Below are 55,455 nucleotides of genomic sequence, written 5' to 3'. Positions count from 1 at the left end.
CCGGTCTTTTCCGCCACCCGGGTCATCGAGCCATGCTCCTGGACCAGATGAAACTCGAAATAGGCGCGCTCGAAGGCATCGCGCGCCTCGCGCAGCGGCAGGTCGAAATCGAACTGGCTGACGGGCGCGCGCTCGGGCAACAAGACGCTCTCGGGCGCGGGCAGCAGTTCGGCATCGGGCGCCACTGCAACGACGCTGGCAGGCGCTGGAGCCGGGCGAGCGACGAGCTTGTCCAGGCCCTGCGCGACCGACTGCAGCAGCTTTTGCAAGGTGATCGGTTTTTCCAGGAAGGCCATCGCGCCGATGCGGGTGGCTTCGACTGCGGTGTCGATGGTGGCGTGACCGCTCATCATGATGACCGGCATGGTCAGCTGGCCGGCGGCCGACCATTCCTTGAGCAGCGTCACGCCATCGGTGTCGGGCATCCAGATGTCGAGCAACACCAGATCGGGACGCTGGCGCTCGCGCAAGGCTCGCGCCTGCGCGGCGTTCTCGGCCAGCTCGACGGCGTGGCCTTCATCGTTAAGGATCTCGAACAAGAGCTCGCGGATGCCCAGCTCGTCGTCCACCACCAGTATGTTTGCCATGGCCTTGCCAATAATCCCTAGCTTGTCGCTTCGTCTTGTTGCGTTTGCGCAACCTTGAATGATAACGAGACTCTGGCCCCCAGGATACGCTCACCGTCCAGACGGTGGCCGATGTCGATCCGGCCGCCATGTTCGTCCATGATCTTCTTGACCACTGCCAGGCCCAGCCCGGTGCCCTTGGACTTGGTCGTCACATAGGGCTCGAAGGCGCGCTTGAGTATGGCCTCGGGGAAACCGGGTCCATTGTCCTGCACCACCAGCCGGACCCGGCGCCCGCTTTCGGTCAAACGGGTCTGCAGCAGCACCGGGCCGGCACCCGGCGGCGTGGCGTCCTGGGCGTTCTGCACCAGGTTGTGGATGACCTGGCGCACCTGCTGGGCATCGGCCAGCACCAGGGGCACGGGCTCGAGGTCGAGCTGCACCGGCACGCTGGTGGGGTCGTACAGCACCAGGATGTCGCTGATCAGCGCGTTGAGGTCGATCGGCATCAGCTGCGCCGCCGGCAGGCGCGCATAGTCGCGGAAGTCGTTGACCAGCCGCTTCATTGCGTCGACCTGATCGACGATGATGCGCACCGAGCGGCCCAGCAGCGCGGCATCCTGGCCCTCGAGCTTGCCCTCGAGCTTCATGGCCAGGCGCTCGGCCGACAGCTGGATCGGGGTCAGCGGATTCTTGATCTCGTGCGCGAGTCGGCGCGCGACCTCGCCCCAGGCCTGGGCGCGCTGGGCCGAGATGATCTCGGACACGTCGTCGAACACCAGCAGGCGCTCGTCATGCGGCAGCAGGGCACCGCGCGCGATCAGCGTGACATGGTCGCCGCCGCCAGCGGGGTGGGCCAGATCGGCGACGTTGGCATGGGCGGGACGCAGCTCGAAGGACTGCTGCCAATGGCCCTGCTCGTGCGCGGATTCGCCGAGGAAGCGGTCGAACTGCTGCTGCACCCAGTGGGCAAAGCCCTCGAGCCCGGGCACGGTCTGCAGGCCCTGCCATTGATGGGCGGTCAGTGGCGCACGCAGGATGCGGGTGGCGCCGGGGTTGGCGCTCAGGATGCGGCCCCGGGCGTCGAGCACCACCACGCCCGCGGTCAGGTTGTCGAGAATGGTCTGCAGGTTGGCGCGGGCGGTGTCGACCTGCTGCATGCTGCTTTGCACCGCCTGGCGCGCATCGGAGAGCTCCTGCGTCATGTGCGCGAAGTCGCGCGTCAGGCCGGCGAGCTCATCGCGCGAGGACAGCGCGAGCTTGGGGCCGAGGTCGCCGCGCGCGACATCGCGCATGCCGGCGGCCAGCATCAGCAGCGGGCGCACCAGCTGGTTGCCCAGCAGCACGGCCAGCAACACGGCGCCGAACAGCGCCAGGAACAGCGTGAGCGTGAGCGTGCCGATATAGAGCCGGCGCAGGCCGTCGCGCGCCAGCGAGCGCTCCTGGTATTCGCGATGCGCGACCTGGACCGCGAGCGCATCGGCCACCAGCAGCGCCGGCAACGGGGCGCTGACCTGCAGATAGCGCGGCTCGTCCTGCAGGCCGAAACCGGCGGCGGCCACCAGCGCCAGCACCTTGATGCGCGGCTGGCTGGCCGGCCCGGACGGGTTCGAGGCGCCGTCCTGCTCCTCCAGGCCCTCGATGCTGGCGATCACGCGATCGCGCCGGGTCGCGCGCAGATCGGACGGACTCGGGCGCTCCGGGTTCAGCTTGAAGCGCGACTCGCCGGCGCTGGCAACGGCCTGACCGTTCGAGCTCCAGAGCACCAGGTCGGCGGCCGAGAGCTGCTCGCGCAGCCGCTCGAGCGCCAGGCCGGCACCGGCATTGCTGCTGCCAGCCAGACCGGCGGCGGCGACCCGGGTCTTGTTGGCCAGATCAACCGCCAGCGTGTCGAGGGTGGTGCGGCCCAGGCTGAGGCCGGCGCTCAGCGCGGACTCGACCCGCACGTCGAACCAGTTCTCGATCGAGCGCGAGACGAACTGATACGACACCAGATAGACCAGCAGGCCGGGCAGGAAGCCCACCAGCGAGAAGATCGCCGCGAGCTTGAGCATGAGCTGGCTGCCGAAGCGCCGCCGGCGCAGGCGCAGCACCAGCTGGACGGCCAGGCCGACGATCACCAGCAGGAACACGACGGCGACGGCGACGTTGATGCCGACCAGGCGCGCGAAGTTGGCCTCGTAGAAGGCCCGGTTGTCGGTCGCCAGCGTCAACAGGAACAGCAGCACAAGCGCGACGCCCACCATGAACAGCAACCCCAGCACGATGGCCCAGCGGCCGGGGCCGGACGGCAACACCGAGCCCGAGGTGGCCGGGGCACCGGCTTTCACGCGTCGTCCTCGGACCTGGAATCCGGCAGCGCCGGCTCAGCCTCGTTGCTGATCTGATCAGGCACGTCGAGCGTCTTTTGCAGCGAGATGTTCCAGCTGCTCTGGTTGAACAGGCCGAGCTGGAACGGCCGCGGCAGCTGGGTCAGGTCGAGCGCGAAGCTGAACTCGACACGCTGCTCGCCGGCTCCGCTCCAGCGCGCCGCGTCGATCAGCTTCCAGTTCGAGACATGGCCGGCGCTGAGCAGCGCATCGGCCAGGCTGTCGAAGTTCTGGTGCAGGCCGTACTGCAGTCCGGCGGCGCCGGGCGTGCCGGAGGCATAGCTCAGGCGCCAGCGCCTGGTGAGCGGCTGGTAGGCGAGCCGGACCGTGCGCGCCACGCTGGCCACGGTCTTGTCGAGCCAGTACCAGCGCGACTGGATCAGGTCGGCCTTCCAGAGGAAATGCAGCGGCACGCCCTTGCGCAGCACCTCTTCGACCGTGGGGCTGATCTCGAGCGGCAGCCGGGCCGACAGGAACAGGCCCTCGCTGCGGCGCACCAGAGCGAGCTGGGCCGGATCGGCGGCGGGCGACTCCAGCGCCGCGCTGACAGGGCCGGTAGCCAGCAGCAGCACGGCTGCCAGCGCCAGCATGGCGCGGCGACGCCCGACAGGTGCATCAACCGGCCGGGCGCTTGAGCAGCAGGGCATAAAAGAATCCGTCCATCCCGACCAGATTATCAGCGCCGTCGCTGCCACCCGACAAGGCCTCGCCCGGCATCAGGTGCCCCGGCGAAGGCAGCAGCTGGGCGTCGGGATGGCGCTGCAGGAAGTCGCGCACCTGCTGCTCGCCCTCGGCCTTGAACACCGAGCAGGTGCAGTAGAGCAGCCGCCCGCCCGCGCCCAGCGTCGGCCAGAGCGCCTCGAGCAGGCGCAGCTGCTGCGCGGCCAGCTGGGCGATGTCGCCCGGGCGACGCAGCCAGCGCACGTCGGGGTGGCGGCGCACGATGCCCGACGCCGTGCAGGGCGCATCGAGCAAGATGGCATCGAAGGCCCGACCATCCCACCAGCGGTCGGTTTCGGCGGCGTCGGCCGGCTTCACCTCGGCCTGGAGGCCCAGGCGCCGCAGGTTGTCACGGATGCGCTCGCAGCGCTGCGGATCGACGTCGAGCGCCAGCAGGTCGAGCTCGGCGCACTCGAGCAGATGCGCCGTCTTGCCGCCGGGGGCGGCGCAGGCGTCGAGCACCCGCGCGCCGGCCGGCAGCTGGGCGCCGTCGAGCAGCAGCGGTGCCGCCAGCTGGGCCGCCAGGTCCTGTACCGAGCAGTGGCCCTGCTCCCAGCCCGGCAGCCGATCCACCGCGACCGCCTGCGCCAGTGCGATGCCGTCCCGGCCTACCGGCTCGGCCAGCAGGCCCTGGGCGCGCAGGGTCTGCAGGTAGTCGTCGCGCCCGACACGGCGACGGTTGACGCGCAGCACCATCGGCGCCGGCCGGTTGTTGGTGGCCAGGATGGCCTGCCAATGCTGCGGGTGGTCGCGCCGCACGCGCTGCACCCACCAGAATGGGTGGTTCCAGCGCGCCTGCAGGTCCTCGCCAGCCTTGAGCAGCAGCTCGTCCTGCTCGCGCAGGTAGCGGCGCAGGCAGGCGTTGACGAAGCCGGCCAGCCCGGCTGGCAGCTTGAGCTGCTGCAAGGCCTGCACCGACTGGTCGACCACGGTGTGGGCGGCATAGCTGACGTTGCCGCCGACGGCCTGCGGCAGCAGCAGCGTCAGGGCCAGCCCGAGCAACGCGCGCGCAGCGCCCTCGGGCGGACGCTCGGCCAGCAGGCCAATCAACACGCCGGCCTCGCCCCAGTGGCGCAGCGCGTGGAAGGCCAGGGCCTGCACGCCAGGGCGCAGCCGCGCCGGGGTCTTGGCCAGCACATCGGTCAGGGAACGGCCCTGCTCGACGGCCAGGAGGGTGCGGGCGGCAGCGGCCAGCTGATCGGACAAGGGGATCGGTGAATTCATTCGGTGCGATGACGGGCCGCGCGGACAGCGCGCAAGGCCGGATTCGGGACGGGATGCTGCCATTATCGCGAAGCCACCCGGCCCGGCGCATCATCACAGCTTCATCTGCTGCCAATAAGATGACAGATTGCCCTTTCGGGCAGAGCCTAGACCGCAAAGGAAAGACTTATGAAATTCACCGATCTGGCCGAGGACAGCGAAGACAGCGGCCACACGCCGGCCGAACGCATCGCCGCCGCCACCCGCAGCACCTGGGTCAGCGTAGGCGTCAACCTGGTGCTGACCCTGCTGCAGATCCTGGCTGGCATCTTCTCGAAGTCGCAAGGCCTGATCGCCGACGGCATTCACTCGCTGTCGGACCTGGTGGCCGACTTCGTGGTGCTGCTGGCCGGCCATCACAGCCGCAAGGACGCGGACGCCGACCACCCTTACGGCCATCACCGCTTCGAGACGGCTGCCTCGCTGGTGCTGGGCCTGCTGCTGCTGGCGGTCGGCCTGGGCATGCTCTGGTCGGCCGTGCACAAGCTCGAGTCGCCCGAAACCGTGCCCGAGGTGCATGTGCTGGCGCTCTGGGTCGCGGGTGGCGCGCTGATCAGCAAGGAGCTGCTGTTTCGCTACATGCTGACGGTCGCCAAGCGCGTCAAGTCGAGCATGCTGGTGGCCAATGCCTGGCATGCCCGCTCCGATGCGGCCTCGTCGCTGGTGGTCGGCATCGGCATCATCGGCAACCTGGCCGGCTATCCGATCCTCGATCCGATCGCTGCCTTGATCGTCGGCGCCATGGTGACCAAGATGGGCTGGGGCTTCAGCTGGGAAGCCTTGCACGACCTGATGGACCGCGCGGTCGACGAAGAGGAAGTGGCCGCGATCCGGCAGACCCTGCTCGACACGCCGGGGGTCGAAGGCGTGCATGACGTGCGCACGCGCAAGATGGGCGACATGATCGTGGTCGACGCCCACCTGGAGGTCGACGCCAGCCTGAACGTCGAGGCCGGCCACGACATCACCGTCGAGGCGCGCAACCGGGTGCTGCAGCGGCATCGGGTGCTGAACCTGATGACCCACCTGGACCCGTGGCACAAGCCCGACCTGGATCACAACCAGGCCAGGACCGCCTGAACGGCAAGCCCGGAAACCACTCGGCGCCCGGGGCGGGAGGCTTCACTCGCCCAGGTAGGCAGCCCTGACCTTGGGGTCGTCGAGCATCTCGGAGCCCTTGCCGCTCATCGTGATCAGGCCCGAGTCCATCACGTAGCCGCGGTCGGCCAGCGCCAGCGCGCGGCTGGCGTTCTGCTCGACCAGCAGCACAGTCATGCCCTGGTCGTAGACCTCCTTGACGACCTCGAAGATCTTGTCGACCATGATCGGCGACAGGCCCATCGAGGGCTCGTCGAGCAGCAGCAGCTTGGGGCGGCTCATCAGCGCGCGGCCCATCGCCAGCATCTGCTGCTCGCCGCCCGACATGGTGCCGGCGAGCTGGTCCTTGCGCTCGCGCAGGCGCGGGAAGATGGTGAACATGCGCTCGATGTCGGCCGCGATGGCTGCCTTGTCCTTGCGCAGGTAGGCGCCCATCTGCAGGTTCTCGGTGATGGTCATGCGCGTGAAGACGCCGCGGCCCTCGGGCACCATGACCAGCCCCTGTCCGACCAGATCCCAGGGCCCCTGCCCCTTGAGGCTGCGGCCCAGGTATTCGATCTCGCCACCCTGGATCGGCTGGGTGCCGGTGATGGCCTTCATGGTGGTGGTCTTGCCGGCGCCGTTGGAGCCGATCAGCGACACCAACTCGCCCTCGCGGACCTCGAAATCCACGCCCTTGACTGCCTGGATGCCGCCGTAGGCGACCTGCAGACCCTTGACTTTCAGCAATGCGTCGGCCATATCAATGTGCTCCGGTGCCCAGATAGGCTTCGATGACTTTTTCGTTGTGCTGGACCTCGTGCGGCGTGCCCTCGGCCAGCAGCTTGCCGTACTCGAGCACGGTGACGCGGTCGCACAGGCCCATGACCAGCTTGACGTCGTGCTCGATCAGCAGCACGGTGCGGTTGTCTTGGCGGATACGCTCGATCAACTCGCGCAGCATGACCTTCTCGGTCGCGTTCATGCCGGCGGCCGGCTCGTCGAGCGCGATCAGCTGCGGATCGGTCGCCAGTGCGCGCGCGATCTCGAGCCGGCGCTGGTCGCCGTAGCTCAGCGTGCGCGCCTTGAAGTCGGCGTACTTGCCGATGCCGACATAGTCGAGCAGTTCGCGCGCGCGCTCGGCGATGGCGCGCTCCTCGGCCTTGAAGCCGGGCGTGCGCAGGATCGCGCCGAGCAGGCCCGACTTCGTGCGCAGGTGGCGACCCACCATCACGTTCTCGAGCGCGGTCATCTCGGCAAAGAGCCGGATGTTCTGGAAGGTGCGCGCGATGCCGGCCTTGGCCACCTCGTGCACGGCGCTCGGCCGGTAGGGCTTGCCGCCGAGCTCGAAGGTCCCGCTGTCGGGCGTGTAGAGGCCAGTGATGACGTTGAAGAAGGTGGTCTTGCCGGCACCGTTGGGCCCGATCAGGCCATAGACCTGGCCGCGGGTGATCGTGAGCCCGACCTCGGACAGGGCTTGCAGGCCGCCGAAGCGTTTCGAGATGCCGGCGACTTTCAGTACGGTTTCTGCCATGGTTTTTCCTTGCGGCTCACTTGACATGCTGCAGGCTCTTGCCATGCTCGGAGGTCGGCCACAGGCCGCGCGGACGCATCAGCATCACGACGATCATGGCCAGTGCGGTTAGCAGCTGGCGCAGGATCGAGGCGTCGAGGCGTCCGTCGGTCATGGCCTGCAAGGGACCTGCGACATAGCGCAGCACCTCGGGCAGCGCGGACAGCAGCACCGCGCCCAGGATCACGCCGGGCAGGTGGCCGATGCCGCCGAGCACGACCATCGCGACGATCATGACCGACTCGAGCAGGCTGAAGGATTCGGGCGAGATGAAGCCCTGGAAGCCGGCGAACATCGAGCCCGAGATGCCGCCGAAGCTGGCCCCCATGCCGAAGGCCAGCAGCTTCATGTTGCGGGTGTTGATGCCCATCGCCTTGGCGGCGATCTCGTCCTCGCGGATCGCCATCCAGGCGCGGCCGATGCGCGAGTTCTCGATCCGGTGCGAGATCACGACGACCCCGATCACCAGCGCCAGGAACAGGTAGAAGTAGAGCGTGACCGAGGCGATCTCGAAGCCGAACAGTTCCAGCTTCTTGCCGAAGTTGAGGCCGAACAGGTGAATCGAGTCGATCTGGTCGATGCCCTTGGGCCCGTTGGTGATGTTGACCGGATGATCCAGGTTGTTCATGAAGACGCGGATGATCTCGCCAAAACCCAGCGTCACGATCGCCAGGTAGTCGCCGCGCAGCTTGAGCGTGGGCGCACCCAGCAGCACGCCGGCCACGCCAGCGAGCAGCGCCGCCAGCGGCACGATCAGCAGCAACGACATGTGCATGCCGTCCGGGAACATCGCGGCGATGGCCGGGAAGGTGTCGATCAGGTGGGGCGAGGACAGCAGGCCGTAGAGGTAGGCCCCGACCGCGAAGAAGGCGACATAGCCCAGGTCGAGCAGGCCGGCATAGCCGACCACGATGTTCAGGCCCAGCGCCAGCATCACGTAGAGCAGCGCCATGTCGGCTATCCGGACCCAGGCGTTGCCGAAGCTCTGCAGCAGCAGTGGCAACAGCAGCAGCGCCAGCGCGAACAGCAGCGTTTGAAGTTTGTTCAGTTTCATGGGGTTCTCCTGGCCTCAGGCACGGTCGGCCACGCGCTCGCCCAGCAGGCCCGAGGGGCGCAGGGTCAGCATGATGATCAGCACGACGAAAGCGAAGATGTCGGTGTAGTGGCTGCCCAGCACGCCGCCGGTCAGCTCGCCGATGTAACCCGAGCCGATCGCCTCGATCAGGCCCAGCAGCAGGCCGCCGACGACGGCGCCAGCCAGGTTGCCGATGCCACCGAACACCGCCGCCGTGAAGGCCTTCAGGCCCGGCAGCATGCCCATGGTGTGCTGCACCGTGCCGTAGTTGGACGCCCACATCACGCCCGCGATGGTCGCCAGCACGGCGCCGATCACGAAGGTCGAGCCGATCACGAAGTCGGGCCGCACGCCCATCAGGCTGGCCACGCGCGGGTTCTCGGAGGTCGCGCGCATCGCGCGGCCCAGGCTGGTCGAGTTGACCAGCCACATCAGCACCGCCAGCGACACCGCGGTCAGGCCCAGGATCATGATCTGGGTCGGCGTGATCACCGCGCCACCGAACTCGTAGGGCGTGCTCGGCAGCAGGGTCGGGAACGACTTGTAGTTGGGCTTCCAGATGATCATGGCCAGCGTCTGCAGCAGGATGCTCATGCCCATCGCGGTCAGCATCGGCGCGAGCTTGGGGCTGTTGCGCAGGCGCCGGTAGGCCACGCGTTCGATGGTCCAGTTGAGCGCGGCAGCGACCACGCTGGCCAGCGCCATCGCGACCAGCAGCACGACCCAGCCCGGCAGGCCGGGAAAGGCCTCCTGCAGCAAGCCGACCAGGGTCCAGCAGGTCAAGGCGCCGACCATCAACACTTCGCCATGGGCGAAGTTGATCAGGTTCACGATGCCATAGACCATGGTGTAGCCGAGGGCGACCAGGGCATACATGCTGCCCAGCACCAGACCGTTGATGATCTGCTGAAGCAAGACTTCCATAAAAACTCCATTGACTTGTGGCTCGGCCCGGCGGGGTGGGCAGAGCGGGTGCGACGATTGTATGCAGCAGCTTTTGATGGCCTCTCCTGCACAGCCTGGGGGTTTACCCTCGACCGCGCACCACGGCAGCCATCGAAACCGGTGCGGATCAGGAATCGGACGGCCACCAGACAAGCAAGAGTTGCGCCCGCACCGGACCTGCGACTCTTTTGCTCGCCTGGCCTGATACAGTCGATGCCACAAAAACAAAAACCCCGCAGCTTGTGGCTGCGGGGCTATGTATGGTGGGTCGTGCGGGACTCGAACCTGCGACCAATTGATTAAAAGTCAACTGCTCTACCAACTGAGCTAACGACCCGATCAAGATCGATGCTGATGCATCGCTTCTCGGAAAGATGCCTTGCAGATTGTCTCTGCATGGCGTATCTGGTGGGTCCTGAGTGACTCGAACACTCGACCTACGGATTAAGAGTCCGCTGCTCTACCAACTGAGCTAAGAACCCGAGAAGCCGCTATTATGGCATAAAATCAGCCAGCCGAAAAATCGGCGCCAATTTTTTCATGAACGATACACAAGCCAAGCCGCCCCGCTCCACTCCCTCTTCCAGCCAGCCGCGTCGGCGCCAAGGCCAAGCCGCTGGCCGCCAAGGGCAGCCGCGCGCGCAAGCGCCGGCCAATCCGGTGCTCCAGCAGCTGGCCGACTGGTATCCCCAGCTGTTCGGCGAACAGCCGCGTCCGCTCAAGCGCGGCATCTATGCCGACCTGCTGGCTGCCCAGCCCGAAGGCCTGGACGCCGAAGGCCTGAAGGCGGCGCTGGCGCTGCACACCCGTTCGACCCGCTATCTCAGCAGCGTTGCCGCCGGTCAGGCGCGCCACGACCTGGCCGGCCAGGCGGTCGAAGACATGGCGCCCGAGCATGTGCTGCATGCCCTGCTCGAAGTGCACCGCCGCCGTCAGGCGCGCAGCCAGGAGGACCTCAAGCCGAAACTGCGCCAGCGCATCGCGCAGGCCTTCGAGGCCTCGGGACTGAGCCGCGAGGACTACGCCGTCCTGCTGCCGAGCCGCGACCCGGCCGTGCAGGCGCTGTTCGACCAGGCGCTCGACGAGGCCGCCGCGCGCGCCGCCAAGGACGCGGCGCTGCACCGCGCCTACAGCGCCAGCGGCCTGGAGCCAACCGCCTTTGCCGACAGCTACGGCCTGCCGCTCGGCGAAGTCCAGCGCATGCTCGAGCGCGTCAAGCGCCGCAGCCAGCAGGCCTGAAACAGCCGCAACCATGCAAAAAGCCCCTGAAAAGGGGCTTTTTGCTGTGCGATCCGCCCATGTCAGGGCGGATGCCGTCGTCAGACGCGGTTGGCGAGCTCGACGGCCTGGCCGATGTAGCTGCCCGGCGTCATGGCCAGCAGACGGTCCTTGTCGGCCTGCGGGATCTCGAGCGAGACGATCAGCGCGTGCAGCGCTTCGGCCGTGACCGACTTGCCGCGCGTGACTTCCTTCAGCTTCTCGTAGGCGCCCGGCACGCCGTAGCGGCGCATCACGGTCTGGATCGGCTCGGCCAGCACTTCCCAGGCCGCGTCGAGGTCGGCGGCCAGCGCTTCCTCGTTGAGTTCGAGCTTGTTCAGGCCGGTCATCAGCGACTGGTGCGCCAGCACGGTGTAGCCGAGTGCGACGCCGATGTTGCGCAGCACGGTCGAGTCGGTCAGGTCGCGCTGCCAGCGGCTGATCGGCAGCTTCTCGGACAGGTGCTTCAGAACAGCGTTGGCCAGGCCCAGGTTGCCTTCGGCGTTCTCGAAGTCGATCGGGTTGACCTTGTGCGGCATGGTGCTCGAACCGATCTCGCCGGCTTTCAGCTTTTGCTTGAAGTAGCCCAGCGAGACATAGCCCCAGATGTCGCGTGCCAGGTCGATCAGGATCGTGTTGCTGCGCGCGATGGCGTCGAACAGCTCGGCCATGTAGTCGTGCGGCTCGATCTGGATCGAGTAGGGCTGGAAGGTCAGGCCCAGGCCGATCTTGGCATCGGCCGGGGTGGCAGCGTCGGGCTCCGGGGTCTCGACCACGGCGCGGGCAAAGGCTTCCCAGTCGAACTCGGGCCAGGCGCTCAGGTGGGCGTTGTAGTTGCCGACGGCGCCGTTCATCTTGCCCATCAGCGCGACGCCGGCGATCTTGCCGCGCACGCCGTTCAGGCGCATCACGACGTTGGCGAATTCCTTGCCGACGGTGGTCGGGCTGGCGGTCTGGCCGTGGGTGCGGCTCAGCATCGGCACGGCGGCGAACTGGTGCGCCAGGGCGCGCAGCTTGGCGATGATGCCGTCGAGCGCCGGCAACAGCACCTGGTCACGGCCGGCCTTGATCTGCAGCGCATGGCTGGTGTTGTTGATGTCTTCGCTGGTGCAGGCGAAATGCACGAACTCGCCGGCCTGCTGCAGTTCGGCCCAGCCGTCGAAGGCGCCCTTGACGCCCATGGCGGCATTGCCACGAATCCAGTATTCGACCGCCTTGACGTCGTGGTTGGTGGTCTTCTCGATCGCCTTGATCGCCTCGGCATCGGCCGGGCTGAAGTTGGCGACGACAGCGCGCAGGTGGGCGCGGGCAGCGCTGGACAGCGGCGGGAATTCGGCGAAGCCGGCATCGCTCAGATGCTCGAACCAGGCCAGCTCGACCTGCACCCGGCGGTGCATGTAGCCGTACTCGCTCAGGTAGGGGCGCAGCGCGGCGAGCTTGGCCGAGTAGCGGCCGTCCAGCGGCGACAGCGCCGTGACGGGGGAAAATTCGACAGAGGTAGATGCTTGCATGATGGCCCGGATTGTAGAAGAGCGCGCGCCACAGGTGACTAGAATGAGCCGTTCAGGGAAGACCCAGTAAAGCAAAATCTATGAAATTGATCGGCACCGCCACCAGCCCTTTCGTGCGCAAGGTTCGCATCGTCCTGGCCGAGAAAAAGCTCGACTGTCCCTATGTCGAGGATGACGTGATGGCGCCCGACAGCCTGGCCGCCCAGCACAACCCGCTCGGCAAGGTGCCCTGCCTGCTGCTCGACGGCGGCGAGGCGGTGTTCGACTCGCGCGTGATCGTCGAGTACCTCGATGCGCTGTCGCCGGTCGGCCGGCTGATCCCGGCGGCAGGTCGGGAACGCATGGAAGTCAAGCAGTGGGAAGCGCTGGCCGACGGCCTGCTTGACGCGGCAGTGCTGGCGCGCCAGGAGTCGCACTGGCCGGGCCGCGCCGACAGTGAACGCTCGCCGGCCTGGATCGCGCGCCAGCTCGGCAAGGTCGAGGCCGCGCTGGTGCTGATGGAGCGCCAGCTGGGCGAACGCCCCTGGTGCCACGGCATCCACCTGAGCCTGGCCGATGTGGCGCTGGGCTGTGCGCTCGGCTATCTGGACTTCCGCTTCCCGCAACTGGCCTGGCGCGAACGTCATCCGCGGCTGCTCAGGCTGCACGACAAGCTCATGACCCGGCCGAGCTTCGCCGACACGCGCCCGCCGCAGTAAGCGGCAGATACGGACGGCAGTGAACGGCCGGGCGCGGGCCGCGGATCAGCCCAGCACCTGATTCCAGAGCGCCAGCACCGCGTCGATGTGCGGCTGCAGCGGCGCCGGGTCGAACTGGGTGCTGGACTCGTCGAGACGGGCGCGGTGCTGCAGGTGGCGCAACTCGCGGTAGGCTGCAGCCGCCGCCTCGCCCATGCCGGGCGGCAGCATTCCAGCGGCCTCGGCGCGCTGCAACAGCGCGATGTTGCCGACGTTGCCGCGCAGCTCGGGATGTTCGGCACAGGCCGACAGCACCAGGAACTGGACGATGAACTCGACATCGATCATGCCGCCCGGGCTGTGCTTGATGTCGAAGCGCCCCTCGCGCAGATGCTGGGCCTCGCGCATGCGTTCGCGCATGCTGCGGATCTCCTCCTTCAGCGCTGAGCGGTCGCGCGGCGCGCTCATGACGGCCTCGCGCACGGCGTCGAAGCGCGCGGCCAGCTCGGGCGCACCGAGCACGCAGCGCGCGCGCGTGATGGCCTGGTGTTCCCAGGTCCAGGCGGTATTGCTGCCGCGCTGCTGCTGGTAGTCGGCGAAGGCGTCAAAGGTCGTGATCAGCAGGCCCGAGTTGCCGTTCGGACGCAGCGCGGTGTCGATCTCGTACAGGTCGCCCTCGCCGGTCTTGACGGTCAGCCAGTTGATCAGCTTGCGCACGAAGGCCGAATAGGCCTCGGGCGCGCGCTCGTCGTCGTCCTCGTAGACGAACACGATGTCGAGGTCGCTGCCGTAGCCGAGCTCCTTGCCGCCGAGCTTGCCGTAGCCGATGATGGCGTGACGCGGCTCGTCGCGGTGGCGCTGCTTGAGGCGCTGCCAGCACCAGCGACCGGTCACGCGCAGCACGCTGTCGGCCAACGCGCTGAGGTCGTCGGCGACCTGCTCGACGCTCAGCACACCCTCGACATCGCGCGCCAGGGTACGGAAGGTTTCGGCGTGGGTGGCACGGCGCAGCAGGTCGAGCAGCGCCTCGTCGTCGTCCTCGCCGGTGGCGGCCAGCGAAACGCGGCGCGCCTCGAGTTCGGACTCGAACTGGGCCGGATCGAAGCGGTCCTCGAACAGCTGTTGGCTGGCGAGCTCGTCGATCACGCCCGGATGCTTGAGCAGGTAGCGCGCCGGCCATTTGGCGGAGCCGAAGATGCGCAGCAGGCGCTCGTGCACCGAGGGCCGCTCCTGCAGCAGCGCCAGGTAGCTCTCGCGCCGCAGCAGCGGTTCGATCCAGTCGGCCATGCGCAGCGCGCCCTGCTCGCTGACCTTGCCTTCCTCGATCCAGGCTCCGGTGCGCTGCACCAGGCGCGCCAGCCGGACCCGGGCGTCCTCGCGCAGCGCCAGCACGCGCGGGTGCTCGGTCCATTCGGCCACCTTGGCCGCAAAGGCCACTGGCAGCTGCGGCAGCACCGATTGCAGGCTCTCGACGCCATTGCGCGGCTGGCCGTTGCAGCCGTTGCCGTTGCAGCTGGCCTGGCCCGACTGGCCGAGCAGGGTGTCGAACTCCTGCGCCACCAGCTCGCGGTGGGCATCGAAGGCGCACAGGAAGGCGCAGGTATCGGCATAGCCCATGGTCAGCGCGATCCAGGCCAGGTCGTCGTCGCGCGTCGGCAGGATATGGGTCTGCTGGTCGTCGAGGTACTGGATGCGGTGTTCGACCCGGCGCAGGAAGTCATAGGCTTCGGCCAGCTGCTGCGCGGTCGCGGCCGACATCAGGTTGGCGCGGGTCACGCGCTGCAGCGCGTCGAGCGTCGGGCGCTTGCGCAGCTCGGGGAAGGCGCCGCCGCGCACCACCTGCAGCAGCTGGACGGTGAACTCGATCTCGCGGATGCCGCCGCGCGAGAGCTTGACATCATGCGCGCGTTCGGGGTGGCCGGCAGCGCGCTTGGCCGCATGCTCGCGGATCTGGCGGTGCAGGCTGCGCAAGGAATCGAACACGTTGTAGTCGAGGTAGCGGCGGAACACGAAGGGCAGCACGACGCCGCGCAACTGGGCCGCGTTGCCGTCGCGAATGGCGGCCAGCGGCGCGACGATCCGGCTCTTGAGCCAGGCAAAGCGCTCCCACTCGCGGCCCTGGACCAGGAAATACTCCTCCAGCGCACCGAGCGAGACCGCCGGCGGACCCGAGCTGCCGTTGGGACGCAGCATCAGGTCGACCCGGAACACCTGACCATGCTCGGTGATGTCGCCGACGGTGGCGTAGATGCGCTTGACCGCCTTGGCGAAATACTCGCGGTTGCTGATGCGGTTGCGCCCGAGCGCGTTGCCGGCGGTGTCGCCGTCGTTGTCGTAGACGTAGATCAGGTCGATGTCGCTCGAGACATTGAGCTCGCGGGCGCCGAACTTGCCCATGCCGACGACCCAGAGCGTGGCGCGCCTGAACTGCGGACCCTGGGCGGCCGGCAGCGACATGTCCTGGAACAGCGGGGCGCCGTGCAGCTCGTCGAGCTCCTGCTGCGCCTGCAGCAGCGCCTGGTCGAGCGCGATCTCGGCCAGCTCGGTGACGGCCAGCGTGACCACGGCCAGCGGGGCCTCGTATTCGGTATCGAGCACCGTCAGGCGTTCGAGCACCAGATGGCGCAGCACGCGCAAGGCGGAGCCGAGGTCGAGGCCGCGCGCGCGCAGCTGCTCCAGGGTCTGCAACATGATCTCGCGCCGCGGCGCGCCGGGCGGCAGCAGCGCGAGCTCCTGCTCATAGCGGCGACGAATGCGCTGCACGAAGCGCGACTGGCCGGCCGCGCCGGCATGTCTGAGCGTGAATTGCTCCGAAGCGGCACTGTCCGCTACCTGGTTGACCATCATAATTCCGAGCCTATGAATCCTGTTTCCAGCCGTCCCACCGCCATGCTGCGCCTGGCAGCGGGATCGGCACGCGCCCTGCTCTGGCTGCTGCTGACCAGTTGGTGCCTGGTCGCGCTCAGCTGGGGCCTGCTGCACTGGGTCATTGTGCCCCGAATCGAAAACTGGAAGCCCGAGCTGGAGCAAGCCGCCACGCGGGCACTGGGGCTACGGGTCGAGATCGGCGCGCTGCAAGCCGAATCAGCTAGCCTGTTGCCCCAGCTGACGTTGCGCGAGCTGCGCCTGTTCGACTCGCAGGGGCGCGAGGCGCTGCGCCTGCCCAGCGTGCTCGGCACGCTGTCGCTGCGCTCGCTGCTGAGCCTGGGCTTCGAGCAGCTGGTGATCGATGGGCCGGAGCTCGAGCTGCGCCGCCAGGCCGACGGCGTGGTCACGCTGGCCGGCATCGCGCTGGCGAGCCGCGGCGGCCCGAGCGAGGCGGCCGACTGGTTCTTTTCCCAGCGTGAATTCCTGCTGCGCGACGGCTTGCTGCGCTGGAGCGACGAACTGCGCCCGCAGGCACCGCCGCTGGAGCTGCGCGAGGTCAGCCTGCTGCTGCGCAACCCGGGCCGCCAGCACCAGCTGCGGCTGGACGCCACGCCACCGGCGGACTGGGGCGCGCGCTTCAGCCTGCGCGGGCGCTTTCGCCAGCCGCTGCTGTCGCTGGCCGGCGCGGGCGAGCTGAAGAACTGGAGCGGCCAGCTCTATGGCGAATTCAGCGAACTCCGGCTGCAGCCGCTGCGCCAGTACCTCGACCCCGGCTTGCTGCAACAGCTGGAACTGCAGGACGGCGAAGGCTCGCTGGCCTTCTGGAGCGAGCTGAGCCGTGGCCAGTGGACCGGCTTCACGGGCGACCTGGCGCTGCGCCGGCTCGCGCTGCGGCTGGCGCCCGATCTCCAGCCGCTCAAGCTGCAGCAGCTCGGCGGGCGCCTTGAGCTGAAGCAGGAGGCAGGCGCACTCGAGATCGCGACCCGCGACCTGGCTTTCCGCACCGATCAGGGCACCACCTGGCCCGGCGGCAACCTGCGCTACCGCGAGACCCGCCAAGCCAGTGAAAAAGGGGGTGGCCTGCAGACGCTGCGGCTGGAAGGCGACCGGCTCGACCTGGTGGCGCTACGCCAGCTGGCAGCACAGCTGCCTTTGCCGGCCCCGGGGCGCCGTTGGCTGGACCAGCTGCAGCCGGCCGGACTGATCGAGCAGCTCGAGCTGCAATGGCAGGCCGGCACGCAGCCCCAGGGCCGATGGCAGGCCAAGGGAGAGGTCAGCGGGCTGAGCCTGCAGGCCGGCAACGCCAGCAACGGCCGGCCGGGACTGAGCGGCGCCAGCCTGGACTTCGATGCCAGCGACAGCGGCGGCCAGGCCAGCGTGGAGCTCGAACGTGGCGCGCTCGAGTTTCCGGGCCTGTTCGAACAACCCAGGCTGGAGTTCGACCGGCTGCAGACCGAACTGCAATGGACGATCGACGGCGACCGCATCCAGGTCGAAGTCCCGCAGCTGAGCTTTGCCAATGCCGATGCCGCCGGCCAGGCCAAGGGCCGCTGGCAGACCAGCGATCCGGCCAGCAGCCCGGTCAGCAGCACGCCGCGCAGCCGCTTTCCCGGCCGGCTCGAGCTCGATGCCACGCTGTCGCGCGCCGACGGCACCCGCGTGCACCGCTACCTGCCGCTGGGCGTGAATGCCGAGGCGCGCCACTATGTGCGCGATGCGATCCGGCGCGGCCAGTCGCGCTCGGCGCAATTCAAGGTCCGCGGTGACCTGGCGGATTTCCCCTTCAGCCGGCCCGGCAGCGGCGAGTTCAGCGTGCGCGCCAGCGTGAGCGGGGTCGAGCTCGACTATGTGCCGGCCATGCGCAACACCGACGGCCGACCGGCCTGGCCGGCGCTGAGCCAGGTCGACGGCGAGCTGCAGATCGACGGCAATTCGCTCGCGATCGTGCAGGGCCGGGCCCAGGTCGCCGAGCTGCCGCAGCTGCGCGCCAGCCAGGTCGAGGCACGCATCCCGGACCTGGCGCATGCACCGCAGCTGCAGATCAAGGGCCAGATCGCCGGTCCGGCCGCCGACGCGCTGGCTTTCGTCAACCGCTCGCCCCTGCTGGGCATGACCGGGCACGCGCTCGAGCAGGCGCGCATCGACGGCCAGACCCAGGTCCAGCTGCGGCTCGAGCTGCCACTCGAACGGATCGAGAGCAGCCGGGTCGAGGGCCTGGTGCAGTTCCCCGGCAACGACATGCAGTTCACGCCCGACACGCCGACGCTGACGGGTACCAGCGGCTCGCTGCGCTTCAGCGAACAGGGCTTCAACGTGCCGCAGGCACGCACCCAGCTGCTCGGTGGCGAGCTGGTGTTCCAGGGCGGCATGACGCCGGGCAAGGGCGCGCTGGTCAGCTTCAGCGGCCAGGGCAGTGCCAGCGCCCTGGGCCTGCGCCAGGCCAGCCAGTGGCAGGCGCTGGCGGCCCTGGGCCAGATCGCCAGCGGCAGCACCGGCTATCAGGTGCAGCTGGAATTCCAGGGTGCGGCGACCGCGCTGACGGTGAGTTCGAACCTGCAGGGCCTGGCGCTGGCCCTGCCCGCCCCGCTGGGCAAGACCGCGACCGAGAGCCTGCCGATGCGCTACGAGGTCGCGCCGCAGACACCCGACAATGGCCGCTGGCGCGACCTGCTGAGCCTGGACCTGGGGCCGGCCGCCAAGCCGGTCGTGAGCGCGCGCTACGAGCGCGAACATGAGGGCGAGCAGACCCGGGTGCTGCGCGGCGCACTGGCGCTGGGAACCGAGCGCCCGGCCCTGCCGGCCCGCGGCGTGCAGGCCCAGCTGGCCTTCGACCGGCTCTCGCTCGAGGACTGGCAGGACGCCTTCGATGCGGCGCAAGCGGCGCCTGGCCCCGGCGACCCTGCCAGCAGTGCAGTCGGTGCTGCCAGCGCGACCGGTCTGGCCAGCGACAGCCGGGCCTACTGGCCCGGCAACGTGGCGCTGCGCGCGCGTCAGATCGATCATGAAGGTCGCAGCTTCCATGAGCTCGAGCTCAAGGGCCAGCTCGAGCGCAACAGCTGGCGCGGCACGATCGCGGCACGCCAGCTCAAGGGCCGGGTCGAGTACCAGCCGGCCGATGCCGACTCGCCAGGGCGGGTCTATGCCCGGCTCGAGCACCTGATGCTGCCGCACAGCGCCGCCAGCGAGATCGAGCAGCTGACCCAGCAGGCACCGGTGCGGCTGCCGGCGCTCGACATCGTGGTACAGGACTTCGAGCTCGGCTCGCGCAAGCTGGGCCGGCTCGAGATCGAGGCCGTCAACCAGCAGCCCAGTCCGAGCCAGCGTGAAGCCGGCAGCGTCTGGCGGCTCGAAAAGCTCAACCTGAGCTCGCCCGAGGCGCGGCTGCAGGCCACCGGCCACTGGGCCATCGCGGCGGCGCCCAGGGGCGTCACAGGTGCGGCCAGCACGGTCGGCGCTGCGGTCCAGCGCCGCACCGCGCTGCAGCTCAAGCTGGAGATCGAGGACGCCGGCGCGCTGCTGGCGCGCCTGGGCATGCCGGGCGTGGTGCGCGGCGGCCAGGGCTCGCTGACCGGCCAGGTCGCCTGGCTGGGCTCGCCGCTGGCGCTGCACCCGCCGAGCCTGAACGGAGCGCTGCAGCTCGCGCTCGAGCGCGGCCAGTTCCTGCAGGCCGACCCCGGCCTGGCCAAGCTGCTCGGCGTGCTGAGCCTGCAGGCACTGCCACGCCGCCTGACGCTGGATTTCCGCGACATCTTCAGCGAGGGCTTCGCCTTCGATTCGGTGCGCGGCAGCGCCCGCATCGCCCAGGGCGTGATCAGCAGCGACAACCTGCAGATGCGGGGCGTCAACGCGGTCGTCTTCCTCGACGGATCGGCCGACCTCGGCCAGGAAACGCAGGACCTCTCGGCGCTCGTGATCCCCGAGCTCAATACCGGCGGCGCCTCGCTGATAACCAGCCTGGTGAATCCGGCCGTCGGGCTCGGCAGTTTCGTGGCGCAATACCTGATCGGCAAGCCGCTGCGGGCGGCAGCGACACAACAGTTCCACGTCAGCGGGTCCTGGTACGACCCGAAAGTCGAGAAAGTTGAGCCCGGCGCGGCTAAGCTACCGGAAAAAACCCAAGGAGGACAACCATGAAAGTCGCCGCCATCCAGATGGTTTCGGAAATCAGCGTGGACCGCAACCTGGCCCAGGCACACCGCCTGCTCGACCAGGCGGCCGCCGCCGGTGCCGAACTCGCCGTGCTGCCCGAGTATTTCTGCTTCATGGGTCGCAGCGACCGCGACAAGCTGCTGCTGGCCGAGACGCCCGGCCTGGGCACGGTGCAGGACTTCCTGTCCGATACCGCCCGCGAGCTCGGACTCTGGATCGTGGGCGGCACGCTGCCGATGGCCACCGACGACCCCGAGCACGCGGCCAACGCCTGCATGGTCTACGACCCCAAGGGCAAGGTCGCGGCGCGCTACGACAAGATCCACCTGTTCCGCTACGACAACGGCCGCGAACGCTATGACGAAGCTGCCGCGCTGATCGCGGGCGAGCAGCCGACCGCCTTCACGCTGAAGGACCGCAGCGGCAAGGACTGGCGCGTGGGCTTAAGCGTCTGCTACGACCTGCGCTTTCCCGAGCTGTACCGCCAGCTCGCGGCCGACATCCTGGTCGTGCCCTCGGCCTTCACCTACACCACCGGACAGGCACACTGGGAAGTCCTGCTGCGTGCGCGTGCGATCGAGAACCAGGCCTTCGTGATCGCCAGCGCCCAGGGCGGCCTGCACGAGAACGGCCGCCACACCTGGGGCCAGACCCTGGTGGTCGACCCCTGGGGCGCCATCCTGGGCCAGCATGCGGTCGGTGCCGGCCTGGTGGTCTGCGAACTCGACCTGGCCCGGCTGCAATCGGTGCGCCAGCAGCTGCCCGCGCTGCAGCATCGCAGGCTCTGAGACGCGCAGCCCCCTGGCAGCGCTCGCGCGTGCGAAAATTTCAGGCATGAACCGCCTGATCCTGCCTTCCCCGACGCCGCCCTGCGGCCTGGCGCGCCCGCCTGGTGCGACCCTGCTGCGCCGGGCGGCACTGCTTGTCAGCGCCTGGCTGCTGGCGGCCTGCAACACGGTGCCGCTGCCGCAGGAACGCGTGGTGCTGCCGCAGCAGGCCACGCCCGACCCGACCGGGCGTGCCGCCGTGGTCACGCCGCAAAGCTCGGCCGCCTGGCAATGGGCCGACAGCCAGCCGCTGCCGGAAACCATCGCCCGCGGCAAGAGCGTCTGGACCCCGGCGCGCTGGAGCGAACTGCCGGGCTGGGGCTTTGATGCCCTGCACGAGGCCTGGAACGCCTGGCTGCGCAGCTGCGAGCGACCCGCGCCGGGCTTCGGCCCGGTCTGCGCCGAGGTGCGCCAGCTCACGCTCGCCAGCGCCGAGGAACAGCATGACTGGCTGATGCGGCGCCTGCAGCCCTACCGCCTGAGCGCGCCGGCCGGCGAGACCAAGGGCCTGCTGACCGGCTACTACGAGCCGGTCATGAGCGCGAGCCGGCTGCCCGATGCCGGCTTCGGCGTGCCGCTGTATCGACTGCCGGCCGGAGTGAAGAACGGCACGCCCTGGTACAGCCGGCAGGACATGGAGCGCTCGCCGCAGGCCAAGGCCGCGCTCAAGGGCCAGGAGATCGCCTGGCTGGCCGATCCGATCGACGCGCTGCTGCTGCAGATCCAGGGCTCGGGCCGACTCAACATCACCGAAGCCGACGGCAGCCAGCGCCAGGTGCGGCTGGCCTATGCCGGCACCAACGGCCAGCCCTACCAGAGCGTGGCGCGCTGGCTGCTCGATCGCAAGCTGATCAACAGTGGCACCTGGGAGGCGATCCGCACCTGGGCCCAGCAGAACCCGGGCCGCGTGCCCGAGATGCTGGCCGCCAACCCGCGCGTGGTGTTCTTCCGCGAGGAGGCGCTGGGCGAATTCGAGGCCCGCTTCGGTCCGCGCGGGGCCCAGGGCGTGGCGCTGACGCCGGGCCGCTCGATCGCGGTCGACCGCGACAGCATCCCCTACGGCACTCCGGTCTGGCTGCGCAGCGCCGGTCCGGCGGCGCAGTTCGAGAAACTCGTGCTGGCGCAGGACACCGGCAGCGCCATCGTGGGCGCGGTGCGGGCCGACTATTTCACCGGTTGGGGCGACGACGCCTACACCCTGGCTGCCGGGCTCAAGCAGCCGCTCGAACTCTGGGCGCTGTGGCCACGCAGCCAGTAAGCCAGGCCCGCCAGCGGGCCGCTACCAGGAGACCGACATGCGCATAGGCGTGCTGACCGGCGGCGGCGACTGCCCCGGACTCAATGCGGTGATCCGCGCGGTCACCAAGTCGCTGCTGCGGCAATGCGGCGCCGAGGTGATCGGCATCCGCAACGGCTTTGCTGGGCTGATGGGCGAAGTCCCACTGACCCGGCCGCTCGACTGGGACAGCGTCAGCGGCATCCTGATGCAGGGCGGCACCATCCTGGGCACCAGCAACAAGGCCAATCCGCTGGCCAGCGAGGCCAGCGCGGCCCAGGCCATGGCGAACGCACGCGCGCTGGGTCTGGACGCGCTGGTCGCGATCGGCGGCGACGGCACGATGGCGATCGCGCATGGCATCGCTCAACGCGGCCTGCCGGTGGTCGGCGTGCCCAAGACGATCGACAACGACATCGTCGGCTGCGAGCGCAGCTTCGGTTTCGACACCGCGGTCGCGACCGTGACCGAGGCGATCGAGCGCCTGCAGACCACCGGCCAGAGCCATGGCCGGGTCATGATCGTCGAGACCATGGGCCGCTACGCGGGCTGGATCGCGCTCGAGGCCGGGCTGGCCGGCGCCGCCGACGTGATCCTGCTGCCCGAGATCGACTATTCGGTCGAGGCGGTGGCCCGGATCTGCTGCGAGCGCGAGCAGCGCGGGCGCCACAGCCTGATCTGCATCGGCGAAGGTGCCAAGCCGCATGGCGGTGCGCTGACGATCGAGCGCCAGGTGGCCGACAGCCCGGACCCGATCCGGCTCGGCGGCGTGGCGCACGCGCTGCGCGAACAACTGCAGCCGCTGCTCGACAGCGAAGTGCGCGCGACCGTGCTGGGCCATGTGCAGCGCGGCGGCGCACCAACCCCGTTCGACCGCGTGCTGGCGACACAGTTCGGCAACGAAGCCGCGCAGTTGCTGATGGCCGGACAATTCAACCGCATGGTCACGCTGCAGTGCGAGCGGCTGGCCAGCCTGCCGCTGGCCGAGGTCGCGCACCAGTCGCGCCAGGTGCCGCTCGACCATCCGCTGCTGCGCACGGCGCGTCAGATCGGGGTCTCGCTGGGCGAGGATTCTTGACCGATGCCTCTCACGAAGATGGAGCTGGTTTGCGGGAATCCCACTCCTGCATGAACGCGATGACTTGCTCGCCGGCATCAGACTCAAGCAGTTCGATGGGCTTGCTCCCGCTCCAATGAGGGTTGGGCGTCTCCAGCCACTGAAAGGCTTGGCTTCTGGAGCCTTTTTCGACGCAAGCCAAAGCCAGCGCCTGCGCCAGCAGATCCGGCCGGGCATACCAGGAGTCCGGTTTGAGAACAGGATTCCTGGCGGCGGGGATCACTCGTGGCAGCTGGGCGGCCTGCAGCTCGGATAGGGTGATGTGCGATCGCACCCAATGCGCGTGCCGAGTCAAATCCCGGTTAGGGGGACGCTGGTGATCACGGGTTGGAATCACGAGCCCGACAATGGCGCTGGTGTGCGCTCGTATCATTTCCAAAGCCGGTGCGATATCGGTGTCGTTGGTGACGATGACGACATGCTCGATGCCTTCAATCAGAGCATCCTTGAAAGCATGCAGGGCCAGATTGACATCGCTTTGCTTTTCCTCGAGCTTCCAGACCGGGACTTCGACCGTACAGTCCCTGGGCCACTTCTTGGGATCGACCGGGTCGATGGCCTTGGGTCGGGCCTGAGTCAGGGAGTAGTAGCCCTTGATGATGTCGATCCGGCCAGGCTGGTGCTTGCTCAGGGCTGCGTGGTAACGCTCCTGGCATCGAAGCGAATCGGAGGCTTTCGCCGCCTGTTCCAGTATCGGAGCCGTAAAAAACTTGATGGCTTGCGGCTCAAGCCGTGAAGTCAGCGCCTGGTCTTGGCCGGAAACGGTGACAGACGGCAGGACATGACGCTCGAACAGCGCCAACAAGTCCAGCCACTTGAAGGCCGTGCCCTTCAGGCAACCGTAATAGAGGTTGTAGCCATCGATGTAGACGCGTGTACGCAAGAACCGGCTCCAGAAACGAAAAAACCGGCTTGCGCCGGCTTTTCCTTCCGCGCTTCAGGTGGTCAGAGCCACACAGCCATCGCGGATAAGTTGTTAGGTAATTTTAACATGGGACGACTCCTGATCAAGCGTCGTCACTATCAGCCGCGCGGCGGCAGCCGCCCGAAGACATCGAGCGCCAGGCAGAGATCGGCCCAGGACTTGGCCTTCTCGCCCGGGCTGCGCAGCAAGTAGGCCGGGTGGTAGCTGACCACCAGCGGCAGGCGCCGGCCGGCGATCTCGACCTCGTGTATCTGGCCGCGCAACTTGCCCAGCGGCAGCTTGCGCAGCGCCTCGGCGCCGGGCTGGGTCGAATGGGCCAGCAGCGTGTGCGCCGCGAAGCGCCCGAGCGCGAGGATGAAGCGCGGCTGCAACAGCTCGATCTGGCGCAGCAGATAGGGCTCGCACTGCGCGATCTCGACCGGATCGGGATTGCGGTTCTGCGGCGGGCGGCATTTGATCACGTTGGCGATGTAGACCTGGTGCTCGCGCGACAGGCCCATGGCGGCCAGCATGCGGTCGAGCAGCTGGCCGGCGCGGCCGACGAAGGGCAGGCCCTGGCGGTCCTCCTCCTCGCCCGGCGCTTCGCCGACGATCAGCCAGTCGGGCGCGGGGTCGCCCATGCCGGGCACGGCATGGCGGCGCCGGCTGCCGAGTTCGCAGGCCGTGCAGGCGCGGATCGCCTCCATCAGCGCGGCCTGGTCGGCCGGCACCTCGGCCGGTGCCACGGCCAGCGGGATGACGGCGCGTGTGGGGGCACGCGGCGGCGGTGCCAATGTAGCGGGTGCCGCGACGGCAAGCGGCGAGGCCTGCGGCGCGGCGGGCTGATGCGATGACGAGGCAGCCAACGCGGGCCGCAGCGGCGGCTGTGCCATGACAGCGGGCGCTGCTGCCGGCGGGGTCGGCGCAGGGGGCGTGATCATCGACCGCACCGCCCTCGCCTCCTGCTGTGGCGCTCGCGCGGCAGCCGGGATCGTTACCGTGGCGCTGCGGCCGGGCGCGGCGGACGGACGCGCCACCGGTTCCAGCGTCAGCTTGTCCTGCCACCAGCAGTTGATTCCCATCTCGGCCAGCATGGCGCCGTGGCGGGCATCGAGCCTGGGCCAGGCGGGGTTGGCATCGGCATCGCCGCTGGCGGCGGCAGCCTGAAGTTCGATCTCGCTCATGCGCCGACCTCCGCCTGTGCCTGTGCCTGTGCCTGTGCCTGTGCCTGGGGCAAGGCTGGCGCCAGCGGCAGGCTCATGACCACGGCGTCCTCGCACTGCGCGCCGTCAGCCGGGTAGTAGCCGCGGCGCAGGCCGACCTGGCGAAAGCCCTGGCGTTCGTAGAGCGCGCGCGCGCCCTGGTTGCCGGCGCGCACTTCCAGCCACAGGCATTCGGCGTCCTGCCACAACGACCAAGCCTGCAGCGCCTCCAGCAGCAGCCGGGCGCAGCCCTGGCGCCGATGCAGCGGCACGGTGGTGATGTTGAGCAGGTGTGTCTCGCGGTAGCCCGGCATCGCCACCAGATAGGCCAACAGCAGGCGGCCATCGGCCAGGCGCGGCGCGTCGGCCCAGGTGGGCGGGTCGTCGGGCAATGCCGGCGTGACCAGCAGCTGGCACCAGTAGCCGGCCGCGATCGAGTCGCGGAAATGCCCTTCGCCCCAGGGATGGTCATGGGTGGTGCGCTCGATCTCGGCCACCAGCGGCAGCGTGGTTTCGTCCAGCGCCAGCAGCGCCCAGGGGCGGCCGGTCCCGGCCTCATCCGAGGCCAGCCAGGACGGCGTGGCGTGGCGGGCGGCAGCCAGGCTCACGCGCCGGCTCCTGCGCTGGCAGCCGCAGCCGCGAGCTTTTCAGCCTTGAGGCGCTCGCGCTCTTCGGTGGTCTGTGCCACCTTGTCGCGCACATAGAGCGGCTGCGCCGCTGCCGCTGGCACCGCGGCACCGGCGGCCCAGAGCGCGGGCGCCAGCCGCAGCATCGCGGCGGCGCTGGGCCAGGTGGCTTGCTGGGGCGCGGCCTGCCAGGCGGCGGACAGGCGCGGGCCGTAGACCGGCACTGCGTTGCCGGCCAGCAGCGGGGTCGAGCCGGTACCGGCCTCGGGCCAGCCATCGGCCAGCTGCAGCGCCTCGGGCGCGCTGAGCCAGGGCCCGCTGACCAGGCGCGGCTGGGTCGGACTGCCGGCCAGTGCCAGTTCGGCGACATAGAGCTCGTCCATGCGCGCATCGAGCGCGGCGACGAGGCGCTCCGGGCAGGGCTCGCCACGCTGCTCAAGCTGCCAGCGCGCCTGCTCGGCGACGGCCAGCAGGGTGTTGACCGGCAGCACCGGGATGCCGTCGGGGCGGGCCGCGAAGGCCAGGCCCTGCACCACCGCGCAAGCGGTGCGCAGGCCGGTGAAGGAACCGGGCCCGCAGCCGAAGGCGATCGCGTCAAGCTCGGCCAGCTGCCAGCCGGCCTGCGCCAGCAGCGAGCGGATCAGCGGGATCAGCGTGGCCGAGGCCTGCGCGCCACCGACGCCCTCGTGCAGCAGCCAGCCTTCGGGCTGGTCCGGGCAGCCCAGCGCGACGCTCAGGCGGTCGGTGCTGGTGTCGAGCGCCAGCACCCGGGCACCGGGCGGCAGGGTGGCGGGCAGGTCGGCGTAGGGCGAGAGGGACAAAAGGGGCGCGGCGGAAACGGACATGGCGTGATTATCCTTGGCACGGATAATCGCTGCCATGCTCGAGCGATTCCGGATCACAAAACTCGCGGGGGCCGCGCTGCTGGCCCTGACACTGGCCGCTGCGGCCAGGGCAGAACCGGCGCTGCCGCCCGAGGTCGCCAGCCTGCTGGCGCGCGCCAAGCTGCCCGCCGACGCGCTGTCCGCGGTCGTGCTCGAGACGCGGCCCGACCACGCGCCGCTGCTGGCCTGGCGTGCCGACATGCCGGTCAACCCGGCCTCCACGCTCAAGCTGGTCACGACCTATGCCGCGCTGGACCGGCTCGGGCCCGACTTCCGCTGGCAGACCCGGGTCTACAGCGACGCGCCGGTGCGCGACGGCACCTTGCTCGGCGACCTCTACCTGCAAGGTGGCGGCGACCCCAAGCTCGTGAGCGAACGGCTCTGGCTGCTGCTGCGCCGGGTCCAGGGCCTGGGCATCCGGCGCATCGCGGGCGACATCCGGCTCGACCGCAGCGCCTTTGCCTTGCCCGAGACCGACCCGGGCGCCTTCGACAGCGAACCGCTCAAACCCTACAACGCCGCGCCCGATGCGCTGCTGATCAACTACCGCAGCCAGCTGTTCGGCTTCACGCCCGATACCGAGGCCGGCGTCGCGCGCGTGACGCTGGAGCCGCCGCTGGCCGGCGTCGAATGGCCTGCCAGCGTGCCGCTCGAGGCCACCGGCACCGATAACCCGCAGGCCTGCGGCGACTGGCGCGGCGCGCTGCGCGCCGACTTCTCGGACCCGCTGCACCCGCGCTTTGCCGGCCGCTACCGGGCCGCCTGCGGCGCGCGCGAATGGCCGATTGCCCACCCCGAACCGGCCCGCCTGGCCGAGCGCGCGGTCGCCGGCCTGTGGCAGTCGCTGGGCGGCCAGCTCGATGGCCAGGTGCGCCAGGGCCGGGTACCGCCACAGGCGCGGCTGCGGTTGAGCTTCGAGTCACCGCCGCTGGCCGAGGTCGTGCGCGAGACCAACAAGTACAGCAACAACGTGATGGCGCAGCAGATCTTCCTGACGCTGGGCCAGGCCGGGCGCGAGGGCACCCCGACCGGCCTGCCCGAGGCCAGGCTGGCGCTGGAAAGCTGGTGGCAGGACAAGCTCGGGCCGGACACCCGGCTGCCCGAGCTCGGCAACGGCAGCGGACTCGGCCGCGACGTGCGCCTGAGCGCCAGCGCACTGGCGCGCCTGCTGCAGCAGGCCTGGAACTCGGGCCTGATGCCCGACCTGGCGGCCTCGCTGCCGGCCAGCGGCGTGGACGGCACGCTGCGGCGCAGCACGCTCGAAGCCGGCCAGGCCCACCTCAAGACCGGCAGCCTGCGCGACGTGCAGGCGCTGGCCGGCTATGTGCATGGCCCCAACGGCCAGCGCCGCGTGCTGGTCGCGATCGTCAACCACCCGCAAGCCCGCGCCGCCAAGCCGGCGCTCGAGGCCCTGGTGCGCTGGGCAGCCCAGCAGCAACCCTGAAGCGGCGCCAGCGCCCCTGACGCTAGCCGCTGACAGGCCAGGGACAGGCGAATATGTAAAGTTAATGTAAGGTTTGTGCTGGTTTAAAAAGTAAACTCATGATAAGTGTACTTATTTAATGTGTACTTACTATCCCCTTTCATTGAACCGTTCGGTGTGTTTTTCGCATCGCATCTGACAGGTTCACAGCCCCCTTCTGGAGCAAACCATGGCAACCCCTTCTGACCCTGGGCAGGACGCCCGCCGCATGCGCACCGTGATCTGGGTCGTGACTCTCGCGACCCTGGGCCTGGTGTTCGACGGCTACGACCTCGTCGTCTACGGCGCCGTGGTCTCGACCTTCCTGCGCGACCCGTCGCAGATCGGCGCCGTCAGCCCGGCCATGGCCGGCGTGCTGGGCAGTTACGCGCTGGTCGGCGTGATGGTGGGCGCGCTGACCGCCGGCACGGTCGGCGACATCCTGGGTCGCCGCAAGGTGATCCTGACCTCCTACGCCTGGTTCTCGATCGGGATGGCGCTGTCGGCCATGGCCACCGACACCACCACCTTCGGCTGGCTGCGCTTCTTCACCGGCATGGGCGTGGGCTCGCTGGTCGCGACCACCGCCGCGCTGGTGGCCGAATACGCGCCCAAGGGCAAAAAGAACATGATCAATGCCATCACCAACGGCGGCATTCCGCTCGGCAGCCTGCTGTCGGCGCTGCTGGCGATCCTGCTGATGGACAAGATCGGCTGGCGCGGCATGTTCTGGATCGGCGCGCTGCCGCTGGTCACGCTGCTGCCGCTGGCCTACTTCAAGATGCCCGAATCGGTCGCCTGGCTGGCCGCGCGCGGCCGGCTGGAGGAGGCGCGGGCCCTGTCCGAGCGCACCGGCATGCCGATGCCCGAGCTCGCTGTCGCCAGCAGCGGCCAGCACGAACCGAGCGGGCATGACAAGACCGGCTTCGCCGGCCTGTTCACTGCGCATTACCTGTTCCCGACCCTGATCCTGGGCCTGATGAGCGCCACCGGCCTGGTGCTGGTCTACTCGCTCAACACCTGGTTGCCCGAGCTGATGCTGCGCGCCGGCTTCAACGCCAAGGGCTCGCTGTCCTTCCTGCTGGTGCTCAACGGCGGCTCGCTGTTCGGCGCCCTGCTGGCGTCGCGCTTTGCCGACCGCTTCGGCCCCAAGCCGGTGGTGGCCTCGACCTTCGCCATCGGCGCGATCGCGCTGATCCTGCTGACCCTGGGCCTGCCGCTGGCCGCGCTGCTGTGCATCGTCGCCATCGTCGGCCTGGGCACCAGCGGCACCCAGACGCTGATCTACGGCTTCGTCGCCAACTACTACCGCACCAATGTGCGCGCCGCCGGCGTGGCCTGGTGCGCGGGCTTCGGCCGGCTGGGCGGCATCGGCGGCCCGATGCTGGGCAGCCTGCTGATCAGCGCCGGCATCGCGCTCGATTCGATCTTCTATGTGCTGGCCTGCATCGGCGTGTTCGGCATCGCGCTGACGCTGCTGGTGCCGATGGCGCGCAGCGCGGCCAACCGCTGAGCCCGCTGGCGGGCTGATACCCGCCCGGCTGGCGTGGCAGCCCAAGCCACCTCCCCCGGCGGGAAATTCCGGTTCATACTGTGGCCCTTGGCCGGCTTCCGGTCCGCCCGAAGATGACCATGGACCACGCTGCCCCGCCCTCGCTGCTGCGCCAGCTGCTGCCTCCCGCCCGGCACAGCAACCTCAGGCGTTCGACCGCGCAGCTGCTGCTGCTACTCGGGGTCGAGTCCGGGGTGCTGTGGCTCAACGGCCTGTGGACGCTGACCGGCCAGGACCGCCATCATGTGGTGGTCAGCCTGGCTTGGCTGGCCTGGTTCGGGTTCTACCGCAAGGCCTATGTCCGGCGCCAGACCTTCTGGGAGGAATTGCGCCAGACCGTGCTGGCCGCCATGGTCTTCACCCTGCTGTCGAGCCGGCTGCTCAACCAGATCCCGAACTGGGAGCAGATCCGCAGCGCGTTCCTGCTCTATCCGCTGCTGGTATGCAGCATCGTGCTGGGCCGCGCGCTGGCCAGGCTGGCCCTCAAGCAGCTCGGGCTCTGGTACCAGCCCGTGCTCGTGTTCGGGTCGGGACGCACCGCAGGGCTCGCGCTCAAGGCATTGCACGGCGACACCTGGCTGGGCATGAGGGTGCAGGCCTTTCTGCAGCTGGCCGATCTCGGCCCCCCAGCCGAGCCTGGCCAAGGCCCTGTGCCCTGCCTGACCTGGCATGGCCATCCGGACGACTGGGAGGTTTTCCGTCGCTTCAGGTGCGTGATCGCGCTCGAAGCCAACCAGCAGGACCCGCGCGACCGGCTGATCAGGAAGCTGTTGCAGCACCGCGTGTACGACGTGAGGGTCATCCCTGCGATGCGTGGCATACCGCTCTATGGCGCCGAAATGCAGTTCTTCTTCAGCCAGGAACTGTTCAGCCTCATGCTGCCCAACAAGCTGCTGCGCCCGCACTTGAGGCTGGTCAAACGCGTGTTCGACCTCGTGAGCGCGAGCCTGTTGCTGCTGTTGCTCTCGCCGCTGCTGGCCTGGGTGGCCTGGCGCATCTGGCGCGAGGATGGCGGGCCGATCCTGTTCAGCCAGGAGCGCGTGGGCCCCGGCGGCAAGCCGTTCCGCTTCTACAAGTTCCGCAGCATGGTCAATGACGCCGAAGGCCTGCTGCGCCGCTGGGAAGCCGAGAACAGCCCCGAATGGCAGCGCTATGTCGCAAACAACTTCAAGCTCGAGGACGATCCGCGCGTGCTGCGGGTAGGCCGCTTCATCCGCAGCAGCAGCATCGACGAGCTGCCGCAGCTGCTCAACGTGCTGCGTGGCGAGATGAGCCTGGTCGGACCGCGCCCGCTGCTGCCGCGCGAGGTCAGCAAATATGGCGAGGCGCTGCAGCTCTACGCCCGGGTCCGCCCGGGCCTGACCGGCCTGTGGCAGGTCAGCGGGCGCAGCAAGACCACCTTCTCCGAGCGCGTGATCTACGACGACTGGTACATCAAGAACTGGTCGCTCTGGACCGACATAGCGATCCTGGCCAAGACGGTCAGGACCGTGCTGCGTCGGGAAGGCGCGTACTGATCGCCGCCCCGACGCATCGGCACAGCGCTCAGGCCGCGTCGGGCTGGGCCGAGGGGGCAGCCTTCTTGAAGGCGTCGAGCTCGCCGCAGGCGGCGTCGATCGCGCTGATCAGCGGCCAGCGGCTCAGGTCGACCTTGAAGCGGCGCGCGCTCTCGACCTGCGGGATCAGGTAGCAGTCGGCAACAGTCGGCGCGTCGCCGTAGCTGAAGCGGCCACGGTTGGCGTCGGCCGCCAGCAGCGCCTCGTAGGCGTCGAAGCCGGCCGAGATCCAGGTGCCGCACCAGGCGTTGATCGCGTCGTCGTCGGCGCCAAAGGTCTTGCGCAGGTATTCGAGGATGCGGCGGTTGTTGATCGGATGGATGTCGCAACCGACGATCGCAGCCAGCGCGCGCACCTTCTGGCGACCGGCGGCATCGGCCGGCAGCAGCGCCGGGGTCGGGTACTGCTCTTCGAGCCACTCGATGATGGCGGGCGACTGGATCAGCACCTCGCTGCCGGTGTCGAGCGCGGGCACCAGCTGCTGCGGGTTGACGGCCTTGAACTCGTCGCTCAGGTGCTTTTCCTTGCCCAGGTGGACGGCCAGGTATTCGGTGTCCAGGCCCTTGAGGTTGAGCGCGATGCGCGTGCGGTGCGAGGTGCCGCTGCGCCAGAAGTTATAGAGCTTCATGGCGCTTACTCGGCGGCACCGATGGTCAGCTCGATCTGGCCCACGCCTTCGACATGGCCGGTGATCTTGTCGCCCGCGACGACCGCGCCCACGCCTTCGGGGGTGCCGGTATAGATCAGGTCGCCCGGCTGCAGGTGGTAGTACAGCGACAGGTCGGCGATGATCTCGCGCACGTTCCAGATCAGCTTGCTGACGTCCGACTTCTGCTTGGTCACGCCGTTGACTTCAAGCGCGATCTCGCCGCCTTCGATGACCTTGCCTGGCATCGGCACGATCTCGGAACAGACCGAGCCCTGCTCGATGTCCTTGCCGGTGTCCCAGGGACGGCCCTTGTCGCGTGCGACCAGTTGCAGGTCGCGTCGGGTCATGTCGAGGCCGGTCGCGTAGCCGTAGATCAGCTCATGCGCCTGGTCTTCCGGCACGCGGAAGCCCGGCTTGCCGATCGCGATCACCAGCTCCATCTCGAAGTGGTAGTTCTGGGTCTCGGGCGGATAGGCCACGGTGGCGCCGCTGTCGACCAGGGTGTCGCGCGACTTGGTGAAGTAGAACGCGCGCTCGACCGACTTGTCGACCGGGCGGCCCATCTCGACCGCGTGCGCGTGGTAGTTGCGGCCGACGAAGAACAGGCGGTTGATCGGGAAACGCTCTTGCCGGCCCTGGATCGGCAGGGACTGGACTTCGGGCGGGTTGAACAGGTACTGGGCCATGGGTTTGCTTTCTGAAAGATCGGGTTCAAAACGACGGAAAACCGGAGCCACTATAAGAGAGGCCCCGGCCGGTCAGTCACGGCTGATCAGCCGCGGTTCTCGTAGACGCCAAGCTTGCGGTGCAGCGGCGACTCGTCGGCGACGAAGATGAAGGCCGGCTCGGTCGCCGAGCGGTTGCTCAGCGTGCAGGCGGTGTAGCCCGGCACGGCGCAGGTATCGGCCTCGGCCAGGGTGAAGGCAGCGGCGCCCTCGACCTGGACCTCGGCACTGCCTTCGATCGGGTGCAGCACCTGGGCCGGCGAACGCGCCGGCAGACGCAGGGTCTGACCCGGGCGCAGCATCAGGGCGTAGAAGCCCAGGATGTTCTCGGCGTCCTTGCCGGTCTCGGGGTTGACATAGGTCACCTGCACGGCTTCGAGGTCCGGCTGGTCCTCGGCCAGCGACAGCAGCGCGGCACGGGCATCGACCCAGGGGTAGCGCAGCATCGGGTAGGCCTTGTCGGAGCGACCGAACACCGGAGTCGGCACCACGCCGCCACGGGCATAGGCCCGGGCGCCCTGGCCCGGCACGACGGTCTGGCTCGGCACTTCCTCGTGATAGGAGGCCTCGACATAGTAGACCAGCGGCAGGTCCAGCACGTCGAGCCAGATCACCGGCTGGTTGCCGTCATGGCCGTGCTCGTGCCACAGGCCGGTCGGGGTCAGGATCAGGTCGCCGCGGCTCATCGGGCATTTCTCGCCGTTGACCAGGGTCCAGGCGCCCTCGCCCTCGACCACCATGCGGATCGCGTTCGGCGTGTGGCGGTGTGCCGGAGCCAGTTCGCCCGGCAGCAGCAGCTGCATGCCCAGGTACATGGCGGCGCTGGCCTGCATCTTCTCCAGGCCATGGCCCGGGTTGGCCAGCACCAGGACGCGGCGCTCGGCCTTCTCGATCGGGGTCAGCTCGCCGGCCTTGAGCAGCAGGTCGCGCAGCTTGGCATAGGGCCAGTGGGTCGGCTGGGTCTTGCGTGCCGGCACATGCGGCGGCAGCACCGCGCGCAGGCTGGGCCACAGCGGGACCAGGTTGTTGGCGGTCAGCTCGTCGCGGTAGTCCTGCGGCAGGTCTTCCAGACGGCCGAGGGTGTCAAAGCGGCCAGTGTCTTGCATCTTCTTGTCCTTTAAAGTGACAGGTGACGAGTATCAGCCCTGTTGCAGGCAGTTGTTGACGTTCCAGCCGTACAGCCATTCGATCGCGTCATAGAAACGCTCCTGGCTGCGGCCCTTCCACAGGCTGTTGCGGATCAGGCGCTCGACGCCGGCGGCGTGATACAGGCGGCCCATTTCGCGGCCCGACAGCACGATGCGGCCGGTGCGGGCGATGCGGTTCTTCTGGTACAGCTGCAGGGCGGCATCCCAGTCATTGTTCGAGACGCGCAGCGCCTCGCCCAGGGTCACGGCATCTTCCATCGCCATGCAGGCGCCTTGCGCCATGTACTGGGTGGTCGGGTGAGCGGCGTCGCCCAGGATGGTGGCACGGCCGAAGACCCAGTTCGGGATCGGCTCGCGGTCTGCGGTGGCCCAGCGCTTCCAGGTCTTGGGCAGCTCGATCAGCTGACGGGCCTTCGGGCAGATGCCCTGGAAGTAGCTCTCGACCTCTTCCTTCGAGCCATCGGTCACGCCCCACTGCTCCTGCTCGCGGCTGTGGAAGGTCACGACCACGTTGTACTGCTCGCCGCCACGCAGCGGGTAATGCACCAGATGGCACTTGGGGCCGGCCCACAGGCTGGCGGCGTTCCACTTCAGGTCATCCGGGAAATCGGCCTTGTCGACCACGGCGCGGTAGACCACATGGCCGGTGACGCGCGGCGGGTCGTTGACATACTGGGCACGCACCACCGACTTGCCGCCGTCGGCGCCGATCAGGGCTTGGCCGGTCCAGCGCTTGCCGTTCTGGTCGATCGCGATGACGGTCTTGCTGGCTTCGTCCTGCTCGATCGACTCGATGCGGGTGTTGGTGAAGAACTCGACGCGGCCGGTCTCGACGGCGCCTTCGAGCAGCGACTTGTGCACGTCGACGCGATGGATCACGGCGTAGGGGTTGCCGAAGCGCTGGCGGAAGGCCTCGCCGGTCTCGATCTTGCCGACCAGGCTCTCGTCGAGCGCATCGTGCATCACCATGTAGTCGGTGTAGACGGCGCGGCCACGGGCCTTTTCACCGACGCCGAGCGCGTCGAAGGCGTGGAAGGCGTTCGGCCCGAGCTGGATGCCGGCGCCGATCTCACCGATCTCGGGCGCCTGCTCGAACACCTGGACCTGGAAGCCCTGGCGCACCAGCGCCAGCGCTGCCGCCAGGCCGCCAATGCCACCGCCGGACACCAGGACGGGCAACTGGGATTTGATTTCGCTCATATCTATGCTCCAGGAAAAAACAGGGTTTGGACCGGCCGGCGGTTGCCGCCCCGGAATAATCAGTACACAGATTATTAGTATAGATACAAACCGAAGGAGTGCAAGAGGGTTTTCCCTAAGTTATCTTGCGCTAGACTGCCGACGCATGGAGTCCACACGACCACACCGCGTACAGCTTGACGCCCAACCCGGCCATGCGATCCGGCGCCTGCATCAGATCTCGCTCGGCATCTTTCACCAGGAAACCGAGGATCTCAACGTCACCCCGGTGCAATACGCCATCCTGCAGACGGTGCGCGACCAGCCCGGCTGCGACCAGCGCACGCTGGCCGGACGCATCGCGCTCGACACCTCGACCACAGCCGGCGTGGTCGACCGGCTTGAGGCGCGCGGCCTGCTGGTGCGCCGCATCGCGCCGACTGACCGACGCGTGCGCCTGCTCGCGCTGACGCCGGCCGGCGAATTGCTGCTGGCCCAGACCCTGCCCGGCATGGAGCGCACCCAGGAGCGCATCCTGGAGCCACTGAGCCCCGAGCAGCGCCGCCAGTTCATGGAGCTGCTGCAGCAACTGGTGACGGCAAACAACGATCTGTCGCGCGCGCCGAGCGAACGCCCGCGCTGAAAGCCGGCCCGGTCGACCGCCGACTGGCGCAGATTCGCCCGCGCGGTGCGAAAATCCTCGGCATGAACGCCGAAACCACCGCCGAACTGATGAACCGCCTGGGCCAGCAGGCCAAGGCCGCCTCCGCCCTGATGGCGCGCGCCAGCAGCGCGCGCAAGGTCGCTGCGCTGCGCGCGCTGGCCGCCTTGCTGCGCGCCAACATCGAGCCGCTGCAGCTCGACAACGCGCTTGACTTGGAGCGCGCCCGCGCCGCCGGCCTGAGCGAGCCGATGGTCGACCGCCTCAAGTTGACGCCGAAGGTGATCGAGACCTGCGCCGAAGGCTGCGAACAGCTGGCCGCGATGCCCGACATCATCGGCGAGATCCTCGGCATGAAGCAGCAGCCCAGCGGCATCCGGGTCGGCCAGATGCGGGTGCCGATCGGCGTCTTCGGCATGATCTTCGAGAGCCGGCCCAATGTCACGATCGAGGCCGCCAGCCTGTCGATCAAGAGCGGCAATGCCTGCATCCTGCGCGGCGGCTCGGAGGCGATCGAATCGAACAAGGCGCTGGCCAGGCTGGTGCAGCAGGCGCTCGAAGCAGCCGGACTGCCGGCCGACGCGGTGCAGCTGGTGCCCACCACCGACCGCGAGGCCGTCGGCCAGCTGATCACGATGCCGCAATATGTCGACGTCATCATCCCGCGCGGCGGCAAGGGCCTGATCGAGCGCATCAGCCGCGACGCCAAGGTGCCGGTCATCAAGCACCTGGACGGCAACTGCCACACCTATGTCGACGACCCCTGCGATATCGCGATGGCGGTCAAGGTGGCCGACAACGCCAAGACGCAGAAGTACAGCCCCTGCAACGCGACCGAGAGCCTGCTGGTCGCGCGCGGGGTTGCTGCCGTCTTCCTGCCCAAGATCGGTGCCGTTTACGCACAGAAGGGCGTCGAAATGCGCTGTTGCCCGCAATCGAAGGCGATCCTGAGCCAGGTGCCGGGCGCCCAGCTCAAGGACGCGACCGAGCAGGACTGGTCCGAGGAATACCTGGCCGCCATCATCAGCGTCAAGGTCGTGGCCGATGTCGACGAGGCGATCGCGCACATCAACCGCTACTCCAGCGGCCACACCGAGGCGATCCTGACCACCGACCACCGGCATGCGCAGCAATTCCTGCGCGAGGTCGATTCCAGCAGCGTGATGGTCAACGCCAGCACCCGCTTCGCCGACGGCTTCGAATACGGCCTGGGCGCCGAGATCGGCATCAGCACCGACAAGTTCCATGCCCGCGGGCCGGTCGGCGTCGAAGGCCTGACCTCGCTCAAGTATGTCGTGCTGGGCGAAGGCGAAGTGCGTGGTTGAGCGACGCCAGCCCGCCAAGCCCTACCGTAAACCCAGCCCGGCGGCACCCGATCCGCGCTTTGCCGCCAGCCCGTCCGATATCGATGCCGATGCCGAACCGGCTGATGCGACGGAACAGACGGAGGTAGAGCCCGCGCGCCGGTCAACCCGACAGGCTGCCGCCACCCGGTCACTGCAGGCGCAGCAAGGCGCTGGCGCGCCGCTGTCGCCAGCCGCGCAGCAGCTGCAGCGCGAACTGGCCCGGGTCGAGCGGCTCAAGGCCCAGCTGGCCCAGATGGAGTCGATCGGCCAGGGCTACCTGAACGGCAGCGCGCAACGGCTGCAGCCGCTGCGTGAACGGCTGCGCCAGGCGCAGCGCGGCCTGGCGCTGGCACTGGCGCCCTGGCTCGAAGCCGACGCGCGCGGCCTGTCGCGCGCCCAGCAGGCCACGGCGCGCCGCCTGCTGTGCCGGCTGGCGCAACAGCTGGCCGAGCGCGGCGATACCGACATGGCCGCGCTACACGACCGCTACAGCCCGCAAAGCCTGTCGGACCTGCGCCGCGCCGCCGCCGACGCGCTGCGCGAGCGCCTGTCCGACTGGCTGGAGCCTGACGACGAGGCAGCGCAAGCCGCAGCGAGTCCGGACGAACTGCTGGGCGCCGCCAGACGCCAGTGGCAGGCGCAAACCGAGGCCCAGCGCGCCCAACGCGAAGCCCGCCAGGCCAAGCGCGAGGCGCGCAAGGCACAACGCGAACCGGCTCCCGCCGCGCTGCTCGAGCAGCAGGCACAACAGGATGCCGGCGCCACGCTGCGTACGCTCTACCGCCAACTCGCCAGCGCGCTGCACCCGGACCGCGCAGGCGACGAGGCCGAACGCCAGCGCATGACCGCGCTGATGAGCGCGGCCAACGCCGCCTACGGCCGGCGCGACCTGCTGGCGCTACTCGACCTGCAACTGCAGGCCGAGCTGGCCGACCCCGACCACCTCGAGCGCCTGTCCGCGCAACGCCTGCAGGCGGTCAGCCGGCTGCTGAAGGAGCAGGCCGCCAGCCTGGAGCGCGAACGCCAGGGCGAGCAACAGCGCTGGCTGCATGCCCTGGACCTGCCAGCCGGCAGCCGGATCGACGCGGCGATGCTGGGGCGACGGCTCGAAGAACAGGAACTGGAGCTGCTGCGCGAACTGCGCGCGATCGAAGCCGGGCTGGAACAGGCCGGCGAGCCAGCCGGGCTCAAGGCCTGGCTGAATCGCAACGCGGGTTGATCAGTCAACCTGCCCGAGTGCCTCGCCCAGCGCATTGACCAGGCTGTCGATCTGCGCCGGCGTGCTGATGAAGGGCGGCGCCAGCTGGATGGTGTCGGCGCCATAGCGCACGTAGAAGCCCTTTTCCAGCATCGCCATCGCGACCTGGTATGGGCGCTTGGCGGGTTCACCCGGCGCGGCGGCAATCGTCAGCCCGGCCGCCAGGCCGAAGTTGCGGATGTCGGCCACATGCCGCGCGCCGCGCAGGCTGTGCACGGCATTCTCGAACACGGGGGCCAGTTCAGCCACCCGCTCGATCGAGTGCTCGCGCTCCAGCAGGTCCAGCGTCGCGAGACCGGCCGCGCAGGCCACCGGATGCGCCGAGTAGGTGTAGCCATGCGGGAACTCGAGCATGTAGTCGGGCCCGCCGGCAGCCATGAAGGTGTCGTAGATCTCACGACCCACCACCACGCCACCGAGCGGCTGCACGCCGTTGGTGATCTGCTTGGCGAAGTTCAGGATGTCGGGCTTGACGCCGAAAGCCTCGGCACCGGTCCAGGCGCCGCTGCGGCCAAAGCCCGAGATCACCTCGTCGAAGATCAGCAGGATGTTGTGCGCGGTGCAGATCTCGCGCAGGCGCTGCAGGTAGCCCTTGGGCGGAATCACCACGCCGGCCGAACCCGAGAACGGCTCGACGATCACGGCGGCGATATTGCTGGCATCGTGCAGGCTGATCAGGTTGAGCAGCTCGTCGGCCAGTTCGGCGCCCTGCTCCGGCATGCCGCGGCAGAACGAACCCGCCGGCGGCTGGGTGTGCGGCAGATGGTCGGCCTCCAGGCCCTGGCCGTACAGCTTGCGGTTGCCGACGATGCCGCCGACCGAGATGCCGCCGAAGTTGACGCCGTGATAGCCCTTGAGACGGCCGATCAGGCGCGTCTTGCTGCCCTGGCCCTTGGTGCGCCAGTAGGCGCGCGCGATCTTGAGCGAGGTATCGGCCGACTCCGAGCCCGAGCCGGTGAAGAACACATGGTCCAGCCCGGCCGGCATGCGTTCGACGATCCGGTTCGCGAGCTCGAACGACAGCGGATGGCCGAACTGGAAGGCCGGCGAATAGTCCAGCGTGGCCGCCTGGCGGGCGATGGCTTCGACGATCTCGGTCCGCGCATGGCCCAGGCCGGTACACCAGAGGCCGGACAGGCCGTCGAACAGCTGGCGACCGTCAGCATCGGTGTAATAGGCGCCCTGGGCGGAGGTGATCAGGCGCGGATGGGCCTTGAAGTCGCGATTGCCGGTAAAGGGCATCCAGTGCGCCTCCAGCCAGGCCGGATCGGTACGGGGGACAGCGCTGACCTGCTGGGCGTCGGACATGTTCATCGGGAAGTTCCAGTGCGAAGGGGAAATGATGAGCCGATTCTGGGCAATGGCTAAACTCTCATGAAGCACCCTATGTCTCATTACAGTTGACGTTTCATGCAAGTAAGGAATGTGGCCCTGCTCGGCCAGCTGGGCGATGTCGATCTGCGGCTGCTGCGGGTCTTCAAGAGCGTGGTGGAATGCGGCGGCATGGCGGCGGCCGAGCTCGAGCTCAACATCGCGCTGTCGACCATCAGCCGGCATGTCAAGGATCTGGAAACCCGGCTCGGGCTGGTGCTGTGTCGGCGCGGGCGCGGCGGCTTCGGCCTCACCGCCGAGGGCCAGCAGGTCTACGAGGCCGCGCTGAGCCTGCTGTCCGCGACGGAATCGTTCCGGACCCGGCTGCATGACATCCATCGCCGGCTGGGGGGCGACCTGCATGTCGCGCTGTTCGAGAAGACCATCTCCAACCCGCAAGCCCGGATCGCCAGCGCCATCGCCAGCTTTCACCGCCAGGTGCCCAGCGCCAGGCTGCATCTGCATGTCGGCAGCATCGGCACGATCGAGCGCGGCGTGATAGACGGCCAGTTCCAGCTCGGCATCATCCCGGAGCACCGCAGCTCCGAACTGCTGTGCTACCAGGAGCTGTTTGGCGAGACCATGCTGCTGTATGCGGCGCCGGGCCATCCCTGGTTCGAGCAGCCACAGGCCGGCCTGGGCTGGGACGACCTGCGCCGGCAGCCGCTGGCGGCGCTGGGCTACCACTCGCCGAACATGGAGCTGGCGCATCGGCACCAGCTGGAACGCGCGGCCACCGCCTCGGACCAGGAGGCGGTCGCCACCTTCATCCTGTCCGGCTGCTTCGTGGGCTTTCTGCCGGACCACTATGCCGCGGCCTTCGTGCAAGCCGGCCGGATGCGCGCAATCGCGCCCGCCGTGCTGCGCTACCACTGCCGCTTCATGGCCATCAGCCGGCAGTCGCCCAAGGGCTCGCGCCTGACCCAGGCGTTCCAGCAGACGCTCTACGCCAGTCATGCCAGCCACGCCGGGCACCCACCAAGCCAAGACCTGCCCGCGCTGGGATAATCCAGCCCATGGCAAAGAAACAACGCGTGGTGGTGGGCTTGAGCGGCGGCGTCGACTCGGCGGTCAGCGCCTGGCTGCTCAAGCAGCAGGGCTATGAGGTGATCGGCATCTTCATGAAGAACTGGGAAGACGACGACGACAGCGAATACTGCTCGTCGCGCCAGGACTTCCTCGACGCGGCCAGCGTGGCCGACGTGATCGGCATCGACATGGAGCATGTCAACTTCGCGGCCGAGTACAAGGACCGCGTGTTCGCCGAGTTCCTGCGTGAATACCAGGCCGGCCGCACGCCGAACCCCGACATCCTGTGCAACGCCGAGATCAAGTTCAAGGCCTTCCTCGACCACGCGATGCGCCTGGGCGCCGACAAGATCGCGACCGGCCATTACTGCCGGGTGCGCTTCGATGAGGCCAGCGGCAAGCACCAGCTGCTCAAGGGCTGTGACCCGCTGAAGGACCAGAGCTATTTCCTGCACCGGCTGAACCAGGCGCAGCTGTCCAAGGCGATGTTCCCGGTCGGCGAACTGCCCAAGACCGAAGTGCGCCGCATCGCCGACGAGATCGGCCTGCCCAACGCGAAGAAGAAGGACTCGACCGGCATCTGCTTCATCGGCGAGCGGCCGTTCCGCGACTTCCTGAACCGCTACATCCAGAAGGCACCCGGCGCGATCCGCGACGACCAGGGCCGGGTGATCGGCCAGCATGTGGGCCTGAGCTTCTACACCCTGGGCCAGCGCCAGGGCCTGGGGATTGGCGGGGTCAAGGAACAGGGATCGGCCAAGGGTGGCAGCGAGCACCAGCCCTGGTTCGTCGCGCGCAAGGATGTCGCGACCAACACGCTGTGGGTGGTGCAGGGCCACGACCACCCCTGGCTGCTGTCGCCGCTGCTGCAGGCCGAGGACGCGAGCTGGGTCGCGGGCGAGCCGCCGGCACCGGGCCAGTACGGCGCCAAGACCCGCTACCGTCAGGCCGACGCGCCCTGCCTGCTGGCGCCGAACGGCGACGGCGCCTTCGCGCTCGGCTTCGAGCAGGCGCAATGGGCGGTCACGCCGGGCCAGAGCGCGGTGCTGTATGACGGCGATGTCTGCCTGGGCGGCGGCGTGATCCATTCCGCCAGCGCGACCGAGGCAGCGCTGCCGGCGATCACGCCCGAGCCAGTCAAGCGCAAGGCGCGCCGCAGGCCGCAGGGCAAGTCAGCGGGCGGCTAATCCTCGCTCGGGGAGGCCCTGACCACCCCCAGCTTGAGGCCGAGCACGCCCAGGATGCGGTTCAAGGTCTGGACCGTGCCTTCACTGCGCCCCTGCTCGATATCCTGGATCGTCTTGGTCGAGACGCTGGCGAGCCGGGCCAGCTCGGCGCTGGTCAGGCGCAGGGTGCGCTTGAGGTGGCGCACCGACTGCTGCAGCGTCCATTCCGGATTCACCAGCACCTCCTCGATCGCCTGCAGGCGCAGCGCCAGTTGCTCCGGCACTGACAGGGCTTTGTAGCGTTTGTCCATCTTGCATCGCGCGCGTTCAGCGCAGCGCCTCCATCTCGCGCGCCAGGCGCTCGATCCCCAGCTTCAGGTGCTGGTGGACATCGGGTTCCATACCCATGGCGATGCCGTGGCTGGCAATCTCGCCGAGCGCGGGCGCCATGGCACGCAAGCCTTCGGCCAGCGACTCACGGTCCAGTCGCCGCTGCTTCTTGCTGCCCGTTGGCTGGGTACAGACGGCATCGAGGACCCTTGACCAGTCGATCTGCGCGCCGTCGTTGTTTTCCCAGCGGATGCGTCTAGCGATGCCGTCCGGGTGCAGGTACATCGGCGCGAAGTCGTACAGCGGCGTCAGCGCAATGTAGCCCTGGAAGTCGCGCTGCAGCGCGGTGTTACGGGCATGGTTGTCCTTGTTGCCTAGCGCCAGATTGGCGACATCGCGGCGCAGGTATTCCAGCACCTCGACCTGCGGATCGGTGCAGCGCAGCAGCAACTGGCGGCACACCTCGTCGTGGCTGGGAACGAACTCGAATCCGACTTTTCCGGTCAGCGAGGCGATGCTCTCCTGCCCCAGACGCTCCATACCGCCTGGATGGATGCGCCGGTCGAAGCGGGGAATGAAAAGGGCACGCTGCCGCAAGCTCAGCGGCGCATGAACGCGCAGGCCGAGTAGGCGCGCCAGATCCATGTAGACCGCCTCGTGACGCAGGATCTGCGCCAGGCGCTCGTCGCGGCCACGCCCGAACTTGACGATGAAATGCTCGCGCGCTCGCTCGTCGGGCAGGCTGTGGTCGAGATAAAGCAAGCCGTCGTCGGCACGGGTCAGCAGCAGCTTGGGCCATTCGCCTTGTACGCCGGATGAACCCGCCAGAAACAAGCCATGCGTGGCCAGGTATTCGGCGAACTCCTCAGCTCGTTCTGCCACCTCTTCGTCCGTGAAGCCATGACGGGGACCCCGGTTCTGATCCAGCCACTGTGCAGCCTCCTTGACACGCAGGTTGCCGATCGAGTTGCCCGCGCCGCTGAGCAGCAAGGGCCAGTCCGAGGGTTCCTCCGAAGTCTCGGGCAAGCCCAGGCGGCGCAGCAGTTCACGCCGGCCGAAGCCCTGGGGCAGCATGTCGATCAGGAACACCGGCCAGTGCGGCAGTTGCCAGGGCTCCAGACCGACCGGGAACTGACAAGACAAGGCATAGGCATCGCGTTTGTTTACATGCTCGAATGCCCAGGCCACGTCGTAGCCCGTGTAGCTCCGGGCCCGCCACCCCTCGCGGCTATCGCCAAACAGACTGACACTGGCGACATCGTGCCAGACGCCCGCTGCGTGCAACTGGAGGGTGCAGGTGGAACTCATATTGGTGGAATTCTATATAAACCAACTACAAAAATACCAATTTTCTGTATAGAAAATCACCAAAATATCTAAGCGGCGCTGCCCGCCAGCGCCGCCTGCAGCATGTCGATGAAGACCCGGGTCTTGGCCGGCATCAGCTTGCGGCCCGGGAACACCGCCCAGGCCGGATGTGGCGGCAGGCACCAGTCCGGCAGCACCCGGCGCAACAGGCCGCGCTGCAGCATCGGCTGCGCGAACAGGTCGGGCACGGCTGCGATGCCGCCGCCGGCACGCGCCAGGCGCAGCAGCAGCTCGGGCGAATTGGCGCTGACCCGGCCCGGCGGCAAGCCTTCCCAGACCTGGTCGCCGTGGCGCAGCGTCCAGGGCAGCGGCTCGCCCTGCCCGCCCAGCAGCCGCACCGCCTGGTGCCGCAGCAGCTCGTCGGGATGCGCCGGCTCGCCGCGTTCGGCCAGGTAGTCGGGCGAGGCATAGAGGCCGTTCGAGAACACCGTCAGCCGGCGTGCGGCCAGCCAGGCGTCGTCGGGCAGCGAACCGATGCGCACCGCGACATCGATGCCCTCGGCCAGCAGGTCGACCCGGCGCGGCGACAGGTCGAGCTCGAGCGTGATCGCCGGATGCAGCGCGACGAAGGCGGCCAGCATGTCGCCCAGGAACAGGTTGGCGAAGTCACTCGGCATCGAGACCCGCAGCCGCCCGCTCGGCGCGGCCTGGCGCTGTTCGCGCAGCGCCGCCACCGCCTCTACCTCCAGCACCACCTGATGCGCGTGCTCCAGCAGCTGGCGGCCGAAGTCGGTCAGCTGCTGGCGTCTTGTCGTGCGTTGCAGCAGGCGCTCGCCGAGCTGGGTCTCGAGCCCGGCGATGCGGCGCGACACCGTGGACTTGGGGCAACCGAGCCGGTCGGCGGCGCGGCTGAAGCTGCCGAGCTCGGCCACGCGGGCAAAGATCAACAGGTCGTTGGGATCGATGGCTTCGCTAGATTGTTCCATTTTTCGAACAATGATATCCAAATAAACGGATTCTCAAAGGATCAGGCAACAAATACAGTAGAACCACTCCCTCCCCACTCAAGGAAACGACCATGAAGATCCTGCAAATCAACGCCAGTGCCCGCCGCGAAGGAGCCAACTCGACCAAGGTCGCCAACCGCGTCACCGAGCGCCTGCAAGCCGCCAACCCGGGCGCCACTGTCACGCTGCGCGACCTGGCCGCCAACCCGGTGCCGGCACTCGACGAAGCCATGCTGGGTGCCCTGTTCACCCCGGCCGAGCAGCGCAGCGCCGAGCAGGCCGCCGCTGTCGCCGGCTACGACGCGCTGATCGCCGAGCTGCAGGCCCATGACGCGATCGTGCTCGGCGTGCCGATGTACAACTTTGGCGTCTCGTCGCAGTTCAAGAACTGGATCGATGCCGTGGCGCGCGCCGGCGTGACCTTCCAGTACACCGCGACCGGGCCGGTCGGCCTGGTCCAGGGCAAGACGGTCTATGTCGCCTTGGCCCGTGGCGGCATCTACCGCGACACCCCGAACGACAGCCAGACCCCCTACCTGAAGTCGGTGCTGGGCTTCCTGGGCATGAGCGATGTACGCTTCGTGTTCGCCGAAGGCCTGAACATGGGCCCCGAGGCCGCCGCCAAGGGTTTCGCCCAGGCCGAAGCCGATCTGGAAGCCGCACTGGCTGCCTGACCCCCTTCGATTGAATGCCACGCAGGGCGCGCCCAGCCGGGATAGCGCCCTGCCATCAGGAAAGTGCCGACCATGACCCCGAACGCCACCCCCTCCACCGTCGTCAGCCAGCCGCGCCGCATCGAGCGCCTGATCGTCGGCCGCCCGACCTCGGACGGCGCCGGCGTCAAGCTGACCCGCGTGCTGACGCAGGACCTGCAGCGCCGGCTCGACCCTTTCCTGATGCTCGACGCCTTCGGCAGCGAGAACCCGGACGACTACATCGCCGGCTTCCCGAATCACCCGCACCGCGGCTTCGAGACCGTGACCTACATGATCGCCGGACGCATGCTGCACCGCGACAGCGCGGGCCACGAAGGCCTGCTGCAGAACGGCGACGTGCAGTGGATGACGGCCGGCAGCGGCCTGATCCACTCCGAGATCCCGCAGCAGGAAGCCGGCGTGATGGAAGGCTTCCAGCTCTGGCTGAATCTGCCGGCGCGCGACAAGATGAATCCGCCCTGGTACCGCGACATCGCGCATGCCGAGCTGCCTCAATTCACCACACCCGAGGGCGTGGCAGTGACGGTGATCGCGGGCGAAAGCCATGGCGTGACAGGCGCGGTGACGCGCGAAGCAACCGCACCGACCTATCTGGACCTGCACCTGCCGGCTGGCACCCGCTTCGAGCAGGCGCTGCCGGCCAGCCACAACGCCTTCGTCTATGTGTATCGTGGCGCGGTCAGCCTGGGCGGCCAGGCAGTACCAGTGCAGCGGATGGCGATCCTGGCCAACGAACCGGGCGCCGACGGCGTGCGGATCGAGGCCAGCGAGGACGCCCGAGTGCTGCTGATCGCGGGCCAGCCGCTGGGCGAGCCGATCGCGCAGTACGGCCCCTTCGTCATGAACACCGAGGCCGAGATCTACCAGGCGATCCAGGACTTCCGCGCCGGCAAGCTGGGCTGAAGCCCCAGCATGAGCCCGGCCCAGCGCGACCTCGCGCTGCCGCCCGCCTTGCGCAAAAGCCAGCAGTCGAAAGACTGGCTGGCTTTTTGTCTGTCCGGTTCCCTGGCCGATGCCGCTCGACTACGATGCGGTATCTATGGCCTAATTCGGCACAATGAATCAGAAATTCAGCAAAAATGAATTTGATGACCCTTGGAATGATCAGCGGCGGCCTGGTTCTGGCCGCCTGCGGGGCCGCCTGGCATATCAGGCGCGCCCAAAAACGCATCAATTTGAATAGAAACCGGCTGAAGGAACGATGCCGGTATTGAGTGCGTCTATAGAGACCAAGCGGGTGGCAGCCACTGTCCCACCCCATGCATGATTGAATCAGACTCCCAGCCCCTATGCCCCAGCCCCACGCGACCGCCTACGCTCCTTACGCCGCCACCTCGATCGAGGATATTCCCTGGTTGTTTCTCGATGCGCGGGCTTATCGTCGGCTCGGCCTGGTCACGATCAGGCACCCGGGCGGCGCGACAACCCGGGCCAATCATGTCATCGTGTCCAACTACGGCATCTTTGTCATCGAGGAAAACACAGAATCCGGCACTTTCCAGGCCAGCCCCGGCATCAACTGGACCCAATACCGAGGCGAGCAATCGCTCGAAATCCCCAGCCCGGTACGCCAGGTCAGCAATGAGGTGCAGGCCCTGCTCGAAGCCCTGGATTTGCCCGGCAGCTGCTTCCATCCGGCCGTGTTCTTCACCAGCGGCCAGGCCTACCTGAAAGGCGAAGTGCCGGACAACGTGATCGCCGAGGGCTTTACCGACTATGTCAAGAGCTTCAAGAAAGTGATGCTGTCGGACTCCCAGGTCGAGGACATCGTGGCCCAGCTCACGACTCCGAAGGCCCAGGCCAAGCCCGAACACAAGCCGCAACCTCACCCGCCAACTCAGCCTGCGCACTCCAAGCCGGCGCCGGGGCGGCATGAGCCAGCGCATCCAGCGCCGACGCCCGCCCCGAACCAGGCAAAAAACATCATTTACGGGCTGGCGGCCCTGCTGTTGGGCGCCCTCATCATGAGCCTGCTCGTGAGCTGGCTGAGCTGAATCCTGCCGCCCAGCGGCCAGAAAAAAGCCCGATGCGGCGAACGGCACCGGGCTTTTTTCTCATCGAGAGAATATTAGTCAGAACGGCACATCATCGTCCATGTCCTCGAAACCACTGTGGGTCGGTGCCGCAGCCGGGGCAGGAGCCGGACGCGGTGCCGGGGCGGGACGAGCCGCCATGGCCGGACGCGCGGCCGGAGCCGCTGCACGCGGGGTATAGGCCGGACGCTCGCCGCCCTCTTCCATGCCACCCCGGTCGCCGCCGCCCATGCCTTCGCGGCCACCGAGCAGCTGCAGCTCGGTCGCGATGATGTCGACCGTGTTGCGCTCGACGCCGGACTGGTCGGTGTACTTGCCGTACTTCAGTCGGCCTTCGATGTAGATCGGACGGCCCTTCTTGACATATTCGCCGGCGATCTCGGCCAGGCGGTCGAAGAACTGGACGCGGTGCCACTGGGTGTCCTCGACCATCTCGCCGCTGTTGCGGTCCTTGCGCCGGCTCGAGGTCGCGAGCGTGACATTGGCGACCGCCGCGCCCGAGGGCAGGTAGCGGATTTCGGCGTCGCGGCCGACATTGCCGACCAGGATGACTTTGTTGACGGATGCCATATTGGGGACCTCTCTAAGCAGTGTTCAGGGCTGGGATTGTGCAGCATTTGACCCGCTGGCAACAGGCTCGCAAGTCACGTTTTCGTGGCCCGCGCACGGCTGATGCAACTGGGCCAGGCCAGATCGGCAACGGCCTTGCGACACCGCAAAAGCACGTGATCGACCTTGACTAGTAGGAAGTAGCCGCCCGGGCCGCCTGGTCGTAACGACCGGACAGCGTGCGCAGCAGCTTGGCGAAGTCGCCCAGCTGGCGGTTTTCCTCCGCCGCGCCCGAGAAACCCGGCATCAGGCAGTCCTCGCGCACCTCGCGGTAGCGCATGCACAGGGCGGCGCCAGCGTCGGTGGTGGAGAAGAACACCTCCTTGCCCTTCTTCTGGCTGCGCACATAACCGGCCGCCATGAGCTTCTTGAGCGCGTAGGACACCACATGCGTGTCCTCGATGTTGAGCACAAAGCAGATGTCGGCCAGGCGCTTTTCCATCGCCCGGTGATTGGTGTGGTGCAGTACCAGCACATCCACCGCCGTCATGTCCTTGACGCCGGCCGCTCCCATGCAGCGGGTCATCCAGCGGTTGAAGGCATGGGTGGCAATGATCAGGCCGAACTCGAATTCGGACAGCTCCGGTGACTTGTCCGACACCAGGTGCGCCGAGGTGACGATGCGCTGCGGGTCGTTGGCGGGGACGCTGGCAGGGGTGCCGGGGGTGGGAGGGGCGGACATCAGGGGACAGCTCGGTAGACGGGGAAGATGGATGACTATCGTCTCATGTTAACCACAGCAGCAGATTACGGGTAAACCTTAGTGACAAAACGTCAACGTTTTATTAACATCTTGCCATCGATATGTTTTCAACACCGCTGACTGGCAGCCGCCGGCCGGCCCCTTCATCGTTAACGGAGTACAGCATGGTCAATGTAAAACAGTGGGCTACTGCAGGCCTGGCAGCCGCTACCTTGTCGTTCGGCGGCCAGGTGCTGGCGCAACAGAAATGGGACATGCCCACCGGCTACCCGGCGTCGAACTTCCACACCGAAAACATCCAGCAGTTCGCCAAGGAGGTCGGTGCAGCCACCGGCGGCAAGTTCAAGATCACGGTGCACGACGGTGGCTCGCTGTTCAAGGCCAACGAGATCAAGCGTGCCGTGCAGGGCGGCCAGGCCCAGATCGGCGAGATCATCATCTCGGGCTACTCGAACGAGAACGCCCTGTTCGGCCTGGATTCGATCCCGTTCCTGGCCACCAGCTATGCCGATGCGCAAAAGCTCTGGAAGATCTCGCGCGCCGCCACCGAGGCCGCATTGGCCAAGCAGGGCCTCAAGGTGCTGTACTCGGTGGCCTGGCCGCCGCAGGGCATCTTCAGCGTCAAGCCGATCCAGTCGGTGGCCGACCTCAAGGGCGTGAAATGGCGCGCCTACAACCCGAACACCAGCCGTATCGCGCAGCTGGTCGGCGCGCAGCCGGTCACGGTGCAGGCGGCTGAACTGACCCAGGCCCTGGCCACGGGCGCCGTCACCACCTTCATGTCGTCGAGCGCCACCGGCTACGACGGCAAGGTGTGGGAACAGGTCAAGTACTACTACGACGTCAGCGCCTGGCTGCCGAAGAACCTGGTGATCGTGTCGCAGAAGGCCTTCGACGGCCTCGACCAGCCGACCCAGGCCGCCGTCACCAAGGCCGCCGCCGAGGCCGAAGCCCGCGGCTGGAAGATCAGCGCCGAGAAGAACAGCTGGTATCTGGACCAGTTGCGCAAGAACGGCATGACGGTCGACGCCGGCAGCCCGGCCCTGCGTGCCGAGCTCAAGAAGATCGGCGACACCATGGTGGCTGACTGGGCCAAGCAGACTGGCGCCGAAGGCCAGGCCATCGTCGACGCCTTCCGCAAGTAAGCGCCAGCGGACGGCAAACCGACACCCCCTCCTGCGAGGGGGTTTTTCAATCCACTTTCGGAAAGGCAGGCCATGCGCCAACTGCTCGATCGATTCTTCAGCGCCACAGGCTATCTGGCCGGGCTCTTCATGGTCGGCACCCTGCTGTCGGTACTGGCCAGCATCCTGGGCCGACTGCATCCGGTCTTCGACCTGCCGGGAGCCGACGCCTATGCCGGCTACTGCATGGCCATCTCGGCCTTTCTGGCACTGGCGCCGACCTTGCGCCGCGGCGAGCATATCCGCGTCACGCTGCTGCTCAACCAACTGCCGGCCAAGGGCCAGCGGGTGCTCGACATCCTGTGCCATGCGGTGGCGATCGCCATGTCGGGCGCGCTGGCCTGGTTCTCGATCCGGCTGGTGCTGCAGTCGCGCGAGTTCCATGACATCTCCTCCGGCCTGGATGCCACCCCGCTCTGGATTCCGCAGCTCGGCATGGCCGTCGGCACCACGCTGTTCGCGCTGGCCTTCCTGGGCGACCTGATCCTGTTGCTGCGCGGTGAAGCACTGCGCGACCCCTCGGCCGGTGACGAACCGTCCCGCATCGAATAAGGACCTGTCATGGACATCACCATTACCGCGCTGCTGATCGCAGCCTTGTTCCTCATCCTGGGTTGCGGCGTCTGGGTCGGCCTGACGCTGACGGGCGTGGCCTGGATCGGCATGGAGCTGTTCACCAGCCGTCCGGTCGGCGACGCGATGGCCGTCACGATCTGGGGCGCTGCCTCGTCCTGGACCCTGACCGCGCTGCCGCTGTTCATCTGGATGGGCGAGATCCTGTTTCGCACCAAGCTGTCGGAAGACATGTTCAAGGGCCTGGCCCCCTGGTTGGAGCGCCTGCCGGGCCGGCTGCTGCACACCAACATCATCGGCAGCACCATCTTTGCCGCGGTGTCGGGCTCGTCGGCGGCCACCTGCGCCACCATCGGCAAGATGACGCTGCCAGAGCTGGCCAAGCGCGGCTATCCGGAGCACATCACCATCGCGACGCTGGCAGGCGCCAGCACCCTGGGCCTGCTGATTCCGCCCTCGATCATCATGATCGTCTACGGGGTGGCAGCCAACGTGTCGATTGCCCAGCTGTTCATTGCCGGCGTGCTGCCGGGCATCCTGCTGGCAGGCCTGTTCATGGGCTACACCATCGTCTGGGCGCTGCTCCACCCGGGCCAGATTCCGCCGGCCGGCCCGGCCATGAGCTTTGTCGAGAAGCTACAGGCCTCGCGCAACCTGCTGCCGGTGGTGGCCTTGATCGGCGCGGTGCTGGGTTCGGTCTACAGCGGCATCGCCACCGCGACCGAATCGGCCGCGCTCGGCGTGGTCGGTGCACTGGTGATTGCCATCGTCCAGGGCGGCATGGGCTGGACCCAGTTCCGCGACAGCCTGCTGGGCGCCACCCGCCTGTACTGCATGATCGCGCTGATCCTGGCCGGTGCCGCCTTCCTGACCCTGTCGATGGGCTATATCGGGCTGCCGCGCCAGCTGGCCGAATGGATTGGCGCCCTGGGCCTGTCGCAGCTGCAGCTGATCGTGGCGCTGATGGGCTTCTTCATCGTGCTGGGCTGCTTCCTCGACGGCATCTCGATCGTGGTGCTGACCATGGGCGTGCTGCTGCCGACGATCGAGAAGGCTGGCATCGACCCGGTCTGGTTCGGCATCTTCATCGTGCTGGTGGTGGAGATGGCGCAGATCACGCCGCCGGTGGGCTTCAACCTGTTCGTGCTGCAGGGCATGACCAAGAAGGAAATCACCTACCTGGCCAAGCACTCGATTCCGATGTTCCTGCTGATGGTGCTGGCCGTGCTGCTGATCTACTTTGTCCCCGGCATCGTGACCTGGCTGCCGCAGCAGATGGCGGGCTGAACCATGGACACACAGGACTTGCTGGCGCCGCGCTTGCTGGCGCTGGGTGATGCTGCCTGGACGGTGGAGTTCGGGCGCGAGATCAGTGCCACGCTCAATGCCCGTGTCATGGGCCTGGCCGAGCGCGTCGCGCTGCTGCGCCACGACGACCCACTGTTCGCCACGGTGAGCGATGTAGTGCCGACCTTTCGCTCGCTCAGCGTGCATTTCGATCCGCTGGCGACGGATGCCGGGGCGCTGGGCCAACGCCTGCTGGCGCTGGCCCGCGAGGGCGGCGAACAGGTGCGCGAAGGCCGGCGCTGGCGGCTGCCGGTGTGCTTCGAAGGCGACTTCGCCCCCGACCTGCCGCGGCTGGCGCAAGCCAAGGGGCTGACCGAGGCCGAGGTGCTGGCCAAGCTGCTGGAGGCGCAGTTCCGGGTCTACATGATCGGCTTCCTGCCCGGCTTCCCCTACATGGGCGGCCTGCCGCCTGAACTGGCCATGCCCAGATTGGCCAGCCCGCGCCAGCGGGTGCCGGCCAACTCGCTGGCAGTGGCCGGCGAGATGTGCTCGGTCTACCCCTGGGAAAGCCCGGGCGGCTGGAACCTGCTCGGCCGCACGCCGGTGCAGCTGTTCGACCTGAAACAGGCCGGGCAGCCGGCCATGCTGGCCGCCGGCGACCTGGTGCGCTGGTACGCCGTGTCACTTGACGAATACGAACGACTGCAGCAGCTGATTCCAAGCGGCGCGCTGCCGCGCGAAAGCTTCCTGCAAGCGGAGGAGCCAACATGTCCGGCATGATCGAAGTGCTGCAACCCGGCTTCGGCACCACGATCCAGGACCAAGGACGACGTGGACACCGGCACGAGGGCATCCCCCAATCGGGCTGGCTGGATGCCAGCTTGGCGGCAGCGGCCAACGCCCTGGTGGGCAACCAGGGCAGCGAAGCGGTGCTCGAACTGCGTGGCATGGGCACCGAACTGCGGGTGCAGACCGGCCCGGTGCGACTGGCGCTGGCAGGCGCGATTGCCGCCAAATGGCTGCGCGCCGACGGCAAGCACATCACCCTGCCCGCCTGGCAGAGCGCCACCCTGCAAGTGGGCGACCGGCTGCAGCTGGGAACCGCGGAAAGCGGCTGCGCCTACCTGGCCATCGCCGGTGGCTACCGCTTGCCACAGCAATTGGGCAGCCGCTCGAGTTACTGGCGCGCCGGACTGCAGGGTGTGCAGGGCCGCGCGCTGCGCCCCGGGGACCTGCTGCCATGCGGCGGATGGAACTCACCCGACCCGAGGGAATCGCGCAGCGCCACGCCCTGGACCTTGCCTGACGGCCCGATCCGGGTCATCCTGGGGCCGCAGCAGGACCACTTCGGCCCGGAGGCGATAGCGACCCTGCTGGGCCAGGATTGGGAAACCACACCCGAGCAGGACCGCATGGGCATGCGCTTGCGCGGCAGCGCACTGAGCCATGTCGATGCGGCCGCGGCCGACATCGTGTCCGACGCGGTCACACCCGGCGCGATCCAGGTGCCGGCCAACGGTCTGCCGATCGTGCTGCTGGCCGACAGCCAGACGGTGGGCGGCTACCCCAAGATCGCCACCGTCATCAGCGCCGACCTGCCACGGCTGGCCCACCTCAAGCCCGGCACGCGGCTGCGGTTCCAGGCCGTGAGCTTGGCCGAGGCGCGGCTGGCGCTGCAAGCCCAGCTGTCTGACTGGGAACGCTGGCTGGCCACGCGCGAAGCCTTCGTGCCGGCCGGCTTCATCGACCTCGACGCGCTCTACAGCAACAACCTCATCAGCGGTGCACTGCGCGCCGAAGCCTGATCCGGAGCATTGGAATGACCACCCGACTGATCAACCTCAACGCCGACCTCGGCGAAAGTTTTGGCGCCTGGCTGATGGGCGACGACCCGGCGCTGCTGCAGATCGTCAGCAGCGCCAACCTGGCCTGCGGCTTTCATGCCGGCGACCCGCTCATCATGCGCAACACGGTGCGGCTGGCACTGGCGCAAGGCGTCAGCATCGGCGCCCATCCGTCCTTCCCCGACCTGCAGGGCTTCGGCCGCCGCGCGATGCAGCTGTCGCCCGCCGAGCTGGAAGCGACCATCCTGTATCAGGTCGGCGCACTGCAGGCGATGGCGACTGCCGAAGGCGGACGGGTCAGCCATGTCAAGCCGCATGGCGCCCTCAACAACATCGCCTGTGCCGATGCGGCGGTCGCTGCCACGGTGGCCCGCGCGGTGCACAGCCTGGACCCGGCGCTGATCCTGCTGGCACCGGCGCATTCCGAGCTGGCACGGGCCGGCGAGGCCGCCGGCCTGCCGGTGCGCTACGAGGTGTTCGCCGACCGCACCTACCTGGACGACGGCCAGTTGATGCCGCGCTCGCGCCCCGGCGCCGTGCTGCACGATGCCGAGCAATGCGTGGAGCATGTGCTGGTCATGTTGCGCGAACAGGCCATCGTCGCGGCCAGCGGACACCGGCTGCCGACCCGCATCGACAGCATCTGCGTGCATGGCGACGGCCCGGAGGCCGTGGCGACGGCGCAGCTGATCCGCCAGGCGCTCGAACAGGCGGGCTACCGTCTGGCGGCACTGGACCGGGTGGGCTGAGCAGCACAGACCCACAGGCGCGCGCTGCCCTGCTGCCTCAATGCCGCACCGGCCCGGCCACGGCCGGCGCCTGCATCGGCCAGGCGATCAGCAACCAGAGCGCGCTGAGCGCGGCGCAGGCGACAAACACCCCCAGGCCGCCCTGGGTCTTGACCAGCCAGCCGCCGCCAGCGCCACCGACGAAGAAGCCCAGCGACTGCAGCGTGTTGTAGACGCCCAGTGCCGCACCGCGATGCGCGGGCGGCGCCAGCCTTGAGACCAGGCTGGGCTGGCTGGCTTCGAGCATGTTGAAGCCGGTGAAGAACAGGCACAGCAGCAGCGCGGCCCCGGCCAGCGAGGGCGCCTGGGCCATGGCCAGCAAGCCCAGTTGCACCAGCAGGATCAGCCCGATGGCGACCAGGAAGACCAGGCGCAGATGGCCCTTGCGCTCGAGCCGGAACAGCAGGCCGCCCATGATCAGGAACGAGATCAGCACCGCCGGCAGGTAGACCTGCCAATGGTCGGGCGCCGCCAAACCGGACTCGACCAGCAACGCCGGCACGGCCATCCACATCGACAGCTGCACCGCATGCAGCACGAAGACTCCGAAATCGAGCCGCAGCAAGCCGGCATGGGCCAGCACCTGGCGCAAGCCACCCCGACCGACCGGGCGCGGCAGGGCCGGCTCGGGCGGCACGACCCAGGCCACCACCGCCATGCCGGTCAGCGCCAGCGCCAGGGTCACGAGGAACAGGCCGCGCAGGCCGATCTGCGCCGCCAGCAGCGGCGCCAGCACCAGCGAGAGCGCGAACATCAAGGCGATGCTGATGCCGACCAGCGCCATCGCCTTGGTACGCACACTGTCGCGCGTGACATCGGCCAGGAAAGCCGTGACCGCAGCCGAGATCGCGCCCGCGCCCTGGATCGCGCGTCCCGCCACCAGCCACTGCACGCTGGGCGCCCAGGCCGCGATCGCGCTGCCGAGCGCGAACAGCGCCAGCCCGAGCAGGATCACCGGCTTGCGGCCCCAGCGGTCCGACGCCATGCCGAGCGGGATCTGCAGCAGGGCCTGGGTCAGTCCGTAGACGCCCATGGCCAGGCCGACCAGCGCGCTGTCGTCGCCGCCAGGATAGCGCCTGGCCTCG

Annotated in this window: 50 protein-coding genes and 2 tRNA genes (2 of these 52 cut by a window edge); 25 read left to right on the top strand and 27 right to left on the bottom strand. The window is 68.3% G+C overall.

What is annotated here, in order from left to right; all coding sequences use genetic code 11:
- The 4 genes in view from C6P61_RS02085 to rsmB are tightly spaced (at most 17 nt apart) and all read right to left on the bottom strand, a layout consistent with a single transcriptional unit that may run on beyond the window.
- A protein-coding gene (locus tag C6P61_RS02085; RefSeq protein WP_105728266.1) for a response regulator crosses the window boundary here: on the bottom strand, positions 1 to 587 show its 5' portion. It extends 79 nt beyond the left edge of the window; only the first 587 of its 666 coding nucleotides appear in the window; the start codon lies at positions 585 to 587; its stop codon lies off the left edge, out of view.
- A 17-nt stretch (positions 588 to 604) separates the two neighbouring features.
- A complete protein-coding gene (locus C6P61_RS02080) occupies positions 605 to 2,896 on the bottom strand; it encodes a sensor histidine kinase (protein ID WP_244908730.1) in 2,292 nt (763 codons plus the stop codon).
- Positions 2,893 to 3,582, bottom strand: coding sequence for a DUF4390 domain-containing protein (locus tag C6P61_RS02075; RefSeq protein WP_105728265.1), 690 nt, complete (start codon positions 3,580 to 3,582; stop codon positions 2,893 to 2,895). Before C6P61_RS02075 ends, C6P61_RS02080 begins: the two co-directional genes overlap by 4 nt.
- Positions 3,551 to 4,879, bottom strand: coding sequence for a 16S rRNA (cytosine(967)-C(5))-methyltransferase RsmB (gene rsmB / locus C6P61_RS02070; protein WP_105728264.1), 1,329 nt, complete (start codon positions 4,877 to 4,879; stop codon positions 3,551 to 3,553). The genes C6P61_RS02075 and rsmB overlap by 32 nt, the downstream gene beginning before the upstream one ends.
- 168 nt (positions 4,880 to 5,047) lie before the next feature.
- Here rsmB and C6P61_RS02065 point away from each other — a divergent pair, with 168 nt between their 5' ends.
- On the top strand, positions 5,048 to 5,998 hold the full coding sequence (locus C6P61_RS02065) for a cation diffusion facilitator family transporter (protein ID WP_105728263.1): 951 nt from the start codon (positions 5,048 to 5,050) through the stop codon (positions 5,996 to 5,998).
- A gap of 42 nt (positions 5,999 to 6,040) precedes the next feature.
- On the opposite strand, the gene C6P61_RS02060 is transcribed toward C6P61_RS02065, so the two are convergent.
- The 6 genes from C6P61_RS02060 to C6P61_RS02035 all read right to left on the bottom strand — a co-directional run bounded on the left by C6P61_RS02060 (position 6,041) and on the right by C6P61_RS02035 (position 10,070).
- On the bottom strand, positions 6,041 to 6,757 hold the full coding sequence (locus C6P61_RS02060; protein WP_105728262.1) for an ABC transporter ATP-binding protein: 717 nt from the start codon (positions 6,755 to 6,757) through the stop codon (positions 6,041 to 6,043).
- 1 nt (position 6,758) lies between these two features.
- On the bottom strand, positions 6,759 to 7,529 hold the full coding sequence (locus C6P61_RS02055) for an ABC transporter ATP-binding protein (protein ID WP_105728261.1): 771 nt from the start codon (positions 7,527 to 7,529) through the stop codon (positions 6,759 to 6,761).
- A 16-nt stretch (positions 7,530 to 7,545) separates the two neighbouring features.
- Entirely contained in the window at positions 7,546 to 8,622 is a 1,077-nt protein-coding gene (locus C6P61_RS02050; RefSeq protein WP_105728260.1) for a branched-chain amino acid ABC transporter permease, read from the bottom strand.
- 15 nt (positions 8,623 to 8,637) lie between these two features.
- The gene (locus C6P61_RS02045; RefSeq protein ID WP_105728259.1) at positions 8,638 to 9,567 is read right to left on the bottom strand and encodes a branched-chain amino acid ABC transporter permease; all 930 of its coding nucleotides are present in this window, start codon (positions 9,565 to 9,567) and stop codon (positions 8,638 to 8,640) included.
- A 282-nt stretch (positions 9,568 to 9,849) separates the two neighbouring features.
- Positions 9,850 to 9,925, bottom strand: a tRNA-Lys gene (locus C6P61_RS02040).
- Between the two features lie 69 nt (positions 9,926 to 9,994).
- Positions 9,995 to 10,070: transfer RNA gene (locus tag C6P61_RS02035), tRNA-Lys, on the bottom strand.
- 58 nt (positions 10,071 to 10,128) lie between these two features.
- Between C6P61_RS02035 and C6P61_RS02030 the strand changes: the two genes are divergently transcribed.
- A complete protein-coding gene (locus C6P61_RS02030; protein ID WP_105728258.1) occupies positions 10,129 to 10,827 on the top strand; it encodes a ProQ/FinO family protein in 699 nt (232 codons plus the stop codon).
- 80 nt (positions 10,828 to 10,907) lie between these two features.
- On the opposite strand, the gene purB is transcribed toward C6P61_RS02030, so the two are convergent.
- Positions 10,908 to 12,356 (bottom strand): adenylosuccinate lyase, encoded by a 1,449-nt coding sequence (purB, locus tag C6P61_RS02025; protein ID WP_105728257.1) that lies wholly within the window; start codon positions 12,354 to 12,356, stop codon positions 10,908 to 10,910.
- 80 nt (positions 12,357 to 12,436) lie between these two features.
- Here purB and C6P61_RS02020 point away from each other — a divergent pair, with 80 nt between their 5' ends.
- On the top strand, positions 12,437 to 13,054 hold the full coding sequence (locus C6P61_RS02020; RefSeq protein WP_105728256.1) for a glutathione S-transferase C-terminal domain-containing protein: 618 nt from the start codon (positions 12,437 to 12,439) through the stop codon (positions 13,052 to 13,054).
- Between the two features lie 45 nt (positions 13,055 to 13,099).
- Here C6P61_RS02020 and glnE read toward each other — a convergent pair whose 3' ends face one another.
- Complete coding sequence (gene glnE, locus C6P61_RS02015) at positions 13,100 to 15,877, bottom strand: bifunctional [glutamate--ammonia ligase]-adenylyl-L-tyrosine phosphorylase/[glutamate--ammonia-ligase] adenylyltransferase (protein ID WP_105728295.1); 2,778 nt, start codon at positions 15,875 to 15,877, stop codon at positions 13,100 to 13,102.
- 15 nt (positions 15,878 to 15,892) lie between these two features.
- Here glnE and C6P61_RS02010 point away from each other — a divergent pair, with 15 nt between their 5' ends.
- From C6P61_RS02010 to C6P61_RS01995, 4 genes are read left to right on the top strand one after another with little or no spacing between them, the layout of a single operon-like run.
- Entirely contained in the window at positions 15,893 to 20,035 is a 4,143-nt protein-coding gene (locus tag C6P61_RS02010) for a YhdP family protein (RefSeq protein WP_170067306.1), read from the top strand.
- Complete coding sequence (locus C6P61_RS02005) at positions 20,032 to 20,838, top strand: carbon-nitrogen hydrolase family protein (protein ID WP_105728254.1); 807 nt, start codon at positions 20,032 to 20,034, stop codon at positions 20,836 to 20,838. Before C6P61_RS02010 ends, C6P61_RS02005 begins: the two co-directional genes overlap by 4 nt.
- Before the next feature lie 46 nt (positions 20,839 to 20,884).
- Complete coding sequence (gene mltA / locus C6P61_RS02000) at positions 20,885 to 22,135, top strand: murein transglycosylase A (protein WP_202428106.1); 1,251 nt, start codon at positions 20,885 to 20,887, stop codon at positions 22,133 to 22,135.
- A 37-nt stretch (positions 22,136 to 22,172) separates the two neighbouring features.
- The gene (locus C6P61_RS01995; RefSeq protein WP_105728252.1) at positions 22,173 to 23,231 is read left to right on the top strand and encodes a 6-phosphofructokinase; all 1,059 of its coding nucleotides are present in this window, start codon (positions 22,173 to 22,175) and stop codon (positions 23,229 to 23,231) included.
- Between the two features lie 10 nt (positions 23,232 to 23,241).
- On the opposite strand, the gene C6P61_RS01990 is transcribed toward C6P61_RS01995, so the two are convergent.
- The 4 genes from C6P61_RS01990 to tsaB form a co-directional block, all read right to left on the bottom strand.
- Positions 23,242 to 24,153 (bottom strand): NYN domain-containing protein, encoded by a 912-nt coding sequence (locus tag C6P61_RS01990; RefSeq protein ID WP_244908728.1) that lies wholly within the window; start codon positions 24,151 to 24,153, stop codon positions 23,242 to 23,244.
- Positions 24,154 to 24,293: 140 nt separating this feature from the next.
- Positions 24,294 to 25,358 carry a uracil-DNA glycosylase gene (locus C6P61_RS01985; protein WP_244908727.1) on the bottom strand — a complete coding sequence of 355 codons (1,065 nt, stop codon included), beginning with the start codon at positions 25,356 to 25,358 and terminating at the stop codon, positions 24,294 to 24,296.
- Positions 25,355 to 25,984: a GNAT family N-acetyltransferase gene (locus tag C6P61_RS01980; RefSeq protein WP_105728251.1), complete on the bottom strand. Its 630-nt coding sequence runs from the start codon at positions 25,982 to 25,984 to the stop codon at positions 25,355 to 25,357. The genes C6P61_RS01985 and C6P61_RS01980 overlap by 4 nt, the downstream gene beginning before the upstream one ends.
- Positions 25,981 to 26,847: a tRNA (adenosine(37)-N6)-threonylcarbamoyltransferase complex dimerization subunit type 1 TsaB gene (gene tsaB, locus C6P61_RS01975; RefSeq protein WP_105728250.1), complete on the bottom strand. Its 867-nt coding sequence runs from the start codon at positions 26,845 to 26,847 to the stop codon at positions 25,981 to 25,983. Before tsaB ends, C6P61_RS01980 begins: the two co-directional genes overlap by 4 nt.
- A gap of 34 nt (positions 26,848 to 26,881) precedes the next feature.
- On the opposite strand from tsaB, the gene dacB reads away from it, so the two are divergent.
- The 3 genes from dacB (at position 26,882) to wbaP (ending at position 31,417) form a co-directional block, all read left to right on the top strand.
- On the top strand, positions 26,882 to 28,330 hold the full coding sequence (gene dacB / locus C6P61_RS01970; RefSeq protein ID WP_105728249.1) for a D-alanyl-D-alanine carboxypeptidase/D-alanyl-D-alanine endopeptidase: 1,449 nt from the start codon (positions 26,882 to 26,884) through the stop codon (positions 28,328 to 28,330).
- Positions 28,331 to 28,538: 208 nt separating this feature from the next.
- Complete coding sequence (locus C6P61_RS01965; protein WP_105728248.1) at positions 28,539 to 29,861, top strand: MFS transporter; 1,323 nt, start codon at positions 28,539 to 28,541, stop codon at positions 29,859 to 29,861.
- Between the two features lie 119 nt (positions 29,862 to 29,980).
- Entirely contained in the window at positions 29,981 to 31,417 is a 1,437-nt protein-coding gene (gene wbaP, locus C6P61_RS01960; RefSeq protein ID WP_170067305.1) for an undecaprenyl-phosphate galactose phosphotransferase WbaP, read from the top strand.
- Positions 31,418 to 31,445: 28 nt separating this feature from the next.
- Here wbaP and maiA read toward each other — a convergent pair whose 3' ends face one another.
- The 4 genes from maiA to C6P61_RS01940 all read right to left on the bottom strand — a co-directional run bounded on the left by maiA (position 31,446) and on the right by C6P61_RS01940 (position 35,178).
- On the bottom strand, positions 31,446 to 32,084 hold the full coding sequence (gene maiA / locus C6P61_RS01955; protein WP_105728246.1) for a maleylacetoacetate isomerase: 639 nt from the start codon (positions 32,082 to 32,084) through the stop codon (positions 31,446 to 31,448).
- Positions 32,085 to 32,089: 5 nt separating this feature from the next.
- Positions 32,090 to 32,791 carry a fumarylacetoacetate hydrolase family protein gene (locus tag C6P61_RS01950; RefSeq protein WP_105728245.1) on the bottom strand — a complete coding sequence of 234 codons (702 nt, stop codon included), beginning with the start codon at positions 32,789 to 32,791 and terminating at the stop codon, positions 32,090 to 32,092.
- A gap of 86 nt (positions 32,792 to 32,877) precedes the next feature.
- Complete coding sequence (locus C6P61_RS01945; protein WP_105728244.1) at positions 32,878 to 33,936, bottom strand: cupin domain-containing protein; 1,059 nt, start codon at positions 33,934 to 33,936, stop codon at positions 32,878 to 32,880.
- A gap of 33 nt (positions 33,937 to 33,969) precedes the next feature.
- A complete protein-coding gene (locus C6P61_RS01940; protein WP_105728243.1) occupies positions 33,970 to 35,178 on the bottom strand; it encodes a 3-hydroxybenzoate 6-monooxygenase in 1,209 nt (402 codons plus the stop codon).
- Between the two features lie 145 nt (positions 35,179 to 35,323).
- Between C6P61_RS01940 and C6P61_RS01935 the strand changes: the two genes are divergently transcribed.
- Genes C6P61_RS01935 through C6P61_RS01925 form a run of 3 tightly spaced genes read left to right on the top strand, consistent with a single transcriptional unit; the run spans position 35,324 to position 38,383 of the window.
- On the top strand, positions 35,324 to 35,800 hold the full coding sequence (locus C6P61_RS01935) for a MarR family winged helix-turn-helix transcriptional regulator (protein ID WP_105728242.1): 477 nt from the start codon (positions 35,324 to 35,326) through the stop codon (positions 35,798 to 35,800).
- 32 nt (positions 35,801 to 35,832) lie between these two features.
- A complete protein-coding gene (locus C6P61_RS01930) occupies positions 35,833 to 37,143 on the top strand; it encodes a glutamate-5-semialdehyde dehydrogenase (RefSeq protein ID WP_342352606.1) in 1,311 nt (436 codons plus the stop codon).
- The gene (locus C6P61_RS01925; RefSeq protein ID WP_105728240.1) at positions 37,136 to 38,383 is read left to right on the top strand and encodes a coiled-coil domain-containing protein; all 1,248 of its coding nucleotides are present in this window, start codon (positions 37,136 to 37,138) and stop codon (positions 38,381 to 38,383) included. Before C6P61_RS01930 ends, C6P61_RS01925 begins: the two co-directional genes overlap by 8 nt.
- Here C6P61_RS01925 and aptA read toward each other — a convergent pair whose 3' ends face one another.
- Positions 38,384 to 39,736, bottom strand: coding sequence for an omega-aminotransferase AptA (aptA, locus tag C6P61_RS01920; protein WP_105728239.1), 1,353 nt, complete (start codon positions 39,734 to 39,736; stop codon positions 38,384 to 38,386).
- A gap of 96 nt (positions 39,737 to 39,832) precedes the next feature.
- Between aptA and C6P61_RS01915 the strand changes: the two genes are divergently transcribed.
- On the top strand, positions 39,833 to 40,801 hold the full coding sequence (locus C6P61_RS01915; protein ID WP_105728238.1) for a LysR family transcriptional regulator: 969 nt from the start codon (positions 39,833 to 39,835) through the stop codon (positions 40,799 to 40,801).
- An 8-nt stretch (positions 40,802 to 40,809) separates the two neighbouring features.
- On the top strand, positions 40,810 to 42,009 hold the full coding sequence (mnmA, locus tag C6P61_RS01910) for a tRNA 2-thiouridine(34) synthase MnmA (protein ID WP_105728237.1): 1,200 nt from the start codon (positions 40,810 to 40,812) through the stop codon (positions 42,007 to 42,009).
- On the opposite strand, the gene C6P61_RS01905 is transcribed toward mnmA, so the two are convergent.
- The 3 genes from C6P61_RS01905 to C6P61_RS01895 form a co-directional block, all read right to left on the bottom strand.
- Positions 42,006 to 42,299: a helix-turn-helix domain-containing protein gene (locus C6P61_RS01905; protein WP_105728236.1), complete on the bottom strand. Its 294-nt coding sequence runs from the start codon at positions 42,297 to 42,299 to the stop codon at positions 42,006 to 42,008. The genes mnmA and C6P61_RS01905 overlap by 4 nt on opposite strands.
- Positions 42,300 to 42,315: 16 nt before the next feature.
- Complete coding sequence (locus C6P61_RS01900) at positions 42,316 to 43,626, bottom strand: type II toxin-antitoxin system HipA family toxin (RefSeq protein ID WP_105728235.1); 1,311 nt, start codon at positions 43,624 to 43,626, stop codon at positions 42,316 to 42,318.
- Positions 43,627 to 43,694: 68 nt separating this feature from the next.
- Complete coding sequence (locus C6P61_RS01895; RefSeq protein WP_105728234.1) at positions 43,695 to 44,612, bottom strand: LysR family transcriptional regulator; 918 nt, start codon at positions 44,610 to 44,612, stop codon at positions 43,695 to 43,697.
- A gap of 92 nt (positions 44,613 to 44,704) precedes the next feature.
- Here C6P61_RS01895 and C6P61_RS01890 point away from each other — a divergent pair, with 92 nt between their 5' ends.
- From C6P61_RS01890 to C6P61_RS01880, 4 genes are all read left to right on the top strand, one after another.
- Positions 44,705 to 45,307 (top strand): FMN-dependent NADH-azoreductase, encoded by a 603-nt coding sequence (locus C6P61_RS01890; protein ID WP_105728233.1) that lies wholly within the window; start codon positions 44,705 to 44,707, stop codon positions 45,305 to 45,307.
- 72 nt (positions 45,308 to 45,379) lie between these two features.
- A complete protein-coding gene (locus tag C6P61_RS01885) occupies positions 45,380 to 46,252 on the top strand; it encodes a pirin family protein (RefSeq protein WP_105728232.1) in 873 nt (290 codons plus the stop codon).
- A 9-nt stretch (positions 46,253 to 46,261) separates the two neighbouring features.
- A complete protein-coding gene (locus tag C6P61_RS17875) occupies positions 46,262 to 46,432 on the top strand; it encodes a hypothetical protein (protein ID WP_161124154.1) in 171 nt (56 codons plus the stop codon).
- 206 nt (positions 46,433 to 46,638) lie between these two features.
- Positions 46,639 to 47,343 (top strand): nuclease-related domain-containing protein, encoded by a 705-nt coding sequence (locus C6P61_RS01880; protein WP_105728231.1) that lies wholly within the window; start codon positions 46,639 to 46,641, stop codon positions 47,341 to 47,343.
- A 78-nt stretch (positions 47,344 to 47,421) separates the two neighbouring features.
- Here C6P61_RS01880 and C6P61_RS01875 read toward each other — a convergent pair whose 3' ends face one another.
- Positions 47,422 to 47,952 (bottom strand): single-stranded DNA-binding protein, encoded by a 531-nt coding sequence (locus tag C6P61_RS01875; RefSeq protein ID WP_105728230.1) that lies wholly within the window; start codon positions 47,950 to 47,952, stop codon positions 47,422 to 47,424.
- Positions 47,953 to 48,121: 169 nt separating this feature from the next.
- Positions 48,122 to 48,673, bottom strand: coding sequence for a winged helix DNA-binding protein (locus C6P61_RS01870; RefSeq protein WP_105728229.1), 552 nt, complete (start codon positions 48,671 to 48,673; stop codon positions 48,122 to 48,124).
- 185 nt (positions 48,674 to 48,858) lie between these two features.
- Between C6P61_RS01870 and C6P61_RS01865 the strand changes: the two genes are divergently transcribed.
- From C6P61_RS01865 to C6P61_RS01840, 6 genes are all read left to right on the top strand, one after another.
- Positions 48,859 to 49,839: a TRAP transporter substrate-binding protein gene (locus C6P61_RS01865; RefSeq protein WP_105728228.1), complete on the top strand. Its 981-nt coding sequence runs from the start codon at positions 48,859 to 48,861 to the stop codon at positions 49,837 to 49,839.
- Positions 49,840 to 49,911: 72 nt separating this feature from the next.
- Positions 49,912 to 50,430, top strand: coding sequence for a TRAP transporter small permease (locus tag C6P61_RS01860; RefSeq protein ID WP_105728227.1), 519 nt, complete (start codon positions 49,912 to 49,914; stop codon positions 50,428 to 50,430).
- Between the two features lie 9 nt (positions 50,431 to 50,439).
- Complete coding sequence (locus tag C6P61_RS01855) at positions 50,440 to 51,738, top strand: TRAP transporter large permease (RefSeq protein ID WP_105728226.1); 1,299 nt, start codon at positions 50,440 to 50,442, stop codon at positions 51,736 to 51,738.
- A gap of 3 nt (positions 51,739 to 51,741) precedes the next feature.
- Positions 51,742 to 52,518 (top strand): 5-oxoprolinase subunit PxpB, encoded by a 777-nt coding sequence (gene pxpB / locus C6P61_RS01850; protein WP_105728225.1) that lies wholly within the window; start codon positions 51,742 to 51,744, stop codon positions 52,516 to 52,518.
- Positions 52,506 to 53,543 carry a 5-oxoprolinase subunit C family protein gene (locus C6P61_RS01845; protein WP_105728224.1) on the top strand — a complete coding sequence of 346 codons (1,038 nt, stop codon included), beginning with the start codon at positions 52,506 to 52,508 and terminating at the stop codon, positions 53,541 to 53,543. Before pxpB ends, C6P61_RS01845 begins: the two co-directional genes overlap by 13 nt.
- Positions 53,544 to 53,557: 14 nt before the next feature.
- Positions 53,558 to 54,331 (top strand): LamB/YcsF family protein, encoded by a 774-nt coding sequence (locus C6P61_RS01840; RefSeq protein WP_105728223.1) that lies wholly within the window; start codon positions 53,558 to 53,560, stop codon positions 54,329 to 54,331.
- 37 nt (positions 54,332 to 54,368) lie between these two features.
- Here the strand turns inward: C6P61_RS01840 and C6P61_RS01835 are convergent, their stop codons facing one another.
- Positions 54,369 to 55,455, bottom strand: partial view of an MFS transporter gene (locus C6P61_RS01835; protein ID WP_105728292.1) — the 3' portion only. 95 nt of this gene lie beyond the right edge of the window; the window shows 1,087 of its 1,182 coding nt (coding positions 96–1,182); the start codon falls outside the window, past its right edge — the gene reads right to left on this strand; it ends in the stop codon at positions 54,369 to 54,371.

It is taken from the genome of Malikia spinosa, from assembly GCF_002980625.1.
GTDB lineage: Bacteria > Pseudomonadota > Gammaproteobacteria > Burkholderiales > Burkholderiaceae_C > Malikia > Malikia spinosa.
Note: the sequence above shows the minus strand (reverse complement) of the source record. Positions and strands in the feature narration are given on the sequence as shown.

What these genes read in the sequence shown, in the direction of transcription:
- C6P61_RS02005 (WP_105728254.1), top strand. Translation starts at nt 20,032, where the DNA reads ATGAAAGTCGCCGCCATCCAGATGGTTTCGGAAATCAGCGTGGACCGC.
- C6P61_RS02065 (WP_105728263.1), top strand. Translation starts at nt 5,048, where the DNA reads ATGAAATTCACCGATCTGGCCGAGGACAGCGAAGACAGCGGCCACACG.
- C6P61_RS01870 (WP_105728229.1), bottom strand. Translation starts at nt 48,673, where the DNA reads ATGTCCGCCCCTCCCACCCCCGGCACCCCTGCCAGCGTCCCCGCCAAC.
- C6P61_RS02030 (WP_105728258.1), top strand. Translation starts at nt 10,129, where the DNA reads ATGAACGATACACAAGCCAAGCCGCCCCGCTCCACTCCCTCTTCCAGC.
- C6P61_RS01905 (WP_105728236.1), bottom strand. Translation starts at nt 42,299, where the DNA reads ATGGACAAACGCTACAAAGCCCTGTCAGTGCCGGAGCAACTGGCGCTG.
- C6P61_RS02075 (WP_105728265.1), bottom strand. Translation starts at nt 3,582, where the DNA reads ATGCCCTGCTGCTCAAGCGCCCGGCCGGTTGATGCACCTGTCGGGCGT.
- C6P61_RS01840 (WP_105728223.1), top strand. Translation starts at nt 53,558, where the DNA reads ATGACCACCCGACTGATCAACCTCAACGCCGACCTCGGCGAAAGTTTT.
- C6P61_RS01900 (WP_105728235.1), bottom strand. Translation starts at nt 43,626, where the DNA reads ATGAGTTCCACCTGCACCCTCCAGTTGCACGCAGCGGGCGTCTGGCAC.
- C6P61_RS02020 (WP_105728256.1), top strand. Translation starts at nt 12,437, where the DNA reads ATGAAATTGATCGGCACCGCCACCAGCCCTTTCGTGCGCAAGGTTCGC.
- C6P61_RS17875 (WP_161124154.1), top strand. Translation starts at nt 46,262, where the DNA reads ATGAGCCCGGCCCAGCGCGACCTCGCGCTGCCGCCCGCCTTGCGCAAA.
- C6P61_RS02045 (WP_105728259.1), bottom strand. Translation starts at nt 9,567, where the DNA reads ATGGAAGTCTTGCTTCAGCAGATCATCAACGGTCTGGTGCTGGGCAGC.
- maiA (WP_105728246.1), bottom strand. Translation starts at nt 32,084, where the DNA reads ATGAAGCTCTATAACTTCTGGCGCAGCGGCACCTCGCACCGCACGCGC.
- C6P61_RS02060 (WP_105728262.1), bottom strand. Translation starts at nt 6,757, where the DNA reads ATGGCCGACGCATTGCTGAAAGTCAAGGGTCTGCAGGTCGCCTACGGC.
- C6P61_RS01950 (WP_105728245.1), bottom strand. Translation starts at nt 32,791, where the DNA reads ATGGCCCAGTACCTGTTCAACCCGCCCGAAGTCCAGTCCCTGCCGATC.
- aptA (WP_105728239.1), bottom strand. Translation starts at nt 39,736, where the DNA reads ATGAACATGTCCGACGCCCAGCAGGTCAGCGCTGTCCCCCGTACCGAT.
- C6P61_RS01885 (WP_105728232.1), top strand. Translation starts at nt 45,380, where the DNA reads ATGACCCCGAACGCCACCCCCTCCACCGTCGTCAGCCAGCCGCGCCGC.
- dacB (WP_105728249.1), top strand. Translation starts at nt 26,882, where the DNA reads ATGCTCGAGCGATTCCGGATCACAAAACTCGCGGGGGCCGCGCTGCTG.
- pxpB (WP_105728225.1), top strand. Translation starts at nt 51,742, where the DNA reads ATGGACACACAGGACTTGCTGGCGCCGCGCTTGCTGGCGCTGGGTGAT.
- C6P61_RS01985 (WP_244908727.1), bottom strand. Translation starts at nt 25,358, where the DNA reads ATGAGCGAGATCGAACTTCAGGCTGCCGCCGCCAGCGGCGATGCCGAT.
- C6P61_RS01935 (WP_105728242.1), top strand. Translation starts at nt 35,324, where the DNA reads ATGGAGTCCACACGACCACACCGCGTACAGCTTGACGCCCAACCCGGC.
- C6P61_RS02055 (WP_105728261.1), bottom strand. Translation starts at nt 7,529, where the DNA reads ATGGCAGAAACCGTACTGAAAGTCGCCGGCATCTCGAAACGCTTCGGC.
- C6P61_RS01875 (WP_105728230.1), bottom strand. Translation starts at nt 47,952, where the DNA reads ATGGCATCCGTCAACAAAGTCATCCTGGTCGGCAATGTCGGCCGCGAC.
- wbaP (WP_170067305.1), top strand. Translation starts at nt 29,981, where the DNA reads ATGGACCACGCTGCCCCGCCCTCGCTGCTGCGCCAGCTGCTGCCTCCC.
- purB (WP_105728257.1), bottom strand. Translation starts at nt 12,356, where the DNA reads ATGCAAGCATCTACCTCTGTCGAATTTTCCCCCGTCACGGCGCTGTCG.
- C6P61_RS01860 (WP_105728227.1), top strand. Translation starts at nt 49,912, where the DNA reads ATGCGCCAACTGCTCGATCGATTCTTCAGCGCCACAGGCTATCTGGCC.
- C6P61_RS01995 (WP_105728252.1), top strand. Translation starts at nt 22,173, where the DNA reads ATGCGCATAGGCGTGCTGACCGGCGGCGGCGACTGCCCCGGACTCAAT.
- C6P61_RS02010 (WP_170067306.1), top strand. Translation starts at nt 15,893, where the DNA reads ATGAATCCTGTTTCCAGCCGTCCCACCGCCATGCTGCGCCTGGCAGCG.
- C6P61_RS02050 (WP_105728260.1), bottom strand. Translation starts at nt 8,622, where the DNA reads ATGAAACTGAACAAACTTCAAACGCTGCTGTTCGCGCTGGCGCTGCTG.
- C6P61_RS01855 (WP_105728226.1), top strand. Translation starts at nt 50,440, where the DNA reads ATGGACATCACCATTACCGCGCTGCTGATCGCAGCCTTGTTCCTCATC.
- tsaB (WP_105728250.1), bottom strand. Translation starts at nt 26,847, where the DNA reads ATGTCCGTTTCCGCCGCGCCCCTTTTGTCCCTCTCGCCCTACGCCGAC.
- C6P61_RS01865 (WP_105728228.1), top strand. Translation starts at nt 48,859, where the DNA reads ATGGTCAATGTAAAACAGTGGGCTACTGCAGGCCTGGCAGCCGCTACC.
- C6P61_RS01880 (WP_105728231.1), top strand. Translation starts at nt 46,639, where the DNA reads ATGCCCCAGCCCCACGCGACCGCCTACGCTCCTTACGCCGCCACCTCG.
- C6P61_RS01895 (WP_105728234.1), bottom strand. Translation starts at nt 44,612, where the DNA reads ATGGAACAATCTAGCGAAGCCATCGATCCCAACGACCTGTTGATCTTT.
- mnmA (WP_105728237.1), top strand. Translation starts at nt 40,810, where the DNA reads ATGGCAAAGAAACAACGCGTGGTGGTGGGCTTGAGCGGCGGCGTCGAC.
- mltA (WP_202428106.1), top strand. Translation starts at nt 20,885, where the DNA reads ATGAACCGCCTGATCCTGCCTTCCCCGACGCCGCCCTGCGGCCTGGCG.
- glnE (WP_105728295.1), bottom strand. Translation starts at nt 15,877, where the DNA reads ATGGTCAACCAGGTAGCGGACAGTGCCGCTTCGGAGCAATTCACGCTC.
- C6P61_RS01945 (WP_105728244.1), bottom strand. Translation starts at nt 33,936, where the DNA reads ATGCAAGACACTGGCCGCTTTGACACCCTCGGCCGTCTGGAAGACCTG.
- rsmB (WP_105728264.1), bottom strand. Translation starts at nt 4,879, where the DNA reads ATGAATTCACCGATCCCCTTGTCCGATCAGCTGGCCGCTGCCGCCCGC.
- C6P61_RS01940 (WP_105728243.1), bottom strand. Translation starts at nt 35,178, where the DNA reads ATGAGCGAAATCAAATCCCAGTTGCCCGTCCTGGTGTCCGGCGGTGGC.
- C6P61_RS01915 (WP_105728238.1), top strand. Translation starts at nt 39,833, where the DNA reads ATGCAAGTAAGGAATGTGGCCCTGCTCGGCCAGCTGGGCGATGTCGAT.
- C6P61_RS01845 (WP_105728224.1), top strand. Translation starts at nt 52,506, where the DNA reads ATGTCCGGCATGATCGAAGTGCTGCAACCCGGCTTCGGCACCACGATC.
- C6P61_RS01965 (WP_105728248.1), top strand. Translation starts at nt 28,539, where the DNA reads ATGGCAACCCCTTCTGACCCTGGGCAGGACGCCCGCCGCATGCGCACC.
- C6P61_RS01890 (WP_105728233.1), top strand. Translation starts at nt 44,705, where the DNA reads ATGAAGATCCTGCAAATCAACGCCAGTGCCCGCCGCGAAGGAGCCAAC.